Source organism: Gordonia sp. KTR9, assembly GCF_000143885.2.
Classification (GTDB): Bacteria; Actinomycetota; Actinomycetes; order Mycobacteriales; family Mycobacteriaceae; genus Gordonia.
In genome coordinates this window covers 4359984-4417654 of record NC_018581.1, presented here as the reverse complement: position 1 = coordinate 4417654, position 57671 = coordinate 4359984, and the positions used below count along the sequence as shown (strand labels likewise).

At 68.9% G+C, this 57671-nt stretch carries 39 protein-coding genes, 1 pseudogene and 1 riboswitch (2 of these 41 cut by a window edge); of the genes and pseudogenes, 25 read left to right on the top strand and 15 right to left on the bottom strand.

Translation table 11 applies throughout. The annotated features are described in order from the left end of the window. The 3 genes from KTR9_RS20460 to KTR9_RS20450 all read right to left on the bottom strand — a co-directional run. On the bottom strand, window positions 1–235 hold the beginning of the coding sequence (locus tag KTR9_RS20460) for a type IV toxin-antitoxin system AbiEi family antitoxin domain-containing protein (protein WP_010840584.1). 686 nt of this gene lie to the left of the window's left edge; only the first 235 of its 921 coding nucleotides appear in the window; its start codon is at window positions 233–235; the stop codon falls past the left edge of the window. A gap of 100 nt (window positions 236–335) precedes the next feature. Further along, on the bottom strand, window positions 336–839 hold the full coding sequence (locus KTR9_RS20455; RefSeq protein WP_014927953.1) for a MarR family transcriptional regulator: 504 nt from the start codon (window positions 837–839) through the stop codon (window positions 336–338). Window positions 840–865: 26 nt separating this feature from the next. Continuing rightward, window positions 866–1459, bottom strand: a complete 594-nt coding sequence (locus KTR9_RS20450) for a TetR/AcrR family transcriptional regulator (protein ID WP_148281308.1) — start codon at window positions 1457–1459, stop codon at window positions 866–868. A gap of 53 nt (window positions 1460–1512) precedes the next feature. Between KTR9_RS20450 and KTR9_RS20445 the strand changes: the two genes are divergently transcribed. From KTR9_RS20445 to KTR9_RS20435, 3 genes are all read left to right on the top strand, one after another. After that, window positions 1513–2046 (top strand): DUF4188 domain-containing protein, encoded by a 534-nt coding sequence (locus KTR9_RS20445; protein WP_014927951.1) that lies wholly within the window; start codon window positions 1513–1515, stop codon window positions 2044–2046. Window positions 2047–2599: 553 nt separating this feature from the next. Beyond that, window positions 2600–20986, top strand: coding sequence for an amino acid adenylation domain-containing protein (locus KTR9_RS20440; RefSeq protein ID WP_014927950.1), 18387 nt, complete (start codon window positions 2600–2602; stop codon window positions 20984–20986). Further along, window positions 20983–22038: a hypothetical protein gene (locus KTR9_RS20435; RefSeq protein WP_014927949.1), complete on the top strand. Its 1056-nt coding sequence runs from the start codon at window positions 20983–20985 to the stop codon at window positions 22036–22038. Before KTR9_RS20440 ends, KTR9_RS20435 begins: the two co-directional genes overlap by 4 nt. 55 nt (window positions 22039–22093) lie before the next feature. On the opposite strand, the gene KTR9_RS20430 is transcribed toward KTR9_RS20435, so the two are convergent. Continuing rightward, complete coding sequence (locus KTR9_RS20430; protein ID WP_010840580.1) at window positions 22094–22723, bottom strand: TetR/AcrR family transcriptional regulator; 630 nt, start codon at window positions 22721–22723, stop codon at window positions 22094–22096. A 251-nt stretch (window positions 22724–22974) separates the two neighbouring features. Between KTR9_RS20430 and KTR9_RS20425 the strand changes: the two genes are divergently transcribed. From KTR9_RS20425 to KTR9_RS20385, 9 genes and pseudogenes are all read left to right on the top strand, one after another. Continuing rightward, window positions 22975–24540, top strand: a complete 1566-nt coding sequence (locus KTR9_RS20425) for an amino acid permease (protein ID WP_014927948.1) — start codon at window positions 22975–22977, stop codon at window positions 24538–24540. A 195-nt stretch (window positions 24541–24735) separates the two neighbouring features. Continuing rightward, a complete protein-coding gene (locus KTR9_RS20420) occupies window positions 24736–25587 on the top strand; it encodes an urea amidolyase associated protein UAAP1 (protein ID WP_014927947.1) in 852 nt (283 codons plus the stop codon). A gap of 27 nt (window positions 25588–25614) precedes the next feature. Next, window positions 25615–26295, top strand: a complete 681-nt coding sequence (locus KTR9_RS20415; RefSeq protein WP_014927946.1) for an urea amidolyase associated protein UAAP2 — start codon at window positions 25615–25617, stop codon at window positions 26293–26295. Window positions 26296–26345: 50 nt separating this feature from the next. Next, window positions 26346–28413 (top strand): annotated as a pseudogene (locus KTR9_RS20410) (5-oxoprolinase/urea amidolyase family protein). Beyond that, window positions 28410–30083 (top strand): allophanate hydrolase, encoded by a 1674-nt coding sequence (gene atzF / locus KTR9_RS20405; protein WP_014927943.1) that lies wholly within the window; start codon window positions 28410–28412, stop codon window positions 30081–30083. The pseudogene KTR9_RS20410 and the gene atzF overlap by 4 nt, the downstream one beginning before the upstream one ends. A gap of 180 nt (window positions 30084–30263) precedes the next feature. Continuing rightward, window positions 30264–31901, top strand: a complete 1638-nt coding sequence (locus KTR9_RS20400; protein WP_049942611.1) for a hypothetical protein — start codon at window positions 30264–30266, stop codon at window positions 31899–31901. A gap of 231 nt (window positions 31902–32132) precedes the next feature. Continuing rightward, window positions 32133–32327 carry a hypothetical protein gene (locus KTR9_RS20395; RefSeq protein ID WP_014927941.1) on the top strand — a complete coding sequence of 65 codons (195 nt, stop codon included), beginning with the start codon at window positions 32133–32135 and terminating at the stop codon, window positions 32325–32327. A 202-nt stretch (window positions 32328–32529) separates the two neighbouring features. Further along, window positions 32530–33417: a DUF3558 family protein gene (locus KTR9_RS20390; protein ID WP_014927940.1), complete on the top strand. Its 888-nt coding sequence runs from the start codon at window positions 32530–32532 to the stop codon at window positions 33415–33417. Continuing rightward, the gene (locus tag KTR9_RS20385; protein ID WP_014927939.1) at window positions 33414–33965 is read left to right on the top strand and encodes a DUF3558 domain-containing protein; all 552 of its coding nucleotides are present in this window, start codon (window positions 33414–33416) and stop codon (window positions 33963–33965) included. The genes KTR9_RS20390 and KTR9_RS20385 overlap by 4 nt, the downstream gene beginning before the upstream one ends. 15 nt (window positions 33966–33980) lie before the next feature. On the opposite strand, the gene KTR9_RS20380 is transcribed toward KTR9_RS20385, so the two are convergent. After that, window positions 33981–34808, bottom strand: coding sequence for an acyl-[acyl-carrier-protein] thioesterase (locus KTR9_RS20380; protein WP_014927938.1), 828 nt, complete (start codon window positions 34806–34808; stop codon window positions 33981–33983). Window positions 34809–34908: 100 nt separating this feature from the next. Here KTR9_RS20380 and KTR9_RS20375 point away from each other — a divergent pair, with 100 nt between their 5' ends. Genes KTR9_RS20375 through KTR9_RS20360 form a run of 4 tightly spaced genes read left to right on the top strand, consistent with a single transcriptional unit; the run spans window position 34909 to window position 39661 of the window. Next, a complete protein-coding gene (locus KTR9_RS20375; protein WP_014927937.1) occupies window positions 34909–36585 on the top strand; it encodes an FAD-dependent oxidoreductase in 1677 nt (558 codons plus the stop codon). A gap of 2 nt (window positions 36586–36587) precedes the next feature. After that, a complete protein-coding gene (locus KTR9_RS20370; RefSeq protein WP_044508152.1) occupies window positions 36588–37862 on the top strand; it encodes a glycosyltransferase family 4 protein in 1275 nt (424 codons plus the stop codon). Next, window positions 37849–38580 (top strand): class I SAM-dependent methyltransferase, encoded by a 732-nt coding sequence (locus tag KTR9_RS20365; RefSeq protein WP_014927935.1) that lies wholly within the window; start codon window positions 37849–37851, stop codon window positions 38578–38580. Before KTR9_RS20370 ends, KTR9_RS20365 begins: the two co-directional genes overlap by 14 nt. Before the next feature lie 25 nt (window positions 38581–38605). Continuing rightward, a complete protein-coding gene (locus KTR9_RS20360) occupies window positions 38606–39661 on the top strand; it encodes a prenyltransferase (RefSeq protein ID WP_010840566.1) in 1056 nt (351 codons plus the stop codon). Window positions 39662–39680: 19 nt separating this feature from the next. Here the strand turns inward: KTR9_RS20360 and KTR9_RS20355 are convergent, their stop codons facing one another. From KTR9_RS20355 to KTR9_RS20330, 6 genes are all read right to left on the bottom strand, one after another. Beyond that, window positions 39681–40502 carry an ABC transporter ATP-binding protein gene (locus tag KTR9_RS20355; RefSeq protein ID WP_014927934.1) on the bottom strand — a complete coding sequence of 274 codons (822 nt, stop codon included), beginning with the start codon at window positions 40500–40502 and terminating at the stop codon, window positions 39681–39683. Beyond that, complete coding sequence (locus KTR9_RS20350) at window positions 40499–41278, bottom strand: ABC transporter permease (RefSeq protein WP_014927933.1); 780 nt, start codon at window positions 41276–41278, stop codon at window positions 40499–40501. The genes KTR9_RS20355 and KTR9_RS20350 overlap by 4 nt, the downstream gene beginning before the upstream one ends. A gap of 5 nt (window positions 41279–41283) precedes the next feature. Next, complete coding sequence (locus tag KTR9_RS20345) at window positions 41284–42312, bottom strand: ABC transporter substrate-binding protein (RefSeq protein WP_014927932.1); 1029 nt, start codon at window positions 42310–42312, stop codon at window positions 41284–41286. Further along, complete coding sequence (locus KTR9_RS20340) at window positions 42297–43007, bottom strand: TenA family protein (RefSeq protein ID WP_014927931.1); 711 nt, start codon at window positions 43005–43007, stop codon at window positions 42297–42299. Before KTR9_RS20340 ends, KTR9_RS20345 begins: the two co-directional genes overlap by 16 nt. Then, window positions 42995–43090: riboswitch (TPP riboswitch) on the bottom strand. Its footprint overlaps the gene before it by 13 nt. A gap of 30 nt (window positions 43091–43120) precedes the next feature. Then, complete coding sequence (locus KTR9_RS20335) at window positions 43121–43978, bottom strand: LLM class F420-dependent oxidoreductase (RefSeq protein WP_014927930.1); 858 nt, start codon at window positions 43976–43978, stop codon at window positions 43121–43123. An 80-nt stretch (window positions 43979–44058) separates the two neighbouring features. Then, complete coding sequence (locus KTR9_RS20330; RefSeq protein WP_010840560.1) at window positions 44059–44700, bottom strand: TetR/AcrR family transcriptional regulator; 642 nt, start codon at window positions 44698–44700, stop codon at window positions 44059–44061. Window positions 44701–44877: 177 nt separating this feature from the next. On the opposite strand from KTR9_RS20330, the gene KTR9_RS20325 reads away from it, so the two are divergent. Genes KTR9_RS20325 through KTR9_RS20315 form a run of 3 tightly spaced genes read left to right on the top strand, consistent with a single transcriptional unit; the run spans window position 44878 to window position 47956 of the window. Next, the gene (locus KTR9_RS20325; protein WP_010840559.1) at window positions 44878–46254 is read left to right on the top strand and encodes a flavin-containing monooxygenase; all 1377 of its coding nucleotides are present in this window, start codon (window positions 44878–44880) and stop codon (window positions 46252–46254) included. Then, the gene (locus tag KTR9_RS20320) at window positions 46251–47204 is read left to right on the top strand and encodes an alpha/beta hydrolase (RefSeq protein ID WP_014927928.1); all 954 of its coding nucleotides are present in this window, start codon (window positions 46251–46253) and stop codon (window positions 47202–47204) included. The genes KTR9_RS20325 and KTR9_RS20320 overlap by 4 nt, the downstream gene beginning before the upstream one ends. Continuing rightward, window positions 47201–47956 carry an SDR family NAD(P)-dependent oxidoreductase gene (locus tag KTR9_RS20315; protein ID WP_014927927.1) on the top strand — a complete coding sequence of 252 codons (756 nt, stop codon included), beginning with the start codon at window positions 47201–47203 and terminating at the stop codon, window positions 47954–47956. Before KTR9_RS20320 ends, KTR9_RS20315 begins: the two co-directional genes overlap by 4 nt. A 27-nt stretch (window positions 47957–47983) precedes the next feature. Here the strand turns inward: KTR9_RS20315 and KTR9_RS20310 are convergent, their stop codons facing one another. Next, window positions 47984–48682: a class I SAM-dependent methyltransferase gene (locus KTR9_RS20310; RefSeq protein WP_010840556.1), complete on the bottom strand. Its 699-nt coding sequence runs from the start codon at window positions 48680–48682 to the stop codon at window positions 47984–47986. A 50-nt stretch (window positions 48683–48732) separates the two neighbouring features. Between KTR9_RS20310 and KTR9_RS20305 the strand changes: the two genes are divergently transcribed. From KTR9_RS20305 to KTR9_RS20290, 4 genes are all read left to right on the top strand, one after another. Beyond that, window positions 48733–49707 (top strand): NADPH:quinone oxidoreductase family protein, encoded by a 975-nt coding sequence (locus tag KTR9_RS20305; protein WP_044507172.1) that lies wholly within the window; start codon window positions 48733–48735, stop codon window positions 49705–49707. Window positions 49708–49769: 62 nt separating this feature from the next. Further along, window positions 49770–50039 carry a DUF2277 domain-containing protein gene (locus KTR9_RS20300; RefSeq protein ID WP_010840554.1) on the top strand — a complete coding sequence of 90 codons (270 nt, stop codon included), beginning with the start codon at window positions 49770–49772 and terminating at the stop codon, window positions 50037–50039. A gap of 575 nt (window positions 50040–50614) precedes the next feature. Then, window positions 50615–52441, top strand: coding sequence for an ABC transporter substrate-binding protein/permease (locus tag KTR9_RS20295; RefSeq protein ID WP_044507170.1), 1827 nt, complete (start codon window positions 50615–50617; stop codon window positions 52439–52441). A gap of 4 nt (window positions 52442–52445) precedes the next feature. Further along, a complete protein-coding gene (locus KTR9_RS20290) occupies window positions 52446–53225 on the top strand; it encodes an amino acid ABC transporter ATP-binding protein (protein WP_014927924.1) in 780 nt (259 codons plus the stop codon). 39 nt (window positions 53226–53264) lie between these two features. On the opposite strand, the gene KTR9_RS20285 is transcribed toward KTR9_RS20290, so the two are convergent. The 3 genes from KTR9_RS20285 to KTR9_RS20275 are packed head-to-tail and all read right to left on the bottom strand — an operon-like array spanning window position 53265 to window position 55915. Further along, complete coding sequence (locus KTR9_RS20285) at window positions 53265–54179, bottom strand: amidohydrolase family protein (protein WP_014927923.1); 915 nt, start codon at window positions 54177–54179, stop codon at window positions 53265–53267. Window positions 54180–54224: 45 nt separating this feature from the next. After that, window positions 54225–55274, bottom strand: a complete 1050-nt coding sequence (locus tag KTR9_RS20280) for an alcohol dehydrogenase catalytic domain-containing protein (protein WP_014927922.1) — start codon at window positions 55272–55274, stop codon at window positions 54225–54227. Continuing rightward, complete coding sequence (locus KTR9_RS20275) at window positions 55274–55915, bottom strand: PaaI family thioesterase (RefSeq protein WP_014927921.1); 642 nt, start codon at window positions 55913–55915, stop codon at window positions 55274–55276. Before KTR9_RS20275 ends, KTR9_RS20280 begins: the two co-directional genes overlap by 1 nt. A gap of 197 nt (window positions 55916–56112) precedes the next feature. On the opposite strand from KTR9_RS20275, the gene KTR9_RS20270 reads away from it, so the two are divergent. Together KTR9_RS20270 and KTR9_RS20265 are read left to right on the top strand one after the other, a co-directional pair. Next, window positions 56113–56910, top strand: a complete 798-nt coding sequence (locus KTR9_RS20270; RefSeq protein ID WP_014927920.1) for a lysophospholipid acyltransferase family protein — start codon at window positions 56113–56115, stop codon at window positions 56908–56910. A gap of 16 nt (window positions 56911–56926) precedes the next feature. Further along, window positions 56927–57671, top strand: partial view of an AMP-binding protein gene (locus KTR9_RS20265; protein WP_014927919.1) — the start only. The gene runs 911 nt beyond the window's last position; only the first 745 of its 1656 coding nucleotides appear in the window; the start codon lies at window positions 56927–56929; its stop codon lies beyond the right edge, outside the window.

The following is a 57671-nucleotide window of genomic DNA, read 5'->3' as shown; positions in this document are numbered from 1 at the left end:
AGGCGGCCGCTGCACCGCCCAGAACCGCATCGGCATGCACCGACAGCACCGCGATCCGGGCCTGGGCACACGCCGCTCGGGCATGCCCGGTCACCAGATACACACCGCGGGCCACCGCGGTCCACTCCCCGGCTGCCACTCTGCGGCGGATCGTCGACGAGTCCGCGCCGCACTCACGAGCTTCTCGGGCTGAGAAGATGCCGTCGCGGCGAACTGTCAATTCGGTGATGTCCATGATGCTTCGACGCCGCCGACGGTAATGCGGTTCCCATCGGCGGCGGCGCGAGAGACCTGTATGACATCGGGTCCGGAAACCGACTACAAAGTCATACCGATCAGAAGTCCCCGTTGTGCTTCCGCAGTGACTGGATCGCGCCGACGAGCCCGGTCATCTCGTCGTCGGACATGCCGACGTCGCCGAAGACCTCGCTGTTGAGGGTCTCCGTCGCGTCGCTCACCGTCTTCTGTCCGAGCTCGGTGATCTCGACGAGTGTCGTGCGTCCGTCGGTGGGATGTGGGACGCGGCGGACGAGTCCGCCCTCTTCGAGCCGGCGGATCGCGTGGGTCACGCTGGTGACATGGACCTGGAGCCGGTCGCTCGCCTTGGTGATGGGCAGGGAGCCGTGCCGCGAGAACGCCAGCAGCCGGAGGAGTTCGAAGCGGGAGAAGCTGAGGTCGTACGGCCGGAGCGCGGCCTCGACGCGGGCGAGCAGGATCTGGTGCGCACGCATCACCGAGGTGACCGCCACCATGCCGTCGGCGACCTCGCCCCACCCCGCCTGGGTCCAGTTCTCCCGTGCCTCGGCGATGGGGTCGAAATCCATGCTGCGCCCTGCCATACCGACACCCTAGTGGCCCGTCGCGGTCAGGCGGGAGTGCGCCACCCGTCGATGACGGCGGTTGCGGCGGCCACCGGGTCGGCTCCCTCCGGGTAGTTGCCGGACAGCAGGAGCGTCGCCATGCCGTGCACCTGCGCCCACAACGACGCGACGACGGTGTCGGTGTCCGCGGCACGGAGCAGCCCGGCTCCGATCGCTGCCTGCACTCCCTCGCGTAACGGGGTGATCGCGCGCTTCGCGGCCGCGCGGGTCTCCTCGGTGCGCTCGACTCCCACGAGCGCATCCCCGAACATCAGCTCGTACAGCCGGGGATTCTCCAGCGCCCACCCGACGTAGGCGATCCCCAGACCGGTCAGCGTCGCCGGGTCGGCAGCACCCGCGGCGGCGGAGCGCTGTGCATGCGCGAACGAGTCGAACGCGCGCACCAGGATCGCGCGTGACAAACCTTCTTTGTTGCCGAACAGGGAGTAGACCGCGGCGGTGGACGTGTCGGCGGCGTGGGCCACCTGTCGAACCGACAGTGCGCCGATGCCGTTCGCGGCCACCATGCGAACCGCTTCGTCGAGTAACCGGGTACGCACGTCGTCGGTATGGGATCGCGGTCTTGCCATGATCCCGATGATTTCATAACATCGTTTCATAACAACGTTAGAAAATGAATCCGGAGGTCACCATGTCTTCTCGTCGAGCCGCCCGGATGACCAATGCCGTTCCACCCGCGGGCACGGCGGTGTTCGTGATCGGGATGCGGGTGACCCGTCCGTGGCGTGTGCGTGCCTGGCTCCCCGTGATGGCGGCGATGCCGAAGATGCTGATCCACCTCCGGCGGCGACCGGAAGCCGGCATGCTCGACGCCCGTCTGTATATGGGCCGCTCCCTCATGGTGCTGTCGTACTGGCGCAGCGCCGACGATCTGAGGCGATTCGCGTCCGACCCCGGCGCGCCGCACCTGCCTGTCTGGCGGTGGTTCAACCGGGAACTCGCCGACACCGACTCCGTCGGGATCTGGCACGAGACCTACGTCGTCGGCAAACACGAGTCCATCTCGAGCGGGATGGCCCCGCAGGGTCTGGCGCGGGCGGTCGGATGGTGCCCGGTCGGGGCGGGGACGGCCACCGCTGCCGGTCGTCTGGCTCGAAGCCGGCCGGATGTGGACCGTGTCGTATCGGTGAATGACACTGCGAATCCGAGTGATTCACCGGAGTGATTACATCAAAGTGTGACCGGAGTATCCGACGATATTCCGAGGTTTAGCGTGAAGAAGTTATTCGTTAGCAATAGAACCTAACAGTACATATGACCTTTCTGGGCGATTCGTGACCAATGTGTTCAATGGTGCCAATGGTGCATGGGCTCAAATCACAACTGTCGCTTGATGTTTGACACAAGAGTCAAGACTGATGAATCCGCATTCGATTTTTTTGCATGCGTAACTGAAAATCAGAGACATGCCCGAAAATCCATGCTTTTCGGGAAACTCATCCGATGAGACCATTCGATGTTTCGTGACGTTTTCGAGACGTTATCCCAGGTCTCATTACCGCACCTTTACCCACATTTTGCCTTTGCCGAAAATTGATGTCGGCGAATGTTAATCGGGAGTAATGTTCCGATTTGTCGACGGGGCGACAGCTCTCCAGGGGGGCTTCTTGGCTTGATCTTGCGCGGGGTCGTGGAATTCTTCGTCCCGTGGTCTGCGGGGTCCGCTCGGGTCGTCCCGCCTCGGACGAGTGCGATCTATACGAACGCATGGAGGCCAAGTGACCATCTCCGACAAGGACCTCGTACACCCGTCCGCGCATGCCGCGACGACCCAGCCCACAACCGACGGCCGTTCGCCGAAACCGGTCGGCGCCGACGCCCCGACGAGACCGGACTCCGGCATCGACTCGCTGCCGCTGTCCGCCGCGCAACGCGGGATCTGGTTCGCGCAGCATCTCGCCGGGGACCTGCCGATCTCGGTGGCGCAGTACGTCGACATCGATGGCGAGCTGGACACCGAGTTGCTGGCAAGGGTCTGCCGGATCACCGGGCGGGAGTTCGGATCGGGGCACCTCCGTCTGATCGTCGTCGACGGCGAACCACGGCAGTACGTGGCCGCGCAGGGCGGCCCGGTGAGCACCGTGGACCTGCGGGACGAGGCCGATCCGATCGCCTCGGCTCATCGGCTGATGCTGCTCGACTACACGAGACCGCTCGATCTGCTCGCGGATCACCTGATGACGAGCATCGTCTACCGAGTCGGGGACGAGCACTACATCTGGTATCTCCGTGCCCACCACATCGCGCTCGACGGGTTCGCCGCCGTGACGATGGTCCGGCGGATCACCGAGTTGTACAACGCTGCGGTTCGCGGCGACGCGGCCCCGCCGTCGAAGGCGAGCGACATCGCCGACATCATCGCCCAGGATGCGTCGTATCCGGGGTCGACCCGTCACGACAACGACCGGAAGTACTGGAGCGAACACCTCGAGGGCGCCCCACCGGTCGTCACGCTGGCCGGGCGGCACGGCAAGCCGACGCTGCACCCGATCCTGGTGAGCGCGCCGATACCCGAGGACACGGCTCGACTCCTCGACGTCGCCGCGCACGAGGGAGGCGGCGTCACCCCGGTGATCGTCGCGGCCTTCGCCGCGTACCTCGCGCGGATGACCGGAAGTGCCGAGGTGCTCCTCAGTCTGCCGGTGTCCGGCAGGCACTCGGCCGTGCTGCGCAGGTCAGGCGGCATGGTCGCGAACGTGGTGCCGCTGCGCGTCCCCGTCGCCGGCCGCACCCTCGGCGACGTGGTGACCTCCGTGCAGGGCGAGCTCCTGAGCGCCCTGCGCCGCCAGCGGTACCGCCAGGAGGACATCTTCGCCGACATGGGGATGGCGCGCGACGAGTCGGCGGCGTTCGGGCCCGCGGTGAACCTCATGATGGTCGACAGCGAGGTCGTCCTGGGCGAGGTCACCGGGCGGTTGCATGTGCTGACCTCCGGTCCGACGTCCGATCTGTTCGTCAACATCTACCCGGGAGCGGGTAAGAGCAGCACGCACATCGACCTGCAGGGCAATCCGAACATCTACACCCCCGACGAGCTCACCGCGCACCACCGTCGGTTCCTGATGTTCCTGCACGAGTTCCTCGGCGGGGCGCCCGACGACCACGTGGGACGACTCCCGGTGCTCGACGAGCAGGAGCGCGCGACGTTGCTCCCCGTCCGGGGCGCCCAGGCCGCCCGGCCACGGCTGCTGGCCGAGATACTCGCCGACACCGTTGCGCGCCATGGTGATTCGATCGCGGTCTGCGCTCCGGGGCGATCGATGACCTATCGCGAACTGGATGCCGCCTCGTCGCGACTCGCGCATCGCCTGCTGGCCGCCGGCTGTGCGCCGGAGGAGTCGGTCGCCGTCCTGCTGCGGCGATCCCTGGACACCGTCGTGGCCGTCTGGGCGGTGGCGAAGACCGGGGCCGCGATCGTTCAGGTGGATCCCGAGTACCCGCGCAAGCGGATCGAGCACATCTTCGCCGACAGCGGCGCCCGGGCCGCGATCACCGTCGACGAGTTCGCCGATCGCGTCCCGCCGGCAGCAATCCGGATCGACGTCGGTGACCTCGCGCAGGGCGACGGCGCCGACGACCTGGGCGCAGGTGCCGGCACCGACGGCGCGGTGCGTGCGCGGCTCGAGAACGTCGCGTACCTGACCTACACATCCGGCTCGACCGGTGTGCCGAAGGGTGTGCAGGTCACCCACTCCGGCCTGGCGAGTCTCATCGCCGACCGGACCGAGGCGTACGGGCTCGGGCCCGCGTCGCGGGTGTCCTATGCGCTGTCGCCGAGCTTCGACGCATCGATGGAACAGCTCCTGACCTGCTTCGCGACCGGAGCCGCGCTGGTGATCGTGCCTCCGGAGATCATCGGCGGCGACCGACTCACCCGGTTGCTGGCCGACGAGCGCGTGACCCACCTGACCCTGACGCCCGCGATGCTGGCGACCGTCGAACCGGAGCCGCTGACCCGGCTGCAGACGGTCGTCGTCGGCGGCGACAGGTGCGCGCCGCACGTCGTCGAACGCTGGACGCGGTCGGCGACGATGATCAACGAGTACGGACCGACCGAGTCGACGATCACGGCCTCGAGTTCGGTTGTCGAGCCCACCGGGAACGTCACCGTGGGCGGCCCCATCCGTGGGACCTCGGTGATGGTCCTCGACCACGCGCTGGAGCCGGTGCCGATGGGGACCGCGGGCGAGCTGTACCTCGCCGGCCCCGGGCTGGCGCGCGGCTACGCGCACCTGTCCGGTCAGACCGCGGCTCGATTCGTGGCCCATCCGCACGGCGCGCCCGGCGCTCGTATGTACCGGACCGGCGATCTCGCCCGCTGGGTGGGACCGTCGGCATCTCCGAGACTGGAGTTGTTGGGCCGCACCGACTTCCAGCTGAAGATCCGCGGCTACCGGATCGAGCCCGGCGAGATCGATGCCGCCCTCACCGGCCACGCCGCGGTGGACCAGTCCGTCACCGTGCCCGCACGCAACCACGCCGGCACGACCGTCCTGGCCTCGTACGTGGTGCCGGCCGCGGGTGAGCGGGCCGAGCCGGCGGAGCTGGAGCGTTTCGCGCGCGAATGTCTGCCGCCGCACCTGGTCCCGGCCGTCATCACGACTCTCGACGCCCTTCCGCTGAACTCGTTCGGCAAGGTCGACCGGCGAGCCCTGCCCGCACCCGTGTTCGCCTCCGCGCGGTCTGGCCGGCCGCCGTCCACTCCCCGGGAATACCAACTGGCGCAGCTCTTCTCCGAAGTCCTGGGAGTGGCGGAGGTGGGTGCCGACGACAGCTTCTTCGTCCTCGGCGGGGACAGCATCCTGTCGATCCAGCTCGTGGCGCGGGCGAAGACGAACGGACTGTCGTTCACCACCCAGGACGTGTTCGAGCACAAGACCGTCGCCGCCCTCGCCGCGATGGCGTCCGACGTCGCCGACGACACCGGACTGGGCGAGCTGCCCGGCGGTGCCATCGGGTCCCTACCGCTGTCGCCGATCATGCACGCGATGCTCGAACGCGGTCCCATCGACCGGTTCGGCCAGGCGGCGCTCGTCGAACTCCCGCCCGCCGTCGAACGCGACGAACTGGTGCGCACGCTCAGCGCCGTCCTGGATCGGCACGACATTCTCCGGGCCGCGCTGGTCGACGATCTCGCCGACCAGCCGCACGTGGTGGTCCGCCCGCCCGGCGCGATCGACGCCGGCGAGGCGCTGGAGCACGTGTGGCTGGAACGACGCGACGCCGACGAGGTCGACCGGCACCTCCAGGCCGCCGCCGACCGGCTGGACCCGCGGGCCGGTGAGCTGGTGAGGTTCGTCTGGATGCAGGATCGGGACCGCACCGTCCCCGACCTGATGTGGCTCGTCATCCACCATCTGGCCGTCGACGGGGTCTCCTGGCGGATCATCCTCGCCGACCTGGCGATGGCCTCGCACCACGTCCGAGAGGGTAGAGCGCCGCGTTTCGGTCCGCCGACCACGTCGGTGCGGCGCTGGGTCCACGGCCTGGTGGAGCAGGCCCCCGCGCGCACCACGGCCGAACTCGATCGGTGGACAGAGGTCATGGCGCCGGACGACCGGTTGCTCGGTCGTCGCGCGCTCGACCCGGATCGCGACATCGTCGCCACCGCCGGCCGTCTGCGGATGCGGATTCCGGCGGACGTGACCGAGGCGGTGCTCACCACCATCCCGGCGCGCTTCCACGGGAGTGCCAACGATGCCCTGCTCGCGGCTCTGGCCCTGGCGCTCGCGCAGTGGCGACGCCGGTGCGGGCAGGACGACGGCAGTGAACTGATCGCACTCGAAGGTCACGGCCGTGAAGAGGCCGCGGTACCCGGTGCGGACCTCACCTCGACGGTCGGCTGGTTCACCTCACGCTTTCCCGTCCGGCTCGAGCTGCACGGCGTCGACGTCGAGGACGCCCTGACCGGTGGCGAGGCCGCGGGGCGGGCGATCAAACAGGTCAAGGAACAGCTGCGCGCGGCACCCGATCACGGCGTCGGCTACGGCATGGTCCGATACCTCGATCCGATCGGTCGCGACCGGCTCGGCAGCCGGCCCGAACCCCAGATCAGCCTCAATTACCTGGGCCGGATGGGGACCGGCGACCACACCGGTCCCTGGATGCCGGCACGCGGCTTCGACGCGCTGGCCGGGACCGGTGACCCCTGGATGGCCCTGCCCGCCGTCATCGACATCAATGCGATCGCCGAACAGGGTCCGGCCGGCCTCGAACTCGATGCCGGGTGGGACTACGCATCCCTGGTGCTCGACCGGGTCGACGTCGAGGAGCTCGCGGGCCTGTGGGTGCAAGCGCTGAAGGGCCTCGCCCAGCACGTGCGCTCCGGTACGGCCGGCGGGCACACGCCGTCGGACTTCCCGCTGGTCTCGGCCACCCAGGCGGAAGTCGACGGATGGACCCGGGCCCACCCCTCGATCGTCGACGTGTGGCCGCTGACCGCGCTGCAGTCCGGACTGCTGTTCCACGCCACCTACGACGACGCCGCCGACGGCTACACGGTGCAGGCCGAACTGCGGCTGGGCGGGCACCTGCGACCAGAACGGATGCGGCGTGCGGCGCAGGCGCTGATCGACCGGCACGACAGTCTCCGCGTCGCGTTCGTCGAGACGGGCGCCGGGCCGCGCCAGATCCTCCTCGACGACGTGTCCGTCGACTGGTCGGACTCCGACCTCACCGGCATCGCCGACACCGGCGACCGGGACCGCGCACTGCGCGGACTCATCGCCGAGTCGGCCGCTCCGTTCGACCTGGCCCGTCCGCCACTGCTGCGTTTCCGGCTGGTCCGGACGGGCAGCGGCGATACCGCGGACGCCGACGAGTACCTGCTGTCGATCACCAACCATCACATCGTGCTCGACGGGTGGTCGATGCCCGTGCTCATCTCCGAGCTGTTGGGCCTGTACCTCACCGACGGCGACGAGAAGGGAGACACCGGTCTCCCGGCGCCCCGGACGTTCCGGGACTACCTGCAGTGGCTGCACACCCGCGACCACGACGCGACGACGCGCGCGTGGCAGGAGACCCTCGCCGGGATCGAGAGCCCGACGCGGCTCACCGGTGTCCCGGAACGCGGCGCCACCGGCGAGGTCGGCGAGACCGGCCTCGAACTCGACATCGCGACGACGGAGGCGATCGCGGGACTCGGACGTGCCCACGGCGTCACCGCCAACACCTCGATCCAGGTGGCCTGGGCGTTGCTGCTCTCGATCATGACCGGACGGTCCGACGTCGTGTTCGGCAACACGGTGTCCGATCGTCCCGCCTCCATCCCGGGCATCGAGCAGATGATCGGACTGTTCATCAACACCCTCCCGGTACGAATCCGGCTCGACCCGGACGAGCGCGTGGTCGACCTGCTCACGCGGGCGCAGTCCGAGCAGGCGGCGATGCTCGACCACCGCGATATCGGTCTGGCCGAGCTGCAGCGGGTGACCGGGGTGGCCGACATGTTCGACACCGCGACCGTGCTGGAGTCCTACCCCGTCGATCCCGACGAGATCAACCGCATGCTCGCCGACGCGGGGCTGCGCTGGAACGGCCTGACCGCGCACGACGCGACCCCGTATCCGGTCAGCCTCCAGGTCACACCGCCCCGGCCCGGCCGAGCCGACCATTCGGCCACCGATCGGTCCGGCACCTATGAACTGGTGCTGAAATACGCCGTCGACCGCCTCGACCGGGAGTCCGCCGACGTGCTGCTCGAGCGGTTCGTGCTGCTGCTGCGGCAGATCGCCGCCGAACCGGGCCGCAAGGTCGCCGCGCTGGCCTCGTGCTGGGACACCGAACGCAGCGCACTGTGCCCGATCGAGGGCCCGCCCGCGGTGTCGGCCCGCGTGCTCCGGGACATCCTCGCGGAGACCGCCCGGCTGTACCCCGAGGCGCCTGCGGTAGGGGCCGACGGCGCCACCATGACCTACCGCGAACTGGAACGCCGCGGCGATCGGCTCGCGGGTGAACTCGCCGCTCGTGGCGTCGGTCCGGAAACCGCAGTGGCGCTGGCGGTCCCGCGATCGGCCGCCCTCATCGTGGCGATCTGGGCGGTCGCGCGGACCGGAGCTGCCTTCGTCGCCGTCGACCCGGGAAACCCGGCGTACCGCATCGCCGAGCTGCTCACCGACGCGAGATCCACCATCGGGGTGACCGTCGACGCCGTCGTCCCGAACCTCCCGGACACCGTCGAGTGGCTGACCCTGGTCGGCCCCGGCACGCTTCCGCTGGGGGAGGGCGTCGCGTTCTCGGACCGGCCGGACCGCTCGCGCCCGCTCCGGCCCGACAATGCGGCCTACCTCATCTTCACGTCCGGTTCCACCGGCCGGCCCAAGGCCGTCCACATCACCCACCGCGGTCTCGCCGACCGGGTCGTCGAATACGCGGAATCGTTCGCCGTGCAGCCGGATTCGACGATCCTGCAGGTCGCGTCGCCAGGTTTCGACGCCTGTGTCTCCGAAGTGCTGGTCGCGCACAGCGCCGGCGCGTGCCTGGTCGTCGCGCCGCCGGAGGTCTACGGCGGCTCCGAGCTCGAGGACCTGTTGCGGACCGAGCGGGTGTCGCACGCGATCATCACGCCGACCGTGCTGAACACGATGGACCCGTCCCGCCTGCCGGCACTGCGGATCATCGCGGTGGTCGGCGAGGCGACGGGCGCGGACATCGTGAACCGGTGGTCGCCGGGGCGTCGTCTGATGAACCACTACGGACCCACCGAGACCACGATCTGGGCGACCGGGGCCAACGATCTCCGGCCCGGTGAGCCGGTCACGATCGGAGAGCCGATCCGGGGTGTGTCGGCGTTCGTGCTCGACACCTGGTTGCGCCCGGTGCCCGTCGGGGTGGTCGGCGAACTCTATCTCGGCGGCCCCGGCCTCGCCCGCGGCTACTTCGACCGCCCGGGCGTCAGCGCCACACGATTCGTGGCGGACCCCGTCCGCGGTTCCGGCGAACGCCTGTACCGCACCGGCGATGCGGTGCGGTGGGTACGCGCGGAGGGCGCTCTCCGACTGGAGTACCTGGGGCGCAACGACCATCAGGTGAAGATCCACGGCCTGCGGATCGAGACCGGGGACATCGATGCCCACCTCGCGCGCAACGCCGGTGTCGCCCAGTCGGCCACGGTGCTCCAGCGCGGACCGGGGGGTCGACCGGTGATCGTGTCCTACGTCGTGGGCACGCCCGACGAGACGATGGACGTGCACGCACTGCACGACGAACTCGCGAACACATTGCCGCACTACATGGTTCCCGCGGCGATCGTCGAACTGGAGTCGATGCCCGTCACCCGATCCGGCAAGGTCGACACGAAAGCTCTGCGGCAGTGCGACTTCCGGGCCGAGAGCAGCGGCGGACGGCCGCCGGAGACGGCCGCCGAGCGGATCATCGCCGCCCTGTTCGCCGAGGTGCTGCAGCTCGACGACGTCACCGCCGACGACAACTTCTTCACGCTCGGCGGTGACAGCATCGTCTCGATGCAGCTGGTCGCGTCGGCGAAAGCCGCCGGCCTGTCCATCACCCCGCGCGCGGTCTTCGAGGCGAAGACCGTGGCCGCACTCGCCGCCGTCGCGACCGGGACCGACGGTGTCCGGCGCTCGAGCGGAAGCGCGGAAGCCCCGGCCGCCGAGTCGGCCGCGCACCTGGAGGAGTTGCCGGACATCGACCTCGACGGTCTCCGGCGTCGGTTCCCGCGGCTCGCGGATGTGTGGCCGCTGTCGCCGACACAGTCGGGTATCCACTTCCATTCGACGCTCGATCCCGACGTCGTGGACGACTACACCGTGCAGTCGACCATCGCCCTGTCCGGTCCGGTCGACGCGGACCTGTTGCACCGCGCGGCGCAGGCTCTCGTGGACCGGCACGACATCTTGCGGACGGCGTTCGTCCCGACGTCGCGGGGTCCCCGGCAGATCGTCGTCAGCGGCGTCGAGGTGCGTTTCCGGGCCGTCGACCTCGCCGGCGGGGACCGGGCAGCGGCCCGCCGGATCGCGGCCGACGACGCCGCCGCGGGTTTCGACCTCGCCGAGCCGTCGCTGATCCGTTTCACCCTCGTGCAGCTCGACCGCGATCGCTTCGCACTCCACGTCACCAATCACCACGTGATCCTCGACGGCTGGTCGATGCCTCTGCTGCTCGGCGAACTCCTGCAGTACTACGGCGATCCCGCGCAGATCGGCGCGGCCGGACCGGCGGCGTCGTACCGGGACTACCTCTCGTGGCTCGCCGATCAGGATCACGACGCCTCGGCGGCCGCGTGGGCGCGGGCCTACGCCGACGTCGACGGCCCCACCCGGGTGACCCGTCGCGGTGCCGCGACCACCGGGGTCGCCGCCGGCGAGATCACGGCCGAACTCCCCGGGCAGGAGTATGCGCGCCTGCGGTCGGCGGCCGCGGAGTCCGCCGTGACGGTCGGCACCGCGTTGTCGGCGGCATGGGCGCTCGTCCTGCGAACCCTCACCGGTGACACTGATGTGGTCCTGGGCTCCGCGGTGGCCGGACGACCACCGGAGCTGCCCGGCGTCGATCGGGCGCTGGGGATGTTCCTCAACACGGTGCCGATCCGCGTCCGTCTCGAACCATCGATGTCGTTGCGTGAGTTGCTGGTACACGTGCAGGACACGAATGCGCTGGTCCTCGACCACCACTACGTCGGACTCCCGGCCATCCACCGCGCGGTGGGCAGGCCGGACCTGTTCGACACCGCGCTGGCCTTCCAGTCGTTCCCGCTGCGCGAGGACGTGCTGCAACAGCTGGTCGCCTCGGCCGGATTGCACGTCGACGGCATCACCGGACTCGACGCCACGCCCTACCCGCTGAGCGTCGTCGTGGCGCCGAAGGTCGACGGTGGCGAGGGCGAACCGGGACTCGGGATCACGGTGCGGTTCCACCGGGACGAGTTCGACGAGAGCCGTGCGCGTGAGATCGTGGACCACTTCGTCGAATGCCTGGCCCGAATCGCCGACGAGCCGGGCTCACGGCTCGGCGACCTCAGCCCGGCCGGGCACGAGGACGGCGCCGGTCGGATCGACGAGATGCCGCAACCGGCGACCCTTCTCGACATTCTCACCGCCGCGGCCGCGCACGACCCGGATGCGAGCGCGGTGACGTGCGGTGAGCGGTCGATGTCGTACCGGCAGCTGACCGACGAGTCCGACCGGGTGGCCCGGCAGATCCTGCGCCGTGCGGAGGGGCGCGTGGTGGCGTGCGCCCTGCCGCGGTCGGTCGAGGCGGTCATCGCGATCTGGGCCGCGGCGAAGGCAGGGGTGCCGTTCCTGCCGCTGGACCCGAACCTGCCCGCCGAACGCCTCGAGTTCGTGCTCGCCGATTCCCGTGCCGGCTCGGGGATCACGGTCGGCGCGTGCCGGGCGGGACTGCCCGACAGCGTCGACTGGATCGTCCTCGACGATCCGCGGGCGGACCCCCGCTCCCTGAGGAGCGAGCTTGCGAGCGTCTCGGACCCCCGCTCCCTGAGGAGCGAGCTTGCGAGCGTCTCGAAGGGTCAACCCTCCGGCCCGGTCACCGATGCCGAACGAGGCGGCCCGATCCGGATCGGGGACAACGCCTACGTGATCTACACCTCGGGGTCCACGGGCACACCGAAGGGTGTGGTCGTCTCCCACCGTGGACTCGCGCATGTCGTCGAGGCCCAGCGTGCGGTCCTCGGCGTCGATCCCTCGTCGACGGTGCTCCAGGTGGCCTCGCCGAGCTTCGACGCCTTCGTGTTCGAGCTGTTGATGGCGCACGGTTCCGGGGGACGGCTGGTCGTGTCGCCGCCGGAGGTCTACGGTGGCCCCGACCTCGCGAACCTGATACGGCGAGAAAAGATCTCACACGCGGTGCTGACACCGTCGGCTCTGGCCACGGTGCCGGCCGACGGTCTCGACGCCCTGCGCGTGCTGGCGACCGCGGGTGAACCGGTCGGTCTCGAGCTGGTCGCCCGCTGGGCTGGTGGACGCCGCATGGTCAACCTCTACGGACCGACCGAAGCCACCATCTGGGCCACCGCGAGCACGCCGTTGCGCGTGGGCGAACCGATCACGATCGGAACCGCGGTGGGGCCCGTCGGCACGTTGGTGCTCGACTCGTGGCTGCGCCCGGTCCCGCAGGGCGTCGTCGGCGAGTTGTACCTCGTGGGACCCGGACTGGCCGACAGTTACGTCGGCCGCGCCGCGACGACCGCCGCGCGATTCGTGCCCTGCCCGGCCGATGGGCCCGGTACCCGGATGTACCGGACGGGTGATCTCGTCCGGATCTCCCGTGCCGGTGAACTGGAGTATCTGGGACGCAACGACTTCCAGGTGAAGGTGCGTGGCACTCGGGTCGAGGTCGCCGAGATAGACGCACGCCTCGGGTCTCGCGACGGCGTCGCGTACGCCGTGACCGTCCCACACGGGGGGAGCGGAACGCCGCAGTGTCTGGTGTCGTACGTGACCGCCGCCCCGGGGGTGTCGCTGTCCGGTGCCGAGCTACGCAGGTCGCTCGAGCAGACGCTGCCCGCCTACATGGTTCCGGCCGCGGTCGTCGTACTGGACGAGATCCCACTCACCCCGACCGGCAAGCTGGATCGGCGTCGACTCCCCGAACCGGTCTTCGCCGCACGGGAATTCCGCGCGCCGTCCAACCGCGTCGAGGCCACGGTCGCCACCGTGTTCGGGGAGGTCCTCGGGATTCGGCGAGTAGGCGCCGACGACGACTTCTTCACCCTGGGCGGCGACTCGCTGAGCGCATCCGTGGTGACCGCGCGGCTGGGTGCGGAGCTCGGGGTCCGGATCCCGCTGCGATCGGTCTTCGAGGCGCCCGGCGTCGCGGCCCTGGCGGAGCTCGCCGCATCGTCGGTCGGCGCCCGGCGTACCCCCTTGACGGCTGCCGTTCGCCCGGAGCGCATCCCGTTGTCGCTGGCGCAGCAGCGGATGTGGTTCCTCAACCGGATGGAGCCCGAGTCGCCGGCCTACAACATCCCGGTGGTCCTCGAGCTGACGGGACACGTGGACCTCTCGGCACTCGAGCAGGCACTGGGGGACGTGGTGGGGCGGCACGAGGTACTGCGGACGATCTATCCCGAGACCGACGGCGAGCCATGCCAACTCATCCTCGACGAGGCCCCGGTGGTCCTGGAGTCGGTCCGGGCGTCTGTCGCCGAGGTCGAGGACGTCGTCGTCGGATTCGTCCGTCGCGGCTTCGACGTGACCGCGTCGGTGCCGATGCGGGTGGCAGTGGTCGCGGTCGATCCGGACGGAGCCGGAGCGGTCCCGGGGTCGCGGGCCGACGGACGTTTCCTGCTGGTGCTCGTGGTCCATCACATCGCCGGGGACGGGCAGTCCATGGCGCCGCTGGCGCGAGATGTGATGACCGCCTACACCGCCCGACTCGCCGGAGGCGAACCGTCCTGGGAGCCACTGGCGATCCAATACGCCGACTACGCCCTGTGGCAGCGAGAGGTTCTCGGCCGCAACGACGATCCGGACTCGCTGATGCGCAGCCAGCTCGACTTCTGGCGGTCGGCCATGGCCGACGCCCCCGACGTGCTCGATCTGCCCACCGACCGGCCGCGTCCGCCGGTGGCGACACTCGCCGGTGGGCAGGTGCCGGTCGCGATCGACGCCCGCCTGCACGGTCAGCTCCTCGCTCTGGCGCGCGCTCACGGCGCGTCGCTGTTCATGGTCCTGCATGCCGCGCTCGCGACGGTCCTCGGCCGGCTGAGCGGCGGGGACGACGTCGTGATCGGCACACCCGTTGCCGGGCGCGGCGAACCGGGCCTGGAACCGATTGTCGGCATGTTCGTGAACACCCTCGCGCTCCGTACCGATCTCGATGCCGCGGAGTCGTTCGCCGGATTGCTCGACCGCGTCCGCGATGTCGACCTGGACGCCTTCGAGCACTCCGACGTACCGTTCGAGCGGATCGTCTCCGAACTCAATCCCCAACGGTCCACCGCCCACCATCCGCTGTTCCAGGTCGCCCTCGCGTTCCAGAACCTGTCCGGCGTCGACCTCGAACTACCGGACCTGCGCGTGTCCCGTGCGCAGGCGGACACCGGCATCTGCCAGTTCGACCTCCAGCTGGTGCTCGCCGAGTCGTACACGGACACCGGAGCGGCGCAGGGGATCTCCGGAACGATGATGTTCGCCCGCGATCTCTTCGACCCGGCGACCGTGGCGGTCTTCGTCCGCCGCCTGCAGCTCGTTCTCGATGCGATCGTCACCGACGCGTCGACCCCCGTCGGCGACATCGACTGGCTCGGTGGCACCGAGCGCGCCGAACTGCTGTCGGTCGTCGGATCGGGTGCGGTGACCGAGCCCAGGCTGCTGCCGGAGGTCTTCGCGAACGCCGTCGAGATCGATCCCGACGGTGCGGCGGTGATCGCCGGCGACGTCGAGCTGTCCTACGGTGACCTCGATCGCCGATCGAATCGTCTTGCTCGGCAGCTGATCCGGAGCGGAGCTGCACCGGAGCGGCCGGTGGTGGTGGCCGTCGAGCGGTCGGTCGACTCACTGGTGGCCTGGTGGGCTGTCGTGAAGTCGGGTGCCCCCTATGTTCCGGTCGATCCGCACTACCCGGCTGCACGCATCGAGCAGATGGTGTCCGATTCCGCTGCGTCACTGGGGATCACGACAGGCCAATCGCGGCCGGCGTTGTCCGGCGCGGTCGACTGGGTGGTCCTCGACGATCCCGCGACCACCACAGCGGTCGACGAACAGTCGTCCTCGCCGATCGAACAGTCCGATCGGGTGTGCCCGGTCCGACCCGCGAACACCGCGTGGGTCGTCTTCACATCCGGTTCGACCGGCGTGCCGAAGGGTGTCGCCGTCTCGCATGCGGGCGTCGCGGACTACCTCGCCACGCTGCACGCCGACCGATCCGGCGGAACAGCCCCGCGGGTCCTGCATTTCGCCTCCCCGTCCTTCGACGCATCGCTGCTGGAGATCTTGCTGGCAGTGAGCGCCGCAGGCACGCTGGTGGTGGCACCCACCGGGATGCGGGGCGGTCGGGAACTGGCCGACTTCCTCCGCCACCACCGCGTCTCCCACGCATTCGTCACCCCGGCCGCGCTGGCCTCGGTGGACCCGGACGGGCTCGACGACCTGCGGGTCGTCCTGTCGGGAGGTGACGAGGTGCCGACCGATCTGGTGAGCCGGTGGGTGGGTACCGATCCGGCCGGCGCCAGGCAGTTCCGCGTGCTGTACGGCCCCACCGAGACGACCATCGTGGCCACCGCGACGGTTCCGATGCGGGTGGGGGAACGTTCGACGATCGGGTCGGCGGTCGCCGGAATGCAGACACTCGTGCTCGACCCGCGCCTGCACCCGGTGCCGGACGGGGTCGCCGGCGAACTCTACCTCTCCGGACCCGCGCTGGCGCGCGGTTATCTGAACCGCCCGGGGGTGTCGGCGGCCCGGTTCGTCGCCCACCCCGCCGGCCGTGCGGGAGAACGCGCGTACCGGACGGGTGACATCGTCCGCCGGAACTCTGCGGGACGACTGGAATTTCTGGGACGCAACGACTTCCAGGTGAAGGTGCATGGCTTCCGGGTCGAACTCGGGGAGATCGACGCGGCGCTGGCCGACCGGGCCGCGGTGGCCTTCGCCGTCACCGTTCCGCGGCACGACCCCGGTATCGGCATGCGGCTGGTGTCCTACGTGGTGCCCGCGCCGGGCGTCGCCCTCGTCGGCGAGAAGTTGCGTGCCGGGCTCGGCGAGGTCCTGCCGTCGTACATGGTTCCGGCCGCGGTCGTGGTCCTCGACGAGATCCCGCTGACGCCGAGCGGGAAACTCGACCGGCGTGCCCTACCCGCACCCGTCGTCACCACCAGGAGCTTCCGTGCGCCGGCCACGCCGGTCGAGGAGATCGTCGCGGGAGTGTTCGCCGACGTCCTGTCCGTCGGCGCCGCGGTGGGTGCCGACGACGACTTCTTCGACCTCGGTGGGAACAGCCTCGCCGCCACCCGGGTGGTGGCGAGAATCGGTGCGGCGCTCGACACCACGATCCCGGTCGCGATGCTCTTCGAGGCGTCCACGGTGACGCGGCTGGCGGCGCGCGCGGAATCCCACGCGGACACCGGACGCGTCGGCCTGGTGGCGCACACTCGTCCGGAACGGGTCCCGCTGTCCTACGCCCAGCAGCGCATGTGGTTCCTGAACCGGATCGAACCCGAGTCGCCCGCGTACAGCATCCCGATCGTGGTGCGGCTGTCCGGCAGCCTCGATGTCGACGCGCTCCACCGGGCGATCGGCGACGTCGTCGACCGCCACGAGATCCTGCGTACCGTGTATCCCTTCGCCGAGGGGGAGCCGGCCCAGGTGATCCTCCCGGCCGAGGCCGACGTCGTCCCGATGGAGGTCACCCGGCTCGCCGAACACGAGGTGGACCAGGCGATCTCGGATCTGATCGGGACACCGTTCGATCTGACCGCCCAGGCGCCGACGCGCATCGTGCTCTTCGAGCTCGGCGGTGACGAATGGGTGCTCGCCGTCGTCCTGCACCACATCGGCGGAGACGGGTCGTCGTTGACGCCGCTCGCGCGGGACATCATGACGGCCTACGTCGCGCGTACGCAGGGGGAGGCGCCCGGATGGGAGCCGCTGCCGGTGCAGTATGCGGACTACGCGATCTGGCAACGCGCCGTCCTGGGTTCCGAGTCGGACCCGGACTCGTTGCTGCGCGCGCAGATCGACTATTGGGCGGAGCAGTTGGCCGACACACCACCGCTCCTCGAACTGCCCACCGACCGGCCGCGCCCGGCCACGCAGTCCTACGCCGGGGACTCGGTCGGCCTCACCGTCGACGCCGATCTGCACGCCGGGCTCCAGCGGGTTGCCCGCGCGCACAACACGACCCTGTTCATGGTCTTCCACGCCGCGCTGGCGGCTGTGCTCGCCCGGCTCGCCGCGACCGACGACGTCGCCATCGGCACCCCGTACGCCGGACGCGGGGAACGCGAGCTCGACGAACTGATCGGCATGTTCGTCAACACCCTCGTCCTCCGCACGAGGGTGCGCAGCGGGATGTCGTTCGGCGAGTTGATCGACGACGTGCGCGTCACCGACCTCGCGGCGTTCGGTCACGCCGACGTCCCGTTCGAGCGGCTAGTCTCCGAACTCAACCCCGTTCGCTCCGACGCCCACAACCCCCTCTTCCAGGTGATGCTGGCGTTCCAGAACATCTCCACCACCGACATCGAACTACCCGAACTGTCGGTGCGTGCTGTCGAACCGGACACCGGACTGGCCCTGTTCGACCTGCAGGTGACGGTGGCCGACACCTACGACGCGAACGGCGCGCCGGCCGGCATCACCGGCGGGGTCACCTTCGCGGCCGACATCTTCGACGCCTCGACCGTGGAGCGGTTCGTCGAGCGGCTGGTGGGGATGCTCGAGGCCGTGGCGACCGACGTCGATCGTCCCGTCCACGACGTCGAGTTGCTCGACGACGCCGAACGGTATGCGGCGCTGGAGGGTCCGAACGCGACGTCGCACGACGTGAACTCCGCCGAAACCCTGGCCTCGATGTTCGCCGCAGCCGCTCTCGCACACGCCGATGACATCGCGGTGGTCTCCGGGACGGTCTCGCAGAGCTATGCGGAGTTCTCCGGGCGAGTGAATCGGCTGGCCCGCTGGATGATCGCGCGGGGAGTGGGTCCGGACGCGCTGGTCGCTCTTCGCATGCGGCGCTCGCTCGACCAGCTCACCGCGATGTACGCGGTGCACGCCGCGGGCGGTGGCTATGTGCCGATCGACCCGGATCATCCCACCGAGCGGATCGACTACATGATCGAGTGCGCCGAGCCCGTGCTGGTGCTGTCCTCACTCGACGCCGTCGACCTGTCGGAGTTCGATGACTCGCCGGTGACCGACGACGCCCGGATCACACCGCTGAACCCGGATGCCCTCGCCTACGTGCTGTTCACCTCCGGTTCCACGGGAAGGCCCAAAGGTGTTGCCGTGTCGCACCGTTCGGTGGTCAACCAGGTGCGCTGGATCTGTGCCGAGTACGGGCTCGACCGGGCGGACGTGGTGTTGCAGAAGACCCCTGCGACGTTCGACGTGTCGGTGTGGGAACTGTTCGCGACACTGGCGGTGGGTGCCCGGCTGGTCATCGCGCGACCGGATGGCCACACCGATCCGCGATACCTGGCCGAGGTCATGTCCGCCCATCGGGTCACCGTCACGTCGTTCGTGCCGTCGATGCTGGCGGTGTTCGCCGATGCCCTGCCCGTCGGCTCGGTGACGTCGCTGCGGGCACTGCTCGTGGCCGGTGAGGCATTCGGGCCCGACGTGGTGGACGCCGCCCGCCGCGCGCTGCCGGGGGTGGAGCTGCACAACCTCTACGGGCCGACGGAGTTCACGGTGCACGCGACCGCCTCCGCGGTGGGGACGGCCGACGACGGTGCGGTGCCGATGGGGGCGCCGGTGTGGAATGCCCGCGCCTACGTGCTGGATTCGCGGATGCGGCCGGTGCCGGTGGGTGTGACCGGAGACCTGTATCTGTCCGGTACGCAGGTGGCGCGCGGCTATCACGGACGTCCCGGCCTGACCGCCGATCGGTTCGTGGCCGATCCGTTCGCCGCCGGCGCCCGGATGTACCGCACCGGTGACCTGGTGCGTCGTCGCCGGAGCGGTGAGCTGGAGTACCTGGGACGCAGCGACTTCCAGGTCAAGCTCCGCGGATTGCGCATCGAACTCGGCGAGATCGAGGCGGTGTTCGCCGCGCATCCGGATGTTGCCCGTGCGGCGGGCGCGGTCACCTCCACCGACGCGGTCGACTATCTCACCGTCTATCTGGTGCCGTCCGGGCCGAACCGCGGCGATGCGAGGGGTTCGCTGAACACCGCCGAGGTCACCGCATTCGCCTCGGCAGCGCTTCCGCGATACATGATCCCCACGGCGGTGATGGTGCTCGACTCGCTGCCGCTCACCGCCTCGGGCAAGCTCGACCGGGCTCGGCTGCCGCAGCCGCCGCGCGACGCCTCCGGGTTCCGCGCACCGTCGTCGTGGCTGGAGACCGAGATCGCGCGGACATTCGAGCACGTGCTCGGCGTGCCCAGAGTCGGGGCCGATGACGACTTCTACGCCCTCGGCGGCAACTCGCTGAGATCGGTGCAGGTGGTCAACGATCTCGAGACCGAGCTGCACGTGGAGATCCCGATCCGGTGGATGCTCTCCGATTCGAGTCCGGCCGACCTCGCCCGGCGGATCGAGGCCGGGACAGGCACCGGGTTCGACCCCGAACACGACTCCGCGGCCGGGCCCGGTGGCCCCGGGTCGCGCAGTGTGGGACTCGACGTGCTGCTCCCGATCCGCCCGGACGGCGACCAGCCGCCGCTGTTCTGCATCCATCCCGCGTCGGGACTGGCCTGGTGCTACCAGACGCTGAGCCGACACATCCCGGCCGGCCGGCCGGTCTACGGCCTGCAGGCGCCGCAGATCGGTGGTGAGGTGCCCGGTCCCACGACGATGTCCGACATCGCGCGCAGGTACTTCGACGAGATCCGGGCGGTACAGGCCGACGGGCCGTATCACCTGCTGGGCTGGTCGTTGGGAGGTGTGATCGCCCACGCGGTGGCCGCCGAGATGCGCGCGGCCGGTCACGAGGTCGCGCTGCTGGCGATGCTCGACACGGAGGCCGACGGCGTCGACACGTCGGCGATCACCGCCTTAACAGCGGGCGAACTGATCAGCAACCTCGGACCGGTGCTCGGCATCGACTTCGTGAGTTCGGACGCGACCGCCGAACGCGCCGCCGAGCAGATCGCCGAGCGTCTCGGAGACGGATTCGGCATCGATGCCGCGACGATCGAGCGGCTGACCGACGCCTACAACCTGTTGATCCGTGCGACCGGTGAGTGGCACCCGCCGGTCGTCGATGCCGACGTGCTCTACTTCACCGCCGTGCGCGATCGACGACCGGATGCGGTGGGTGCCAACGGGTGGGGTCGCCACATCCGGGGAAGCATCACGAATGTCGACGTGGACTCCCACCACCTGGGGATGACCGAGAACGAGGCGATCGTGCAGATCGCCGCCGTGCTCGACGAGCACCTGACGCCCGAAAGTGCCACGCGGAAGGCCGGTTCGGGGTTAGCGTTTTCTCACGATGATCGGTTCACCATCAAGAAATGAGGTCGTCCATGGACAAGATCGGCAAATCCGGCGCACACCGGTGCCCACGTCCGCGCGGTCGCCGCCCGGCCGGCGCCCTGCTCGGCTGCGCCTTGGCCGCATCGCTCACGGTGACGGTTCCGGCCCTCGCCCAGGCGGCCTCGCCCGGTGTCGCCCTGCCCGTCCCGCTGATACCCACGACATCGACTCCAGGGGAACAAGCGCTGTCCGGCAACGCCTTCCGGATCGCGCACGTCGACGCCGCGTTGGTGCCGGACGCCGCCCCGGTCGTGGTCGGTCAGTGGCCGGATTCGGGTGCGGCCGTCGGATCGCCGGCTCCGAGGCACCTGCGGCCGCTGGGTCAGGTGGTGGTGCCGGTCGCCGCAGCCGATGCCGGAGACCGGGTCCGGGTCGGCAACCTGGACATGACCCGTCCGGGCGCAATGTCGCCGCAATTGGCGGCGCAGATCTCGGCGGGTTCCGGTGAAATCGTCCAGGGAATCTCGGATGTGTTGCGCAGCAACGGTGTTTCGGCCGCTCGAGCGGACCGGGTGGCCGAGCAGATGGTCGGCGACGCGGCGGTCGGCGGGGTCATCGGTGCAGGCGTGGCAGCGCCCCTCGCCCTCGCGGTCGGTGGCGTTGTGGGTGCCCCACTGGGTCTGATCCTCACATTGCCGTTGTGGCCCACCGGACTCGTCGTCGGGCCGTTGGTGGGGACGGCCGTGGTCGCCACCCTCGTCGCGCTGCCCGCGGTCGCCGCCGGTGTCGCGATCGGCGCCGCGCACGGCTACGACAAGGGTTGGAAGGTACCGATCAGCGGACCGCGGCACCTGCGCCCAGACGCCGGGGAGGTGGCGACCGAACGGTCCGTCGTCCCGCATCAGGCCAAGCACGCCGCATCCGCGCCGGTCGTCGTCCCGGAGGTCGCCGCACCCGTCGTCCGGCAGGTGTCCCCGACTCCCGCCGTCAAGCGGGTGGAGCCCATGGGGTCTGCCGGGAGTGGTCCGGCGGACTGCTCGATCGTGCGCAAGATGGAGGTGGCGCTGCGGGGAGGCGTGATCGGGACCTGCTAGTCGTCGAGCCTCCCGGGATTCCGTAGCGACAATGCGCGCCAGATACGCACTGCTGCTACAGAATCCGCGAGATTGCGTCGATCACGGTGTCGGCGAGACCGGCGGCGGTGTGCTCGCCGAGTTCGCCGCGCTGCTCGTCGGCGCGCATCATGATGACGGACTCCACCAGCCGGAAGGGGAGCAGCGTGCGCTTGTCGGTGTCGTCGCCGAGCGCTGCAGCCGCCAGTGCGGCATACGAATCGGCCAATTCCTGTCGAGCCGAACGGAATTCGACGAATCGCTGATCGGCGACCTCGGGTAGGAGATAGAGCGCACCGAGGTTCCAGCGCGACCGCGCCAGCTGATCGATGTCGAATCGCGCGAGTTCGAGGAGTCGCGCCCGGGCGGGTTCGTCGCCGTCGAGGAGCCCCCGCGCGCGTTCGAGGGAGGCGACCACGGTCGTCTCCAGCAGTGTCGCGAGGATGTCGTCCTTGGTGCCGAAGTAGTGGTACATCGACGCCTGTCGGATGCCCACCGCCTCGGCGATCATCCGCGTCGACGTCCCGGTGTACCCGTGGCGGGTGAACAATTCTGCGGCGGCGTCGAGGATCTCCTCGCGGGCGGTCTGCCCGCGTCGCCGAGCCGGTACCAGGCGCGGTCGGCCGCGACCGATCGGAGTCGGGGGCGCGCTCGAGCCGGTGGGCATGCTCGTCTCCTCAGTGCGGTCGGGGCGATTTCTCGACCCTAGCCGACGAATCGTGTGCTTCTGCCGCGCGTGAACCCGCAGGTCGGGGAAGCCCAGGGCGTGTAACGAGGACGTAACCGGAGTTTTCACGACCGGAACATTTCTGTCAATCGATAGAAATCAGCGAGGGCTTACCTATCAGGTGACAGGAAACAGTGCCTGACTCACACCGTGCTCAACGTGGAGCTTCTTCTCCGAAAGGAAGACCGCGCATGACCTCCACCCCCGAAGTGGCTCCCGCGACGCCCTCCTCGCCCGCCGGCGTCCCGGACGCCGACGCCCACGACCTCTCGGCACTCGGCTACGACCAGCAACTCCACCGTTCGCTCGGCAAGTTCGCGTCCTTCGCCGCCGGGTTCTCCTTCGTCTCCATCCTGACCACCATCTTCCAGCTGTTCGGCCTGGGGTTCGGCTTCGGCGGCCCGGCCTTCTTCTGGACCTGGCCGATCGTCTACGCCGGCCAGTTCCTGGTCGCCCTGTGCTTCGCCGAAATCGCTGCGCGGTACCCGATCTCGGGTGCGATCTACCAGTGGTCGCGGCGCATGGGCGGCGAGGTCGTCGGCTGGTTCGGCGGCTGGTTCATGATGATCGCGCAGATCGTCACCGCGGCCGCGGCCGCGATCGCCCTGCAGGTCGTCCTGCCGTCGATCTGGATCGGCTTCCAGATCATCGGCGACGACCCGACCCTCACCACCACGAGCGGCGCGGCGAACGCGGTCCTGCTCGGCTCGGTCCTGCTCGTCATCGTGACCGCGATCAACTGTGTCGGTGTCCGGTGGATGAGCCGCGTCAACAGCATCGGTGTCGTCTGTGAACTCGTCGGCGTCGTGGCGGTCATCCTGGCACTGTTCACCCATGCGCAGCGCGGCCCCGACGTCGTCTTCGACACCGGCGTTCCCGGTCAGCAACCCGGCTACATCTGGGCGTTCATCGTCTCCGGACTCATGGCCGCCTACGTCATGGTCGGGTTCGGATCGGCAGGCGAACTGGCCGAGGAGACCCGGGACCCGCGCCGCGTCGCACCCCGCACCATCCGGATGGCGCTGACCGTCTCGGCCATCGGCGGCGGGCTGATGCTGCTAGGCACCCTCATGGCGGCCCCGACCCTCGACGAGCAACTCGCGACCGGCGGACTGCCCTACGTGCTCGACTCGGTTCTCGGGAGCTTCTGGGGCAAGGTCCTGCTCTGCGACGTCGCGATCGCGATCTTCATCTGCACCCTCGCGATCCAGACCGCCTGCTCGCGGCTGATGTTCTCGATGGCGCGCGACGGCCGGCTCCCGTTCTCGGCGCATCTGTCCCACGTCAACAGCCGCACCGGGACACCGATCCTGCCGTCGATCCTGATCGGTGTGCTGTGCATCGGCATCCTGCTGGTCAACGTCGGCAACTCCGCGATCTTCGCGACCCTCGCCAGCGTGTGCATCATCCTCATCTACCTCGCCTACCTGGCCGTCACCGGTCCGATGCTCTACCGGCGGTTCCAGGGCTGGCCGCATCGCGGCGGGGACACCCCGGCCGTCGACGCCGGCGGGCGAAAGTTGTTCAGCCTCGGCCGTTTCGGAATCGTGGTGAACGCCCTGGCGGTGCTCTACGGCGCCCTGATGGTGATCAACCTGGCGTGGCCGCGGGCCGAGGTCTTCGACCCCTCCGGTGAGATGCCGATCCTGCGCTGGGCCGGCCCCATCTGCATCGTCGCGACCGTCCTCGTCGGGATCGCCTGCTACCCCCGCGGCAAGGAGCATCCGCGACCGGTGAGCACCCGCCTGTCCGCGTAATCCAGGTCGCGACCCTTCGAGGCTCGCTTCGCTCGCACCTCAGGGAGCAGGGAGTTGGTCGCTTCGCTCGCACCTCAGGGAGCGGGCTATTCCGAGGAGCGCAGCCGCAGCCCTCTGATCCCTGAGGTGCGAGGAGCGCAAGCGACGAGCCTCGAAGGGGCACCCCCGAACACCCACTACGACAAAGGAGTTCCCATGAGCACGATCATCGCTCCCGGTACCGGGACCACCTACGGTGCCCGCGAACACGCCCGCTCCCAGGCCGGCGCGATCACCGACAGCATGCCGGTGGTGCCGGCATCGGCCTGGCCGAACCCGCCTGCCGACGTGCCGGCCGCATCGTTGACCTGGGCGGAGACCGTTCCCGGCGGCCGGTACACCAGCAAGGTCCTGGCACGGGGGACCCGGCTGCGGTTCACCGACGTCGCGGGGGCGGCCTGCGCGCACCTGCTGCTGTGGCGCGCCGACGCGCCGTGGGAGCGTCTCAACGTCGCCGACACCGTCAAGGTGCCCTGGCAGGCGTATCTGGGTGCGGGGCATCCGCTTCTCAGCGATCAGGGGCGGGTGCTGGCGACCGTCGTCGCCGACGACTCGGGCCACCATGACGCGCTGTGCGGCACCTCGACTCTCGCCGGAAACGCTGCGAAATACGGAGCGGGCGAGGTGCATTCGGCGAGTCCGGCGGGCCGCGAACTGTTCACCCTGGCGGCGGCGAAGCACGGTCTGGCACCCGCGGATGTCGCCCCGTCGTTGTCGTTCTTCCACGGCGTCACCGTCGACGCCGACGGGTCGCTGCGCTCGACCGGGAGCGCCGGACCCGGCCGGACGGTCGACCTCATCCTGCACCTGCCGTGCACGGTGGCGGTCGTCAACACCGCGCATCCGCTCGACCCGTCGCCCGACTTCGGCACCACCTCCCTGGAAGTGCTTGCGTGGCAGGCGCAGAGCGATCTCGACGCCCTGCTGGCCGACGTCGCCGGCACCGACCCCGAGTACCAGCGCGCCGCCGCCAACTCCGAAGACGTCTGGGCCGCGGCTCATCACTGAGCCGTCCAACAGAGAGGACCACCCATCGTGACCGAGACAAGCACCGCAGTCATCACCGATTTCGCCTCGGCGCCCGCCGCCGAACTCGCCCTCGTCCCCGGCGCCGTCGTCGACGACGCGCAAGTGGGCGAGCGCGCACCGTGGTCGGGTGTCGTCGCCGCCGGCGACGTCCTCACCATCGTCGACCTCCACGGCAACCAGGCCGTCGACACGCTGTTCTACGCGGCCGCCGACACGTCCAGACGGTATTCGGCCCAGGCGACCATCGCCGCGCAGGGCAACATCTTCCTGACCACCGGCAGTGTGATCCGCGATCACGACTCCGCAGCGCTGATGACGATCGTCGCCGACGAGGTCGGCAACCACGACACCCTCGGCGGCGCATGCTCGCAGGAGTCGAACACGCTGCGTTACGGGCACCACACCAAACATCAGCACGCGTGCGTCGAGAACTTCCTCATCGAGGGCAGCCGCCACGGGCTCGGCAAGGCCGACCTCGTCGGCAACGTCAATTTCTTCATGAACGTGCCCGTCGACCCCGACGGCTCGCTGGGGATCGTCGACGGGTTGTCCGCACCCGGCAAGCGTCTGGCGTTGCGTGCCGAGGTCGACACCCTGGTGCTCATCTCCAACTGCCCGCAGATCAACAACCCCTGCAACGGATTCGACCCCACCGCGGTCCGGGTCATCGTCACCCGGCCGTTCTGAGAATCCGCTCCCACCGCGCGCCGACCGAGTCCGACGAGGAATCCACCATCATGACTGCCACCACCCCGGGTGCCGTGACCGTAATCCGGTCCGGTCCGCTCACCACGATCCAGGACTGGCCCGGCCGGGTCGGGTACTGGAAGGTCGGCGTGCCGCCGTCCGGCCCGATGGACGACCTGTCCTTCCGGCTCGCCAACCTCGCCGTCGGCAACCCGGAGACCGCCGCCGGCCTGGAGATCACGCTCATGGGACCCGCACTGCGGTTCGACCGGCCCGCGGTCGTCGCCGTCACCGGCGCGCCGGTACCCGTGACCGTGAACGGAGCGGCTGTGCCGCAATGGGTCCCGCTCACTGTCGCCGAGGGCGACGTCCTCGACATCGGTTCGACCGGTGTCCTGGGCATGCGGGCCTACGTTGCGGTCGCCGGCGGGCTCGACGCCGCCGATCATCTCGGCAGCCGGTCGACCTTCACCATGGGCCGGTTCGGCGGACTCGACGGCCGGGCGCTCGTCGCCGGCGACCGCCTCGAACTACTGGGCGCCGGCCGGGGCGCCACGTCGGATTCTCGGAGACGAGCAGCCGGCCTTCACCAACACGTGGCAGCTGGCCGTGACCGTGGGGCCCCACGGAGCGCCGGAGTTCTTCACCGACGAGGACATCGCCGACCTGTTCGCGACCGACTACGAGGTGCACTTCAACTCCGACCGGACCGGAATCCGATTGATCGGCCCCCAACCGCGATGGGCACGCAACGACGGCGGTGAGGCCGGACTGCACCCGTCGAACATCCACGACACCGCCTACTCCGTCGGCGCTCTCGACTTCACCGGGGACACGCCCATCCTCCTCGGTCCGGACGGCCCGAGTCTCGGTGGATTCGTCTGTCCGGTGACCGTGACGACCGCGCAACGGTGGAAGCTCGGGCAGCTGAAGCCGGGCGACACGATCAGGTTCGTCGCGGTACGCGGCGACCGGGCCGCCTCACCCTCCGAGCTCGGTCTGGGCCGGCGGGCCAGCTTCGTCGACGTCTGGTCGTCGGGTGGCGATCCCGACAACGGAATCCTCGGGACCACGACGACCGCGGACGGATCGACCTCGGTGACCTACCGCCGTTCCGGTGACGACAACATCCTCGTCGAATACGGCGAGATGCGTCTCGACCTCGCCCTGCGTGCCCGAGTGCACGCGCTGGGCGAGCGGATCGCCGCGGAGAGACCGCGCGGACTCATCGACCTCACCCCGGGCATACGTTCGCTGCAGGTGAAGGCGGATCCCGACGTGTGGTCGCAGGCGCAGATGCTGGAGTGGCTGACCGAATGCGAGAGCCAGCTGCCGGCCGCCGAGGACCTCGTGGTGCCGAGTCGTACTGTGCACCTGCCGTTGTCGTGGGACGATCCCGCCACCCGGGAGGCGATCGAACGCTACATGCTGGGCGTGCGATCCGATGCGCCGTGGTGCCCGTGGAACATCGAGTTCATCCGGCGGATGAACGGCCTGGACTCCGTCGACGACGTGTACCGCACCGTCTTCGACGCGAGCTACCTCGTGCTCGGCCTCGGGGACGTCTATCTCGGTGCGCCGGTTGCGGTCCCGCTCGACCCGCGGCATCGCCTCGTCACCACCAAGTACAACCCCGCCCGCACCTGGACGCCGGAGAACGCGGTGGGTATCGGCGGCGCCTACCTCTGCATCTATGGCATGGAGGGGCCGGGCGGTTACCAGTTCGTCGGCCGCACCACGCAGGTGTGGAACCACCGGCATCCGCTGCCGGCACCGGCGTTCGACCCCGAGCATCCGTGGCTGCTGCGGTTCTTCGACCGGATCCATTGGTACCCGGTGAGTTCGGAGGAACTCCTCGACATGCGGGCCGACGTCGCCGCCGGGCGTGGTGAAAGCACGAAGATCGTCGACGGTGAATTCTCGCTGGCCGCGCACCAGCGATTCCTCGACGAGCATGCCGCCGACATCGCGACCCGGCGGGAGAAGATGGAGATCGCCCGGGCCGAAGAGCGCGAACGGTGGTCGGTGCAAGGCGAATTCGCGGCGAAAGCCGCCGGGGCAGAGCTCGCCGGCACCGGGGCGGCGGGGATCAGAGAGGACGCGGAGCAGGTGGCATGAGCAGGATCGACGAGCTGTATGCGCGGATCGCCGAGGCAGACCGTCCGGAGGTGTTCATCACCCTGCGACCCGCCGGTGAGGTCGCAGCCGAGTACGAGCGGTCCGTCGCCGCGGGTGGCCCCTTGGCCGGCGTGCTTCTCGCCGTGAAGGACAACGTCGACGTCGGCGGTCTGCCGACCACCGCGGGATGTCCCGGTTTCGCCTTCACCCCCGAGTCCGATGCGCCCGCGGTCGCCGCATTGCGCGCGGCCGGCGCGGTGGTGGTGGGCAAGACCAACCTCGACCAGTTCGCAACCGGTCTGGTGGGCACTCGTAGTCCGTATGGCGCGGTGCGGGATTCGCGACGTCCCGACCGCATCTCGGGCGGGTCGAGTTCGGGGTCGGCGGTGGCGGTCGCCCTCGGATTCGCCGACATCGCGATCGGGACCGACACCGCGGGGTCGGGTCGGGTGCCGGCCGGCCTGCAGGGCATCGTCGGCATCAAGCCGACCGTCGGTGTGGTCTCGACCGCCGGAGTGGTGCCCGCCTGCGCGAGCTATGACGTCGTCACCGTCTTCGCCGCCGACCTCGCGCTGGCCGACCGTGCGATGGCGGCCATGGCCGGGGCGCAGGGCCCGCGGCCCTTCCCGACGTCGATCCCGTACGCCGCGCCCGAGCGCCCGGTCGTCGCGGTGCCCACCGAGCTGCCCGGGCTCGACGACCGGTGGCGGGCCGCGTTCGACGAGGCGGTGCTGCGTGCCGAGGCGGCGGGGCTCATGGTCAAGACCATCGACCTGTCGCCGTTCCTCGAGGCCGCCCGGCTCCTGTACGACGACGCGCTCGTGGCCGAGCGGTTCGACGCGGTGGGGGACTTTCTCGGCTCCGTCGCCGATCCCGAAGACGCCGGCATCGACCCGACCGTGTCGACGATCATCGGTGCCGCGGCCAGGTTTTCGGCCGTCGACCTGTTGCGGGCTCGCCGTCGGCTCGCAGACCTGCGGTCCGAGGCGATGGAGCAGTGGGGCGACGCCACGGTTCTGATGGTGCCGACCGCGCCGGCGCACCCGACCCTCGCCGAGGTGGCCGCCGACCCGGTGGGCGTCAACTCGCGGATGGGCACCTACACCAACTTCTGCAACCTCTTCGACCTGTGCGGCCTCGCGGTACCGGCCGGGGCAGTCGTCGACGAGGACGGCAGCACAGCACAATTCGGCATCACACTGCTGGGCCGCGCGCATGCCGACGCCGTCGTCGTCGATGTGGCCCGCCGGTTTCTGGGCGACGACACGGTGGCGCCGTCCTGGGCGGAGCGCGGCGACGCGATCGAGCTCGCGGTCTTCGGCGCACACATGCGGGGCGGACCGCTGACCCACGAGCTCGGCGAACGCGGTGCCCGATGGGCGGGTGAGGTCACCACGACCCCGTCGTACCGCCTGGTCGCGCTGGACACGACCCCGCCGAAGCCGGGGCTGATCCGAGATCCGGTTGCCGGCCGCGCGATCCGGGGCGAGGTGTGGACGGTGCCTTCCGCAGCGCTCGGGGACTTCCTGGCCGCCCTCCCCGAACCGATGATGCTGGGCAAGGTCGAGATCGCCGTCGGCGAGACCGGACCTGCCCGCTGGATCGTCGGCTTCGGATGCGCCGCCGACGCCGGCGCCTCCGGGCAGAGTCTCGACCGCGATCGCTGGTAGCCCGGTCGCCGGGTTCGTCTGCGCCGGAACCCGTCTGCGCCGGAACCCGTCTCACGCCCAGTCTGGGACGTCTGTCCAGAACGGCCGCCTCGTGCCATTTCCACCGATCTGACCTCTGGTCGCCGACCGTGATGATTCACTTACTCAGCTCGGGCGGTCGGGGAGAGAGAGTTGGGACGGATGACCAGGGTGGGGCGCAACGGGATTCGACGATCGGACAAGGTCGCACGACGCGAGAACCGGACACAGCGGCGGCAACACCGCGCGATCGCGGGGGCGGTGGCGCTGGCGACCGTCGCCGCGATCGGCGCGGGGCAGGTGGCGGAACCGGCGGTGGCCGACGCGGCGCTGGTCCCGGCGATCCCGTCCGAGATCGACGACCTGCGGAACTGGTCGAACGGTTTCGACAGTGACAATCCGCTGGGAAGCCTGGTGACCACGATCGGAAACGGCGCCCTCGCCGACATCGCGGAGCAGTGGCGGATCCAGAGCTGCATGTCCGGCGCCGTCCGGGACGGGGCCGACTGCGCTGCGTCGAGCACGGAGTACGGCGGCATCGGACTCGCCGTCGTCCTGCCCGACCGCATCGAGGTCGTACCCGTCGCCGTTTACGATCCGGTCAAGCAGGTGTTCGACGGGTTGTCCGGGTCGGTCCTCGGGGACATCATCCGCTGGCTCGGCATCGATCTGCCGCCGACGATGATCGACGGCCCCGCAACCGAGGGTTCGGCGACGGTCGCCGGGAACGGCTTCCAGTTCGCGCTGGCCTACCGCGGTGGCGACGCGAGCGCGACGTCCTACCTCCCGTTGAGCATCGCGACCGCGGGTGCGAGCGACGGACGGACGGCGAGGTCGTTCGCGCTGATCGGGATGGCCCATGCATGGAACACCGGTCCGCTCGATGTCACTGTCCTCGGAGAGAAGATCGGAACGGTCCCCGGTGTCACGGGCGTCGGCTGCTACGGCGGACTCACCGGCGCCTACGCGGAGGGCGTCGGGGCCTGTGCGAATGTGCTGGGCACTTTCGACTTCCGCTGGCAGCAAACAGATGGCGAACTGCAGTTCGCGCTCACCGATCCGACGGCACTGATCGCCGATCCGGGCGGGGTTCTCGGTGGCCTCGGTGCGGAGGTCCTCGAGGGTCTGCTCGCCGGCATCCTGAGCGGCTCCGGCATCGACTTCGACAGCGACTGGATGTCCCTCTCCAAGGACTTCGCCCGCCTGAGCATCGGCGGCGACCACGATCTGTTCAGCGGCAACTTCCTCCGGCTGACGAGCGATTACGGATTCACCGGTCCGATCACGGTCGACTGGCTGGGTTCGACGGTCACCTTCCGGCCGCTGGTCGAGGCCAACGGCGAGCTCCGGCCGAATCGTCTCGGGTTGCCGGTCATCGAGTTGGGTCAGCTCGACACCGGCGAGTTCATCCCGGCCATCCGCATCCCGGCGTACGAGTTCCCGTTCGGTCTGCCCGCGACCGATCCGATCGACACCGGTGCGTCGAACACGCTGGTGTCCGCGAGCCGTTCGACGGAGGAGGCGCCTGTCGAACGGGTCAGCACCGCGTCGCACGACACGCCCGAGGCGGCGGCCGGCCCGGAGGCCGTCGACGCGGAGAGCTACGTCGGCAAGCACCGCGCGGCAGACGAGGACAGCTACGTCGGCAGGCACCGGACGCCGGAACCCTCCGACGACAGCGGCGCGGGGGAGTCGCACGCTCCGGAATCCGACAGCCCGGACGACGACAGCACGGACGACGACAGCACGGAGGCGGGCGACGTCGACGCGGGCAGCGCCGACGAGTCCTCTGCTCCCTAATCCGAAAGAACGACCTGCGTCCTGCTCCCTGAGGAGCGCCCGGAGCTTGCGGAGGGCGCGTCACGAAGGGTCTGGCGACCGAGGCTGCGAAACCCTTCGTGACGCTCGCAAGCTCGCTCCTCAGGGAGCAGGGCGTGACGCTCGGCCCCGCCCTCGGACGGGACTACGCTGGGCACACGACCCCGGGCCGGTTGTGCAGGGCGGGCGGGGCGACCGACCAGGGAGGGCCTCATGGCGATCGATCGGGACAAGAGCAGAGCGGTGTCGGAGGTCGTGCGCGAGCACCCGGTGATGAGCCTGGTCGCGGTGTCCCCGGGCATCGCCGTGTTCGCGGCGTTGCTGTTGCTCGACCAGACCTTTCTGGCGATCCTGTTCCTCATCCTCGCCGTCGGCGGGGGTGCATACCTGCTGACCCGCAAGCGCTGACGGTGTCGCCCGTTCGGAGCCCGCGTCGAGGTATTCGTCGCGGCTACAGTGGTGCGCAATGAGTCCCGCCGGCGCAGAGATGCGCGGTGAACGGGTCGAGGAGAGCGGTGAAGGGAGTCGGCGTCGTGGTCGCTGAACCGGGTCGAGACGCTCCGGCCGGACGTGTTCTCGCGTTCGGGACGAATCGGCTGGGCGGCTGATCGTGTCCACCCGCGTCGACGCCTACATCTGGGCCATCCGACTGACCAAGACGAGGTCGGCTGCGGGCGCCGCCTGCCGTGGCGGGCACGTCCGGGTCAACGGGGTCACCGCCAAACCCGCGCAGCCGGTGGTGCCGGGCGACGAGATCCGGGTGCGGCTCGCCGGGCACGAGCGCATCGTCGAGGTCACCCGGACGATCAGCAAACGGGTGTCCGCGCCGATGGCCGCGGAGTGCTTCATCGACCGGTCTCCGCCACCCCCGCCCAGAGAGATCCTGGCCAGTCAGCCGCGTCGCGACCGGGGTGCCGGCCGGCCGACGAAACGTGAACGGCGCCAGCTGGACCGGCTGCGCGACAGCACCTTCCTCGTCGCGGCGCTGGCCTCGGTCGCGCTTGTCGTCGGCGCATGTTCCGGCGACGAGCCGACGGCCGACCCGAACAAGCCGAACACGCACGAGGCGCCGGCGCAGGCAGGTTCCGGACCGTTCTTCGGCGAATGCGGCGGGGTGTCCCTCGACGAGGTCGTCCGCATCACCGGTTTCGGTGGGCTCACCGAAACCGTGAACAACACCTCGGTGTGCGAATGGGACACGACCGGTTCCAGGACCGGTGCCGTCGCCTCGTTCAACTGGTATCGCGGGTCGCCGATCGGTCGCGAGGAAGCGAACGTGAAGCTCTCGCGCGACGTGACCGACAAACTCGAGATCGAGGGTCACGAGGGGTTCATCGGCTACACGCAGTCAGGTCAGATCTGTGAGGTCGGCATCGGTTTCGGCGCGGACTTCTTCGAGTGGTCGATCCGGGGCGACGCCGCGACACCGCGACCGATCGAAGAGATCTGCGATGCCGCGCGTGAACTGGCGACCCTGTCGATCGAGCGTGCGTCATGAAGCGGCTCGCCGTCCTGATCGCGGCCGTGCTGGTGGGCCTGTCCGTCCTCGCCGGGTGCGCACGGACCGTCGACGGTGAGCCGGTGCCCGTGGGTGCCGCGGACCAGTCCGGCAGCAGCGACATCGACACCGACCAGTTCGACCGCCTGCTGCTCGAATGCGACGTGTTGCCCGACGCCATGATCGCCGACGTCGTCGCCGGCGGCGGATTCGCCGAGCGCTCCTTCAGCGGCGCCATCTGCCGCTGGCTGGTCTCCGGTACCACCGACGTGGTCAGCGTGACGTTCAACTGGTTCGAGTGGGGCAACGTCAACGTCGAGAAGGAGACGGCGAAAAAGCTGGGCTTCGAGACCGAGAACATCAAGGTCGCCAGTCAGTCGGCATTCACCCAGCGCAGCCCCGATCGTCCCGGGGTCTGCGGGGTGACGGCCAGGGCGCCGAGCCGCGGCATCTTCACCTGGTTCGTCGAGCCCCGCGGTGCGCCCCAGGGCGACCCGTGCGTGGCGCCGATCAAACTGATGGAGCTACTGCTCCAGGGCGGTCAGTGAGCCCGTCGAGACCCATCACTCCGGGATCGGCCCGACGACGACGCTGGCCGCGACCACGAGTTCGTCGCCGGTACCCGGGATCATCAGCCACACGGTCAGCCGGTCGCCCTCGCGCACCCGCCGCAGGATGAGCCGGGTGCCGGGCACGATCGGCCGCAGGTACTCGATCACCACGCGGTGCGGACCGTCGACCAGGTCGGGATGTTCGACGAGTTCGTCTTCGATCGCCTCGAGGTAGGCGGCGTTGTTCAGGTGTTTGAACGGGTCGAAGTCGGTGATCCGCAGAACGTGTTCGCGGTCGGGGAAGTCGATCTCGGCGGGGTCGGGGGCCTTCTCCGGGTTCATCGACCGCCAGCGCAGGCGGTGCTCGTCGGTCATCGAGGACAGCATCGAGAACGCCTCGTCGGACAGCCGCGACGGCATGCCCTTCTCGTTGACGTTGATCCAGAACGCCTCGGTCTCGATCAGCCCCGGAGGGCGCGGCCGCGGGTTGAACCGGTTCGTCTCGTGGTCGGCGGTGAGGCGCACGCGCATGTTGGTCCAGCGGGTCGACAGTGCGCCGCACCAGCGCTGCGCGGTGACCGCGGCCGGCCATGTCAGGGGCTCGATGACGTCGATGATGGTGCGCCGGACGATCCAGAACGGATCGGTGTCACCGAACGACGTGGCCTCGATGTTGTCGTTGGCCACGTCCTGGAGGTATCGCGCAACGGCGTCGAGCCGCACCCGCATGTCCTGGTCGACGTCGCCGGTGCGGACCCGATATCCCACCTCGTAGAACTGGGATCCAGGCTTGCGGTCCGGAAGTGATGCACCGGACACTGCTGGCGTAACCTGGCTCACTCGAGTCCCTTCGGTAGGTCGCCGGTATCTTTGCAGCTAAGATACATTCAATCGAAAAAATAGAACACGTTCTACGTGTCGGATCACGAGGAAACAGCAGATGGCGCATGTGATTACCCGCCCATGTTGCAACGATGCCAGTTGCGTGAGCGTGTGTCCGGTGAACTGCATCCACCCCACGCCCGACGAGCCGGAGTTCCTGACGGCGGAGGCCCTCTACATCGATCCGGAGACGTGCATCGACTGCGGCGCCTGCATCGACGAGTGCCCGGTGGAGGCGATCATCCCCGACGATCAGCTGGAGGCGCGCGACGAGCCGTACCTGCAGATCAACGCGGACTACTACAAGGACCACGACGTCGAGGGCGGGCTGGTCCCGCCGCGCAAGGCGCCGCCGCTGCCCGACAAGGAACTGCACGTGGCCATCGTCGGTGCCGGTCCCGCCGCGTTCTACGCCGCCGAGGAACTCGTCCGCAAGCCGAGCATCAAGGTCGACATGTTCGATCGCCTGCCGACGCCCTACGGACTCGTGCGCGCCGGGGTGGCACCGGACCACAGCGCCACCAAGGGCGTGGAGAAGACCTTCGCCTCGGTCGCGGCCAAGAAGAACTTCTCGTACTACCTCAATGTCGAGGTGGGCAAGCACATCAGCCACGACGAACTCGTGGCGCGCTACCACGCGGTGATCTACGCGGTGGGTGCCTCGACCGACAAGCGGCTGGGCATCGACGGCGAGGACCTGTCCAACTCGGTTGCCGCGACGCAGTTCGTCGCCTGGTACAACGGCCATCCCGACTTCGCCGAACTCGACGTCGACCTGTCCGGTGAGCGGGCGGTCGTGGTCGGCAACGGCAACGTCGCGCTCGACGTCGCACGCATCCTGGTCACCGATCCCGACGAGCTCGCCAAGACCGACATCGCCGATCACGCACTCGCGAAGCTGCGGGAGTCGAAGGTCTCCGAGGTCGTGCTGCTCGGTCGCCGCGGTGTCGCGCAGGCCGCCTACACCAACAGCGAATTCCTGGCACTCGGTGAGGTCGAGGGCGTGGACGTGGTCATCGATCCCGACGAACTCGTCCTCGACCCGGCCACCGAGGCGGCGCTGTCCGACGACACGCTCGACTCGACGATCGCCACCAAGATCCGGCTCGCCCGCGAGTTCGCCGAGCGGCCGCAGACCGAGGGGAACAAGCGCATCGTGTTCCGGTTCCTCGCGTCTCCCGTCGAAATTGCCGGTGACGGGGAAGTGGCTAGTCTTACCTGCGTGCGCAATGCCTACGCCGACGCGACCGGGAAAGTCGCGGTGACACCCACCGACGAGCGTTTCGACCTCGAGACCGGCCTGGTCCTCCGGGCCATCGGATACCGCGGTGTGCCCGTCACCGACCTGCCCTTCGACGAGGGACACGGCGTGGTCCCGAACAGCGAAGGGCGCGTCCAGACCGCGGCAGGCGGTGAGGTGATGCCGGGCCTTTATGTGACGGGATGGATCAAACGAGGGGCGACGGGGGGTATCGGCATGAACCGTATCTGCGGCCAGGAGACCGCGCAGGCGGTCATCGCCGACTTCGTCGCCGCGGCCTTCGACGATCCGTCGACCTCTCGGGACGATGTCGACGCCCTCGTGGCCGATCGTGGCGCCAACCGCATCGATCTCACCGGGTGGAAGGCGATCGACGCGGCCGAGAAGTCCGCAGGCAAGGCCGCCGGCCGGGTGCGCGCGAAGTTCGTCAGTGTCTCCGAGTTCGAGGCGGCCGCCACCGCCGGGGCGCGGTGACCGTGCGCATCGCACTGCTGTCCTACCGCAGCAAGCCGCACTGTGGCGGACAGGGCGTCTACGTCCGCCATCTCTCCCGCGAACTCGCCCTCCTGGGTCACAGCGTCGAGATCTTCTCGGGTCAGCCCTATCCGGAACTGGATCAGGTGGCCATCGATGCCGGCGTCACCGTCACCAAGGTGCCGAGCCTGGGACTCTACGACGAGCCGGACCCGTTCCGCACGCCCCGGCCGTCGGAGTACCGCGACTGGATCGACGTCCTCGAGGTCGGTTCGATGTGGACGGCGAGCTTCGGCGAGCCGCTCACCTTCAGCCTCCGGGTGGCCCGTCTCCTCAAGGAGCGTCGCGACGACTTCGACATCGTCCACGACAACCAGTGTCTCGGTTACGGATTGCTCGACATCCAGAAGGCGGGTTTCCCGCTGATCGCGACGATCCACCACCCGATCACGCGCGACCGCACACTGGCGGTGAAGGCGGCCAAGGGATGGCGCAAGATCAGCGCATGGCGGTGGCATTCGTTCCTGCGCATGCAGGGTCGCGTGTCCCGCCGAATCCCTGAGCTGCTCACCGTTTCCCGGAGCAGTGAGGTCGACATCCGCAAGGCATTCGACATCCCGTCGGGCCGTATCACGACGATCCCGCTGGGAGTCGACACCGAGATCTTCACGCCGGCTGCCACGCGGGTGCCGGGTCGCATCGTGTGTGTCGCCAGTGCCGACGCTCCGTTGAAGGGCGTGTCCTACCTCCTCGAGGCGGTCGCCAAGCTGTCGTCCGAGCGCGACGTCGAACTGGTACTGGTGTCCAAGTTGGACCCGAACGGTCCGTCCGCCGAGATGATCGAGGATCTGGCGATCTCCGATCGGGTCACGGTGGTGTCCGGACTCGAGGACACCGAGCTCGCCGGTCTGCTCGCCTCTGCCGAGGTCGCGTGCGTGCCCTCGCTCTACGAGGGCTTCTCGCTGCCCGCGGTGGAGGCGATGAGCTGTGGCACGCCGCTCGTCGCCACCCGGGCCGGCGCGATCCCGGAGGTCGTCGGAACCGCCGAGGAGGCCGCATTGCTGGTGCCGCCGAGGGATTCCGGACGTCTGGCCCAGGCCATCGGCCGGCTCCTCGACGACGCGGACCTGCGGACGCGACTCGGTGACGGCGGTCGTCGCCGCGCCGAGGAGAACTACAGCTGGGCAGCAGTGGCCGCGAAGACGGCGGCGCACTACGAAACCGTGCTCGCCGGACACCGGCGGGCAACAGAAGGGACAGTGAGTGCTCACAGTTGATTTCGACCGGCTGGGCGTTGGACCGGGGACCAAGGCGATCGACATCGGGGCGGGGCAGGGTAGGCACTCGTTCGAGATGTTCCGTCGCGGCGCTGAGGTCATCGCGTTCGACATGTCCGAGAGCGACATGTCCGACGTCGGTGAGATGTTCGACGCGATGATGGCCGAAGGGCATGTGCCCGCGTCGGCCAAGGCTCGCGCCGAGGTCGGGGATGCGCTTCGTCTCCCATACTCGGACAACAGTTTCGACGTCGTGCTGATGAGTGAGATCCTCGAGCACATCCCGAGCGACGAAGGCGCGATCGCCGAGATGGTGCGCGTGCTGAAGCCGGGTGGCGTCGCGGCGGTCACCGTGCCCCGGTACTGGCCGGAGAAGGTGTGCTGGGCCCTGTCCGACGAGTACCACGAGGTCGAGGGTGGGCACGTTCGCATCTACAAGGCCTCCGAGCTCGCGGACAAGTTGCGCCGCGCCGGACTGGAGGTCACCGGCACCGACCACGCCCATGCCCTGCATGCCCCGTACTGGTGGCTGAAATGCGCGGTGGGAGTCGAGAACAACGACAACGTCCTGGTGAAGGGTTATCACCAGCTGCTCGTCTGGGACATGATGAGCAAGCCGTGGCTGACCCGCGTCGGGGAGCAGGTGCTCAACCCGCTCATCGGCAAGTCGGTGGCCCTCTACCTGCGTAAGCCCGAGACCGCCACCGCGTCTTCATGACCGGGCCCTCCAGGACGGGAGCTCCATGACGGCCGCTCCGGCGGTCCCCGGTGTGGTCACGGCCGACGAGATGCACGCCACGGGTGCCGCGATCGTCGGCATGCAGGAGGAGTCCGGGGCACTGCCCTGGTTCCCGGGCGGGCAGACCGACCCGTGGGACCACATCGAGTCCGCGATGGCGTTGTCGGTGACCGGGTTTCACGCCGAGGCCGAGGCTGCGTACGAGTGGTCGCGCCGCAAACAGCGCGATGACGGTTCGTGGCCCATCCGCACCGTCGGTGGCAAGGTGGAGGACGCGGGCACCGACAGCAACTTCTGCGCCTACATCGCGGTCGGGGTGTGGCACCACTACCTGATCACCGGTGACGACGCCTTCCTGCAGAAGATGTGGCCGGTGGTCTGGTCGGCGATCGACTGTGTGCTCCGCTTCCAGCGAGACGACGGTGCGTTCCGCTGGGGCGGCGACCACCGGACCGGGGCGATGTTCGGGGAGGCGCTGATCACGGGCAATGCCAGCATCTTCCAGGCCCTGGACTGCGCCATCCGGATCGCCGGGGAGATGGACCAGCCCGACGACGCCTGGATCGCGGCTCACAGTGTGCTCGGCGACGCCATCCGTACCGACGTCGCGCGCGACGAGTGGCAGATATTCACCCCGCCGTCCGAACACTCGATGGACTGGTACTACCCGATCCTCGGCGGCGCGGTCCGCGGTCGCGACGGTCAGGAGCTCATCGCTCGCCGGTGGGAGCAGTTCGTGGTGCCGGGCAAGGGGGTTCGATGCGTGGACCACCGTCCGTGGGTCACCGGCGCCGAAACATGTGAACTCGCACTGGCACTCGATGCGCTCGGCGACACCGCCGACGCCGTCGAGCTCATCGCGTCCATCCAGCACCTGCGCGACCCCGATGGATCGTATTGGACCGGACTGGTTTTCGCCGACGGCAAACGCTGGCCGGTGGAGAAGAGCTGCTGGACCTCGGCGGCGGTCGTGCTGGCGGCCGACGCGGTGAGCCGTACGAGTGTGGCCAACGGGATCTTCCGGGACGTGCGGCAGAGGCTCGTGGCACCGACGCCCTGATCGGTCATCGCTCGGGCGATCATTCCTCGATCGACCGGCGCGGGTCGGCCTGCTCGGCGAGGGCCCGACGCGCTTCGTCGTGCAGCACTTCACGCAGATCTCCCTCGAGCGCGACGAACTCGGGGGAGGTCTGAACCGCCAGTTCCCGCGGTCGTGGGAGATCGACGCGTGTTTCCCGGACGACGGTCGCCGGGCGGGCGGACAGCACGATCACCCGGTCGGAGAGGTAGACGGCCTCACGGATGTCGTGGGTGATCATCAGCACGGTCCAGCGGTAGCGTTGCCACACCGACTGCAGCCACGACTGCATCTCGGTCCGGGTCAGCGAGTCGAGCGCGCCGAACGGCTCGTCGAGCAGCAGGAGATTGCGATTCTGCACGACCGTGCGGAGCAGTGCCGCCCGCTGCCGCATCCCGCCGGACAGCTGAGACGGACGCGCGTCCTCGAACCCGGACAGTCCGAAGGTGGGGAACAGTTCGGCGGCCCGGCGCCGGGCCTCGGCCGTCGACACACCGTGCACCTGGAGGCCGAGGATCGTGTTGTCGAGGATCGTGCGCCACGGGAACAGCAGGTCTTTCTGCGGCATGTACGCGCAATGCCCGGCCACCGCGGTGTCGGAGCCGACGGTGACGCTGCCCGAGTCGGGGACGTCGAGCCCGGCGAGCATGCTGAAGATCGTGCTCTTGCCGCATCCACTCGGCCCGATGACGGAGACGAATTCGCCGGGTTCGGCCGTGAACGAGACCGCGTCGAGGACATGCCGCCGGGGACGACCTCGGCCGGGCTGAGGGAAGGATTTCGTCAGCCGGTCCACGACGAGCCGGCGGGTCTCGTCGGTCATGACGGCGCCTTCTCGGCTCGCGCCCACGGTGCGACGACCCGTTCGACCGCGAAGGTCAGCAGGTAGAGGGAGACACTGACGAGGGCCGTCACCAGGACCGCGGCGAGCACGAGGTCGGTGCGGAACGAGTTCTTCTGCAGGCTCACGTAGATGCCGAGCCCCTGGGTGGCGCCGACGTACTCGGCGAACACGGCACCGACCACCGCGTAGGTGATGCCGATCCGCAGCGCGGTGAAGAACCGGGGCAGCGCGGAGGGCAGGCGGACGTAGCGAAAGATCTGGCGGCGAGTGGCACCCATGCTCCGCAGGAGTGCGCCGGCCTCGCGGTCGGCGGCCGCGAATCCCTCGATCAGCCCGATCGCCATCGGAAAGAAGGTGACCAGGGCGATGACCAGGACTTTGGGCAGTACGCCGAATCCGAACCAGATGACCATCAGCGGTGCGATCGCGATGATCGGCAACGTCTGCGACGCGACGAACAGGGGTACGAACGCCCGGCGCAGTACGGGGGAGAAGTCGACGATGATCGCCAGCACCCATGCCAGTACCAGCGACACCCCGAATCCGATCAGTGTGACCTGGAGAGTCGCCGCGGCATGCACCCCGATCTCGCTCCGGTGCGCCCACCCCTGCTCCGCGACACGCGACGGTGACGGCAGGAGCTGGGGCCGGATTCCGCTGAGTTCGACGTAGATCTGCCAGACCGCGACGAGGGCCGCCACCGTCACGATCGCGGGTGCCGCCCGCCGGAGACCGGTGCTAGCGGGCGGGGCCACGGCACTCAGCCCAGGTACTCATTGGTGAAGTAGGTCGACCAGTCCGGTTCGGTCGTGAGCGGAGCGCCGTCCGGACCGGTGAGAAGTCCACTGCGGTAGAGGAATCCGGAGTTGCCGGCCCATTGTTCCAGCGTTTGCGTGCCGACCTTGCCCTCGGCATCCTTCATGTACCGGTCGGCGAGCATCCGCTGGCTCTCGATCACCAGCTGTTCGTCGTTGAACGCGCCGGGGTTGGCCTCGATGAGGTCGCGGGCGGCCGCGTCCGGGTCGTCGGCCGCGGCCTGGTAGCCGCGTTGCAGCGCCCGTACGAACTTCGCCGCACGCTCCGGATTCTCCGCCAGCCAGTCCTCGTTGGCGTCGACGACGATCGCGTAGGCCTCCGGGAATCCGAAGTCGGTGTAGTGGAAGTACTTCATCGGGGTTCCGTGATGCTCGGCCTCGATGCCCTCCCAGGCGAGGTAGGAGACGGTGAAGTCCGCCCGCCCCGAGTAGACGGCCTCGTACGCGGAGGTGCCGAGGGTCACCGACGTGAAATCTCCTGTGCCGCCGTCGTTCCGGATCACCTGCTTGAGGGTCTCTTCCTCGCCGGGGTCGCCGAACCCGGCATATGTCCTGCCGTCGAGGTCCTTCGGGCTCGCGATGTCGTCACGACCGGCCCGAACCCCGATACCCGTCGCCCATCGCTGCAGCGGCGCGAGCACGGAGATCGTGTGCGCGCCCGAGGCCCGGGAGAAGGTGGACGAGTTGTGGGTGCTGATCCCGAACTGGGCGTTCCCCGCGTCCACGACGGTGTCGACGGCGGTGTTGTTGTAGGGCAGTATCTCGACGTCCAGCCCGGACTCGGCGAAGAAGCCGCGCTGTTGCGCCACGAACAGTCCCGTGTGGTTGGTGTTCGGGGTCCAGTCGAGCGCGAATCGGATGGTGTCGTCGGAGGCGGAGTCCGACCCGCACGCGGTGGCTGTCGACAACACCGCGATCGCGACGACGAACCCGGCGAGGATGCGGTGCACGCGGCCGATCATGCGGCGGGCCATGCGTAGGGGTGCAACGCGGTGTCCCAGAACATGAGCTCGTACCGGGTGGCGACGGTGAACGCCGCGGTCATCGCGGCCTGCTCGTCCGCGCCGGCGGACGCCGCTGCCGCATCCACCAATTCCCTTGCCCGAGCGGCGGACTCCTGGAACTCCGGGGCGTCGTAGGTGGTCACCCACTGTGCATAGGGATGGTTCGGGTCGGCGGCGAGAACCGCGGCGGCGTTCGCGGCAAGTCCTCGGCCGACATCGGCGTAGATCCAGAAGCAGGGCAGTGCGGCGGCCGCGCCGACCGCGTACGACTCGGTCGCGGCGGTGGCGATCAGATAGGACACGTACCCGAGGCAGGCGGTCGACGGCTCGGGTTCACCCTGCCGCGGCGGCAACTGGCCTCCCTCGAGCAGGTCGCCGTGCAGGGTGACCTCGACGGCGGCCGCGGTTGCCGACGAATTCGCCCAGAACGCCGCGGTCTGCGGATCCGGCGACTTCGACGCCAGGATCGCGAGTGCTCTCGAGTACCCGGCCAGGTACAGGGAATCCTGTTCCAGGTAGGTGCGGAACACCTCGAGGGGCAACGTCCCGTCCCCGAGGCGGCGCAGGAACTCGAGATCGTCGATCGCCGCCCTCAGGTCGGAGGTCTGGTCCCACAGCTGATCGGTGAAGCGGCCGGTATCGGACAAAAGCGTACGCAAAGACATGACATCCCTTCGCCAGCATTACCTGGTCAGGTTCTCGGGTCTCATCTCAGCCCCGCGGTCGCGGAGCACCCCGTGTCAGAACGGAACCAGGCTAGCAGAAGGGAGCAGGGGGCCTAGACGACCGCGGGCTCGATGCCCAGCTTGCCGGCCAGCTTCGCGAGGTATCCGGTCGCGCGCTCGACCGAGTCGTCGGGCAGGCCGTACAGCACTGTCGTGACCCCGATCTCGCGCCATTTCTCGAGCTTCTCGGGGACCGGCCGGAAGTCGAGGACGACGATCTCGGGCTCGCCGTCGCGGCCGGCGTCGGACCAGATCTGCTTGAGCAGGGACACCGATCCCTCGATGTCCTCCTCGCCGGGGGTGGTGATCCACCCATCGGCACTGCGCGCGATCCACTTGAAGTTCTTCTCGTTGCCCGCCGCGCCCACCTGCACCGGGATGTGCGACTGGGTCGACTTGGGCCACGCCCAGCTGGGGCCGAAGTTGACGAACTCGCCGGCGAACTCGGCTTCTTCCTGCGTCCAGAGGGCGGTCATCGCCTCGAGGTATTCCCGGAGCATGGTCCGCCGCCGCTTCGGCGGCACGTCGTGGTCGGCGAGTTCGTCGAGATTCCAGCCGAATCCGACACCGAGAGTGACTCTTCCGTCGGAGATGTGATCGAGCGTCGCGATGGTCTTGGCGAGAGTGATGGGGTCGGACTGCACCGGCAGGGCCACCGCGGTGGCGAGTCGGATGCGTTCGGTCACGGCTGCCGCGGCGGCGAGTGACGTCCAGGGGTCCAGGGTGCGCATGTAGCGCTCGTCGGGAAGGGTCTCGTCGCCGGTGCGGGGGTGTGCGGCGTCGCGTCGCGTCGGAATGTGTCCGTGTTCGGGGACGTAGTACGACGCGAACCCCGCATCCTCGATGAGCGGAGCCAGGACATGGGGCTTGAGCCCCCGGTCACTGGTGAACTGCACGATCCCGAAATCCATGTGGCCCTCCGACGGCGTCGTTCGGTCGTCCGCACGATCCGGACGGTTGACTGGACACCAGTCTAGGTGATCGGCGTCACTCAGGCCAGGGGTGGCCGGTGGGCGCCGGCCGTTCGATCACGCGGATGTGTGGACAGCGCCGGCATGACGAAGAGGTCCAGGTGACGCCGGATCTGCCCGGCGTCGTCGATGTCGAGTGCCTCGCCGGGCGAGGTGCCGAGGCTGATCAGCACGCGCGCAACCCATTCGGACACCTCGCGCAGATCGTGCGCGGGGTGTATCTCGCCCCGGTCGACGGCCTGCTCGACGAAGGGGAGCCAGAACGCCGCGAGGTCGGGGATCAGTTTGACGACGCCGACGCCCGCGCATTCGGCGAACTCGGTCGGCTCCTCGGTGCGGAGCCTCAACAGCAGCGTGCCCGGGTCGTCGTAGGCGCCTCGACCGATACGCACCCCGGCGGTGAGCTGGCCGGCCAGGTCGCCGATGGCGTCGAGCTCGGCACGGGCGTCGCGCCAGAACGATTCGGTCAGGCGGACGATCGTCGCGCCGATCATGGACGGTTTGTCCGGATAGTGCCGATACAGCCACGCGCGGGACACGCCCGCCGACTCCGCGACCTGTTGCATGGTGGTCGCCCGGATGCCCTTGTCCGCGAGCAACTTCTGCGTGGCGTCGAGCAACCGCTCGTGGACCGTCGTGGTCGAGGCTTCGGTCACCGGCATCTCCTGCGTTCGGGGTCGTCGCGCGCCGTGTGTCCGGGTGTCCGCTCGGGGTGGGAAGCAGATACGTCGTAGACAGTTCGCGGATTCTGTGTACACGATACGTCCCATCGTGTAGACACAAATCAGATTGTGTCTACATCCACATCGTGACCCCAGCGGGTCCATCGAGGGGGCAGTGTGCCTTTACCAACAACCGCGATCATCGGCGCCGGAATCAGCGGGCTGACCGCCGGGAAGATGCTCACCGACTACGGCGTCCCGTACACCTGTTTCGAGAGTTCGGACAGGGTGGGCGGCAACTGGGCGTTCGGGAACCCGAACGGTCACAGCAGCGCCTACCGGTCGCTGCACATCGACACCTCGAAGCATCAGTTGTCGTTCCGGGACTTCCCGATGCCCGACGACTACCCCGACTTCCCGCACCACACCCAGGTGAAGGCGTATCTCGATTCGTACGCCGAGGCCTTCGATCTGTACTCGTCGATCGAGTTCACCAACGGGATCGAGCACGCGACCCGGCTGGACGGCGGCGGTTGGGAACTGGAGACCCAGCACGGCGAACGTCGACGGTTCGACCTGCTGGTGGTGGCGAACGGTCATCACTGGGATCCGCGGTGGCCCGACTTCCCCGGCGACTTCGACGGCATCGAGATGCATGCCCACCACTACATCGATCCGCGTACCCCGCACGACTTCACGGGCAAGCGCATCCTGGTGGTCGGACTGGGCAACAGCGCGGCCGACATCGCCGTGGAACTGTCGTCGAAGGCGCTGGACAACAAGCTGACCCTCTCCACACGGTCGGGTGCGTGGATCGTGCCGAAGTACTTCGGCGGCAAACCGGCGGACAAGTACTACCGGTCGACGCCGTACCTGCCCACGTCCTGGCAGCGGAAGTTCGTCCAGGTCATGCAGCCGGTGACCGCGGGCCGCCCAGAGGATTACGGCCTGCCGACGCCGAATCACAAGTTCTTCGAGGCGCATCCGACCCAGTCGGTGGAACTGCCGCTCCGCCTGGGGTCGGGCGATGTCATCCCCAAACCCAACATCAGTCGATTCGACGGGTCCACGGTCCATTTCGACGACGGGACGGCCGACGACTTCGACATCATCATCTACGCGACGGGGTACAACATCACGTTCCCGTTCTTCGACCCGGACTTCATCAGTGCGCCCGACAACCGGATCGATCTCTACAAGCGGATGTTCTACCCGGGGATCGACGACCTCGTCTTCGCCGGGTTCGCACAGGCGGTTCCGACCCTGTTCCCGTTCGTGGAGTGCCAGGCGCGGCTGATCGGGGCCTACGCGACGGGACACTACCGGCTTCCCTCGGTGCCGGAGATGCGACAGACGATCGAGGCGGACATGCAGTACTACACGGGGCACATGCTCGACCGGCCGCGACACACACAGCAGCTCGATCACTATCTCTACGAACACAACATGCGGACCAAGGAGATCCCGGCCGGCATCCGCCGTGCCCGGCAGCAGGGGCCGCCGACCTGGGCGGGGATCACCGCGGACCTGGTCACGAAGGGAGTCTCCGCATGAGCACCCCCGACGGTGCGACCACCGTACGTTTCCGCTCGACCGACGCCGACTGCGATGCCTGGTTCTTCCCGGGCGCGGAGTCGTCGGCATTCGAGATCGACGGCAAGCGCCCCGTCGTCGTCATGGCGCACGGCTTCGCCGGGACGAAGGACTCGGGCCTGGCCCCGTACGCACAGCGTTTCGCGGCCGCCGGTCTGGCGGTCCTCGCGTTCGACTACCGCGGTTTCGGGTTGTCCGGAGGTGATCCGCGACAACAGATCTCACTGGAACGCCAGGCCGACGACTATCGCGCGGCGGTCACCGCGGCCAGCGAGCAGCCGGGAGTGGACCCCGAGCGGATCATCCTCTGGGGTGTGTCCCAGTCCGGCGGGCACGCGCTCACCGTCGCCGCCGATCGCACCGACGTGGCCGCGGTCATCGCGGTGGTCCCGCTGGTCAACGGTCTTGCGGCCGGTCGTGTCGCTTATGCGCAGGTCGGCGGGGCGGCCATCGCCCGATCCACCGCCACCGCGGTGGCCAGTTCGGTGGCGCGGCGGCTCGGCCGCACGCCGAAGATGATGCGCGTCGTCGGCGAACCCGGCGACGTGGGTGCCGCGCTGACCGCGCCCGGGTTCCTGGAGAGCTATCGCGCCATCGCCGGGCCGTCGTGGCGCAACGAGGTCGACGCGTCGGTCGGGCTCGAGGTCGGGTCCTTCCGGGTCGACAAGTACGCCACCCGTGTCCATGCCCCGGTGCTCTTCCAGATCGCCGACTTCGACTCCGCCGCACCGCCGCACGCGGCGTCGAAGACCGCGTTCAAGGCGCACGCCGAGGTTCGCCACTACCCGTGCGATCACTTCGACGTCTTTGCGGGCAACGAATACTTCGAACCATGCGTCGCACACGAGATCGGCTTCCTGACCAGGCATCTGGTGTCGAGGTCCGAGGTCGTGGGGACCGGGACGCGATGAGCCGGGCGATTGTGATCGGGGGTGCCTCCGGCATCGGTCTCGCCACGGTCGACGCGTTCGTCGAGCAAGGTGTGCAGGTGATCGTGGCCGACCGCGACACCGAACGTGCCGACCAGGTCGCGGCCGCGCGCGACGGGGTGGCGGCGGTGCACCTCGACGTGACCGACGAGGCTTCGGTCGCAGCGACTTTCGCCGATGCCGGCGAGTTCGACACCGTGGTGAACTGCGCCGGTCTGTCGAATCCTGGTGCACTGACCGAACTCGAACTCGATGCGTGGCGAAACACCGTCGACACCTGCCTCACCGGCACGTTCCTCGTGATCAAGCATGCCGGACGCCGGATCGCCGACGGCGGGTCGATCATCTGTGTCGCGTCGCTCAACGGGCGTCAGCCGGGCGCGGGCATGGGGGCGTACTGCGCCTCGAAAGCCGGTGTGTTGATGCTGGTCGAAGTGGCCGCTCTCGAGCTCGCGGATCGTCGGGTGCGGGTCAATGCGGTGTCGCCGGGACTGGTCATGACGCCGTTGACCGAGGGCATCGGCTTCGTGCCGGGCCTCACCGAGGACTATCTCGACAACACCCCGCTGGGCAGGAGCGGGGAACCGGCCGAGATCGCCGACACGATAACGTTTCTCGCTTCGGACAAGACGCGCTGGATCACCGGTGCCGCCTTCGACGTCAACGGTGGTGCGCACCTGAAGCGCTACCCCGACGTGCTCGGCAAGGTGCGCGCGCTGGCCGGGGAGGGGTAGTACCGCGCCCCTCTGCTCGCCGAGGTGTCAGACCTTCGGTGCCAGTGGCGCGCCGACCTCGCCCGAGTCACGGCGGAGGACACGCAGCGAGCCTTCGGCGCGAACTTCCGTGAACTGCCCGGTTTCCAGCGCCTGGCAATAGATCTCATACGGTGGCCGACCGCCGTCGGCCGGGTCGGGGAAGACGTCGTGGATGAGCAGCGCGCCGCCGATCCGCACCCACGGCGCCCAGCCGTCGAGGTCGGTCTGCGCCGCCTCCATGCTGTGCCCGCCGTCGATGAAGACGAAGTCGGCCGGGCGGCCCCAGATCTTCGCGGCGACAGCCGACGGCGCGAGCAGTCCGACAACGGTGTTCTCGAGCCCGGCGTCGAACATGGTGCGGCGGAACCGTGCCGACGTGTCGAGTGTTCCGGTGTGCGCGTCGACCAGGGACTCGTCGTGATACTCCCAGCCGGGCTGGTGTTCCTCGGAGCCGCGGTGATGGTCGACCGTCACGATGACGGCGTCGTGCGCCTCGCCGGCCGAACCGAGGAAGACGGTCGACTTCCCGCAGTACGTTCCGATCTCCACGCCGACCTTCGTCGAATCGGGTTGCGAGAGATACTCTCCGGCGATCTCGAAGAGTGTCTGGGCCTCGTCGAGCGGCATGAATCCGGGTGCCTCGTCGGCGACGCGGAGGCGGTCGGTGGAGGGTGCGTTGGGCGACGGTGCCGCGGGTTGTGACATGGCACCAGATCCTATCGGGTGTGTGAGGGTCGCCGCGTAGGGTGAGCCGTATGAAAGCTCAGGTGCTCACCGCAGAGACAGGACCCTCCGGACTCGAGTTGACCGACGTCCCCGACCCCACGCCGGCCGACGGTCAGGTGATCGTCGACGTGAAGTCGTGCGGCGTGTGCTTCCCCGACGTGCTGATGAGTCAGGGCAAGTACCAGCTGCGCGTCCCGACCCCGTTCACCCCCGGCACCGAGGTCGCCGGCGTGGTGCGCTCGGCACCCGAGGGGTCGTCGGTCGCGGTCGGGGACAAGGTCCTCGTGGCGTCGATCGTCGGCGGATTCGCCGAGCAGGTCGCGGCCGCACCCGAACAGCTCCTCCCGCTCCCCGGAGGGCTGACCTTCGAGCAGGGTTCGGCGATGGGGATCAACTATCAGACCGCGCTGTTCGCGCTCAAGACGCGGGCACACACCCAGCCGGGTGAGGTCGTGGGCGTGCTCGGCGCCGCCGGCGGTGTCGGGACCGCGTCGATCATGGTCGCCAAGGCGATGGGCGCGAGGGTCATCGCCATCGTGCACCGCAAGGGCGCCGAGGAACTCCTGCGCAGTGCCGGGGCCGACGAGATCGTGCAGCTCGAGGAGGGATGGGGCACGAAGCTCAAGGAGATCGTCCCCAGGGGCGTCGACGTCATGATCGACCCGTCGGGTGGCGAGGTGTTCGACGAGGCGCTGCGGCAGGTGGCGCCCGACGGCCGGTACGTCGTGGTGGGCTTCGCGGCGGGCGGAATCCCGACCGTCAAACTCAACCGGGTCCTGTTCCGCAACATCGCGGTCGTCGGTGCCGCGTGGGGCGAATACGTGCGCACCCACCCGGAGCTGAATCTGCCCGCGAAGCTGCACGAGGAGCTGTCGCAGATGATCGCCGACGGCCTGGAACCCCAGGTGAACGTGACGTACACGCTCGATCAGCTGCCCGAGGCGTTGACCGATCTCGCCGAAGGGCGGATCCTGGGCAAAGCGGTCGTCAAGATCGGTGACTGAGGTCCCACCTGAGTGCGGTCCCGGCGGCGACCCTCACGAGCATCCGACCGAAGGGATCTGCCATGTGCCGCAACATCACCGAACTCCGTGGACTGGAACCGCCGGCGACGGGGGACGAGATCGAGGCGGCTGCACGGCAGTACGTGCGCAAGGTGAGCGGGGTCCGCCACCCGTCGGCGGCGAACGCCGAGGCGTTCGAGGCGGCGGTCACCGCGGTCACCGCTGCCACGCGCACACTCCTCGACGTCCTGCCGGAGCGTCGTCAGCCGCCGAAGACGGTGCCCCCGCTCCGGCGCCCCGAGGTCCAGGCGCGTATCGCCGCCCGAGGCTGAAGCCCCGGGCCTGCACACAGGTTCAGCAGTAGGTATCGCCTGGCGATACCTACTGCTGAACCATTTCGGGTGGCGGAGGAATCTACGACCCGGCGGCTTCGTCGCTTCCGGTGACGATTGTTTCCGCGATGTCCCAGAGCAGGTTGTCGAAGGCCTCGATTGCGTAGAAGATTGCTGACAGCATGGTTTTTCCAGCTTTCGTTTCGAATTCGACGGAGGATGGAAGCCGCGGCGTAACAGCACGTCAACGGCCGTCGGGAGAGCGAGACAATCGTCTGATGAATCGCAACATGCGCGATTCCGACGCGGTCGAGAATTGATGTTACAAATCCCGTTTCCCTGTATCATTGGTAGCACGGCCATCAGAAGCCGACAAGCAAATCGAGAATTCACACAGACAATTCACGTAGGCGCGCACGGTCGGTCGGGGACGGTGACGCTTTGTACCGGCGGGCGCCGCGTCCCGGGCTCGTAGTTCGGTGCCGGTCGGCGAGAACGCGCAGCTCCGCGGGATTAAACCCACCGGCGAGCAAGAATTTGGGACACCTCTCGTGCGTCCGGATAGTGTCGACACGGTGTCCAACCACCGATCCCATCGCGCCCACGGGGCCGCGCCGCGCGCTGTTCGCGTCGTAGCGCTGGCCCTGACGGCCGCCATCGTCGGCCTGTTGACCATCCTCGGCGGACCGGCGCCCCGTGCGCAGGCCGCCCCCGCCGACAGCTGTGCGCCGGCCGGCCTCGCGTCGGCGTCGGCGGCGCCGGTCAACCTCGCCGCCGCAGATCAGGGGGGTGAAGACCGCTACACCACCGAGTCGACCACGCCGCTCGACCAGATCGACGTCGGCCAGCTGGAGCTGCTGTCGCCCGGCAAGATCTCCGTCGGCACCCTGTCCGATGCCGGGCCGAGCATCTGTGTGAACAGTGCGGGCGACTTCACCGGCTTCGACAACGAACTCCTCAAGGCCGTCGCCGCGAAGCTTGGTCTGCAGGTCGAGTTCAACGGCACCGAGTTCGCGGGTCTTCTGTCGCAGGTGGCCAACAACCGTTTCGACGTCGGATCGTCGTCGATCACCACGACCGACGACCGCCGCAAGACCGTCGACTTCACCAACGGCTACGACTTCGGGTACTTCTCCCTCGTCGCGCCGACCGCCGGCCCGATCAAGGGATTCGGCGATCTCTCCGACTCGACGCGGATCGCTGTCGTGCAGGGCACCGTCCAGGACGACTACGTCGTCAACACCCTGGGTCTCGACCCGGTGAAGTTCCCGGACTACGCCACCGCGTACGCCAATCTGAAGAGTGGCCAGGTCGACGCCTGGGTCGCTCCGTCGCAGCAGGCGGAGGGGGCGGTCCGCGAGGGCGACGGCACCGCGATCGTCGAGAACACCTTCAGCGTGAACAACTTCGTCGCCTGGGCCGTGGGCAAGAACAAGCCGCGGCTCACCGAGGCCCTCAACTCCGGGCTCGACGCGATCATCGCCGACGGCACGTACGCCGATCTCTACGTCGACTGGGTGCCCCGCGAACTGCCCGAGGGATGGAAGCCCGGCAGCAAGGCCGCGCCCGCCCCGGACCTGCCCGACATCGCCGCCATCGCGGCCGAGAATGCCGAGAAGGCCGGCCCGGCGGAGGAGACCGCGCCCAAGAGCACCCTGGAGCAACTCGGCGACACCTTCTTCAACTGGGACCTCTACAAGGAATCATTCCCCGAGCTGATCAAGACCGGTCTCGTCAACACCCTGATCCTGTCGCTGGTCTCGGGAGTGCTCGGCACCATCCTGGGCATGATCCTGGCGATCTGCGGGATCTCGCGGTCGCGGTGGCTGCGCTGGCCGGCGCGGGTCTACACCGACATCTTCCGCGGGCTGCCCGCGGTCGTCGTCATCCTGATCGTCGGTCTCGGTGTGGGTCCGGTCGTCAAGGGCATCACCGGCAACAACCCGTACTGGCTCGGCGCGGTCGCGCTCGCCCTGCTCGCCGCGGCCTACATCGGTGAGATCTTCCGGTCGGGAATCCAGAGCGTCGACGACGGGCAGCTCGAGGCCTCGCGTGCCATCGGCTTCAGCTACCGGGAGTCGATGCGGCTCGTCGTCGTCCCGCAGGGCGTCCGGCGGGTGCTCCCGGCATTGATGAACCAGTTCATCAGCCTGATCAAGGACAGCTCGCTGGTGTACTTCCTCGGGCTGCTGGCCAGCCAGCGGGAGCTGTTCGCGGTCGGCCGAGACCTGAACGCGCAGACGGGTAACCTCTCGCCGCTCGTCGCCGCGGGAATCATGTACCTCATCCTGACGATCCCGTTGACACACCTGGTCAACTACATCGACCGGCGCCTGCGCACCGGACGGCCCGCCGAGGTCCAGGACGACCCGCTGCCCCCGACCGTCGTCGAGAAGGGATAGGCCCGTGCCCGATCTCAGCAAGTCCGAGTCACCGTCCCCGAATGCCGCCGTCGTCCGGGAAGCCGTCTCGCTGACCGGTACCGATCTCCACCTGTCGTTCGGCAAACAGCACGTGTTGCGGGGTGTCGACATCCAGGTCGACGCCGGCACCACCACGACCGTCATCGGGCCGTCGGGGTCGGGTAAGTCGACCCTGCTGCGTGTGCTGAACCGGTTGTACGAACCCGATCAGGGAGACATCCTGCTCGACGGACGGTCCGTCCTCAAGGACAACCCGGACGAGCTCCGGCGGCGGATCGGCATGGTGTTCCAGCAGTTCAATCTGTTCCCGCACAAGACCGTCGTCGACAACGTCGCGCTCGGACCGCGAAAGCTGAAGGGGCTGAGCAAGGACGAGGCCCGCGAGGTCGCTCTCCGGCAACTCGAGATCGTCGGGCTCACCAACAAGGCCGACGTGCGTCCGGCACGACTCTCCGGCGGTCAGCAGCAGCGGGTGGCGATCGCGCGAGCGCTCGCCATGACTCCGGAGGTCATGTTCTTCGACGAGGCGACCTCCGCGCTGGACCCCGAACTCGTCAAGGGAGTCCTCTCGCTCATGGCGGATCTGGCCACCGAGGGGATGACCATGGTGGTCGTCACCCACGAGATGGGTTTCGCCCGCAACGTCTCCGACAACGTGCTGTTCATGGACCACGGAGCCGTCGTGGAGACCGGCCGGCCGGAACAGGTCTTCGACGACGCGAAGTCCGACCGGTTGCGGACCTTCCTGTCCCAGGTCCTGTAACCGGGGTTCTTGTCGACGGGGGTCTCGCCGACCGCCGGCTCAGCCGATCCCGAAGAGCCTGGAGCCGTTGCGGTAGAACACGTCTCGGAGCCAGTCGGCACCGAGGTCGAGGCGGATGATCGCCTCGAGCGCATGGGTGTAGCCGTAGGGGATGTTCGGGAAATCGCTGCCGAAGAGGATCTTCTCGCCGGCGTCGGCCAGACGCGGCAGGTAGTCCGCGGGGAACGGGGCGTCTTCCTCGGCGAAGTCGGTGAACGCCATCGTGGTGTCCAGGTGCACATTCGGGTACTCCAGCGCGAGGTCGAGGAACGCGGTGTACTCGGGCATCCCCATGTGCGCGACGATCAGCGGCAACGACGGGAACCGGTGCAGGAGTTCGCGGATCGGCTCGGGGCCGGTGAAGGTGCCGGGCGCGGGCCCCGACCCGCAGTGGATGATGACGGGGACCCGCGAATCGGCGATCTGGGACCACACGCCGTCGAGGAGCGAATCGGTGGGGGAGAAGTCGCCGACCTGGATGTGGCACTTGAACACCCGGGTTCCCGCCTGGATGGCGCGGGAGACGTAGGTGTGGGCGGACTCCTCCGGATAGAAGGTCGCGGTGTGCAGGCAGTCGTCATGGCCGGCGGCGAAGTCGTGCGCCCAGCCGTTCAGCCACTCGGCCATGTTCGGCTTGTGGGGGTACACCAGCGACGAGTAGGCCCGCACCCCGAACTCGCGCAGCGTGGCCACCCGGACGTCCTCGTCGGCGCGGTAGGTGATCGGCCACTCGCGTCCCACCAGCGGCCCGACCGAGTCGAAGTAGGCCCAGACCTTGTCCATGACCGGACGCGGCATGAAGTGGGTGTGGACGTCGATGATGCCGGGCAGGTCCAGCTCTGACCAGATCGCGCGCACCCGCTGCGCCTCGTCGGTACTGAACGGCTCGGGGGTCACGGGAACGGCACTGTTCACCCCAGAGACCGTACGCCGGGTGCGCCGCCGGCCGCGAGTGCCACCTCAGCCGGCGGACGACACCGTCGGAGTGATGAGCACCTTTCGGTGGTCGTTGGGCACGGAGAGCTCGCGGAAGACGCGGTCGGTCTCGTCGAGCCCGACGATCTCGCTGACCAGCGCCGACGACCCGATTGCGCCCTTGCTCAACTCGGCTGCCGCGGTGCGGAATTCGCTCGCGGTGTAGTAGGAGACGAAGTGCATCGTGGTCTCTTTCACGACCCCGGCCACCGGCATGAACGAGTCGTCGCTCAAGCAGACGCCCGCGATGACGATGGTGCCGTGGGTGGCGACCGCGTCCAGGGCGGCGGCGATCATGCCCGGCTTGCCCACGCATTCGATGACGACGTCGAAGCCCGGTCCGACGTGCGCGAGGAGTTCGTCGGGGATGCACACCGTGGACGCACCGAGATCGAGTGCCGCCGCACGCCTGCCCGGGGACGGGTCCGAACACACCAGGTCGGTGGCCACGCCGCGCGACAACCAGTGCAGCGCGGCGAGACCGACCGGACCCGCGCCCAGCACCAGCACCCGGTCCCCGGGACGGACGGACGCGCGGGTGACCGCGTGCAGTCCCACGGCCAGTGGTTCGACCAGGGCGCCGTCGACCGGATCGATGCCCTCGAGAAGAACGCTCTCGGCCGCCCCGACCAGGACGTACTCGGCCAGCCCGCCTGGGAGGACGCCGAGTCCCAGGGTGCGCGCCGACCCGCATCGCGCGACGTCACCGGTGAGACAGGCGCGGCACCGGTGGCATCCGATCACCGGCATGGCGGCCACGGCATCGCCGACCCGGAAGGAGTGCGCCGGATCGGCGCGGCCCCGGCCGGCGTCGTCTGGGTCTGCCGGCCCGACGCCGACGACCTCGCCGGCGAATTCGTGACCCATGATCGTCCCGTGCGGGAGCAACGGCGCGGTCGACAGGTCGGAACCGCAGATGCCGTTCGCCGCCACGCGCAGGACGAGCTCGCCGGGGCCCGGCGTCGGGTCCGGTAGGTCGGCGACGAGGAATCGGCCTGCGCCGAACTCTCCTGGGCCGGTCACCGCGGCGCGCATCAGCCCGCCGACCAGCGGACGGACGGGACGTCGTCCGCCGCGCGGGGCACGATGAACACGCCCTCGGCCTCGCAGGTCACCCCTTGCGCATCGGAGATCGTGCCGCGGACGATGCGCTTGCGTCCGTTCCGCTCGGTCACCCACGCCCGCGCGACCAGCGCGCCGAGGGGTGTCGGCCGCCCGTACCGGACGGTGAGGGTCCCGGTGTAGCAGGGGCCCTCGACGCTGGCCGCATTCCCCAGGACGTGGTCGAGGACCATCGCGCACACACCGCCGTGGACCTGGCCGGGTGGTCCCTCGTAGGCCGCGCCGAGAGTGAAGGCGCTGCGGACGCCGTCGTCGACGTGGACGACGTCGAGTGGCGGAGCCAGCGCGTTGCGCACCCCGATCACCGCGTTTCCCCAGGCCATCCCGGTGTTCTCGCGCGTGTGTCGTACCCCGAACGCGCCGTCCATCTGGCGACTCCGCAGGTCGTCCACCACCTCGGCGATCCGCCGTCGTGCCTCGTCGAGGTCCTCATCGGCCACCTCGGTGCGGATCACCGCGTCGACCAGATCCCGAACGGTGTCGGTGAGAGGGGTGTAGACCGCGCGGCGACGCGCGACCTCGTCTTCGGAGATGTCCTCCAGGGTGAACTCCATGTGGCTACCGATCAGTCAGTTGTGGCATAGGTAACGAACAGTGGCGACGCAAATTAGAACGTGTTCTAATTCAACCACTAGAACGTGTTCTCATTTTGCGGTTTCGAGGACATCGACCCCGGGTCGGACGTCGTGCTCCAGCCGATCGAGCGGTGATCCGATCGAACCGCACAAGCGATCCACAGGAGATGTGACCGATGAGCGCGAAGACCTTCGACCTCACCGCACGCGACGAGACCTGGGTGAAGCGGGTGCTGCCCGTCCTGAAACTCGTGGCGAAGACCTATTTCCGCTCCGAGGTCCGGGGCATGGAGAAGGTGCCCGACGGCGGCGCGCTCCTGGTGTCGAACCACTCCGGCGGATTGCTGGCGTTCGATGTCCCGGTCATCAGCGTGGCCTTTGCCGACGAGTTCGGTGCCGACCGCCCGCTCTACACCCTCGCCCACGACCTCATCTTCACCGGATCGGGCAAGCAGATCTTCGGCAAGGTCGGCTTCCTCCCCGCCCATCCCAAGAACGCGGTCGCCGCGTTGCGGTCGGGTGCCGCGACGATCGTGTTCCCCGGCGGGGAGTGGGAGGCGCTGCGGCCGAGCAGCCAGAGCGCGACCATCGACTTCCACGGTCGAACCGGTTACATCCGCACGGCGCTCGAGGCGGGCGTCCCGATCGTCCCCATCGTCACCATCGGCGGCCAGGAGACGCAGCTGTTCCTCAATCGCGGCGACACGCTGGCGCGGTTCCTCCGTCTCGACAGACTCCTGCGCACCGACACCGCGCCGTTCGCATTCGGCTTCCCGTTCGGCCTGACCGCCCACCTCCCGCCGAACATCCCGCTGCCGTCGAAGCTCGTGACGGAGGTCCTCGACCCGATCGACATCACCGCCGAGTTCGGTAACAACCCCGAACACGACGAGGTCGATCAGATGGTGCGCAAAAGGATGCAACACGCTCTCGACGACCTCGCCCGCGCCCGCCGGTTCCCGGTTCTGGGCTGACCACGAGGAGACGACGATGATCTCGCAACTCCGCGATCGCGTCACCACCGCGTTGTGGCTCGTTCGCACCCTGATCCGCAGTGGATTCCTCGGCTCGCTCAGGGTCGACCGTTATATCCGCATGGGGCTCAACCTGCGTCGGCACGGCGGTGCGTCGCCGGTGAGCGGTATCGGCCTCGCCGCGGCGCGCGATCCCGACGGCATCGCGCTCATCGACGAGGCGGGTCAGCTCACCTGGCGTGAACTCGACGCCCGCTGCGATGCGCTCGCCGTCGGATTGCGCGACGCTGGCGGCACATCCGTCGCGACCGTCGCCATCCTCTGCCGCAACCACCGCGGCCTCGTCGAGGCCCTCGCCGCGACGTCGCGGCTCGGCGCCGACGCTGTGCTCCTCAACACCGGCTTCGCCGCACCTCAGCTCGCCGATGTACTCGAACGCGAGCACGCCGACGTGCTCATCGCCGACGAGGAGTTCGACGCGGTCGTCGCGCCTGCGGCGCAACGCCTCCCGAGCATGCGGCTGATCCACGCGTGGACGGAGGGCGACTCGTCGCCCCGGGGCGCGACCGTCGACGGCCTGATCGACGCGAACAGCGGCTCGCGACCCGGCCGGCCCCCACGCGCCGGACGTATCGTGTTGCTGACCTCGGGGACCACCGGGATGCCCAAGGGCGCCCGTCGCGGCGGAAGCACCGACGTCGCCTCCCTCGCCGCCATGCTGGACAGGATTCCCTGGCGCGCAGGCGAATCGATCGTGATAG

Coding starts and splice junctions, on each gene's coding strand:
- KTR9_RS20335 (WP_014927930.1), bottom strand. CDS start 43,978: ATGGATTTCGGGATCGTGCAGTTCACCAGTGACCGGGGGCTCAAGCCC.
- KTR9_RS20455 (WP_014927953.1), bottom strand. CDS start 839: ATGGCAGGGCGCAGCATGGATTTCGACCCCATCGCCGAGGCACGGGAG.
- KTR9_RS20280 (WP_014927922.1), bottom strand. CDS start 55,274: ATGCGCGCCGCGGTGACCGGCCCAGGAGAGTTCGGCGCAGGCCGATTC.
- KTR9_RS20385 (WP_014927939.1), top strand. CDS start 33,414: ATGAAGCGGCTCGCCGTCCTGATCGCGGCCGTGCTGGTGGGCCTGTCC.
- KTR9_RS20345 (WP_014927932.1), bottom strand. CDS start 42,312: ATGGCCCGCCGCATGATCGGCCGCGTGCACCGCATCCTCGCCGGGTTC.
- KTR9_RS20395 (WP_014927941.1), top strand. CDS start 32,133: ATGGCGATCGATCGGGACAAGAGCAGAGCGGTGTCGGAGGTCGTGCGC.
- KTR9_RS20315 (WP_014927927.1), top strand. CDS start 47,201: ATGAGCCGGGCGATTGTGATCGGGGGTGCCTCCGGCATCGGTCTCGCC.
- KTR9_RS20330 (WP_010840560.1), bottom strand. CDS start 44,700: ATGCCGGTGACCGAAGCCTCGACCACGACGGTCCACGAGCGGTTGCTC.
- KTR9_RS20400 (WP_049942611.1), top strand. CDS start 30,264: ATGACCAGGGTGGGGCGCAACGGGATTCGACGATCGGACAAGGTCGCA.
- KTR9_RS20430 (WP_010840580.1), bottom strand. CDS start 22,723: ATGCCCACCGGCTCGAGCGCGCCCCCGACTCCGATCGGTCGCGGCCGA.
- KTR9_RS20275 (WP_014927921.1), bottom strand. CDS start 55,915: ATGGAGTTCACCCTGGAGGACATCTCCGAAGACGAGGTCGCGCGTCGC.
- KTR9_RS20435 (WP_014927949.1), top strand. CDS start 20,983: ATGAGGTCGTCCATGGACAAGATCGGCAAATCCGGCGCACACCGGTGC.
- KTR9_RS20360 (WP_010840566.1), top strand. CDS start 38,606: ATGACGGCCGCTCCGGCGGTCCCCGGTGTGGTCACGGCCGACGAGATG.
- KTR9_RS20355 (WP_014927934.1), bottom strand. CDS start 40,502: ATGACCGACGAGACCCGCCGGCTCGTCGTGGACCGGCTGACGAAATCC.
- KTR9_RS20420 (WP_014927947.1), top strand. CDS start 24,736: ATGAGCACGATCATCGCTCCCGGTACCGGGACCACCTACGGTGCCCGC.
- KTR9_RS20425 (WP_014927948.1), top strand. CDS start 22,975: ATGACCTCCACCCCCGAAGTGGCTCCCGCGACGCCCTCCTCGCCCGCC.
- atzF (WP_014927943.1), top strand. CDS start 28,410: ATGAGCAGGATCGACGAGCTGTATGCGCGGATCGCCGAGGCAGACCGT.
- KTR9_RS20270 (WP_014927920.1), top strand. CDS start 56,113: ATGAGCGCGAAGACCTTCGACCTCACCGCACGCGACGAGACCTGGGTG.
- KTR9_RS20340 (WP_014927931.1), bottom strand. CDS start 43,007: ATGTCTTTGCGTACGCTTTTGTCCGATACCGGCCGCTTCACCGATCAG.
- KTR9_RS20305 (WP_044507172.1), top strand. CDS start 48,733: ATGAAAGCTCAGGTGCTCACCGCAGAGACAGGACCCTCCGGACTCGAG.
- KTR9_RS20310 (WP_010840556.1), bottom strand. CDS start 48,682: ATGTCACAACCCGCGGCACCGTCGCCCAACGCACCCTCCACCGACCGC.
- KTR9_RS20300 (WP_010840554.1), top strand. CDS start 49,770: ATGTGCCGCAACATCACCGAACTCCGTGGACTGGAACCGCCGGCGACG.
- KTR9_RS20445 (WP_014927951.1), top strand. CDS start 1,513: ATGTCTTCTCGTCGAGCCGCCCGGATGACCAATGCCGTTCCACCCGCG.
- KTR9_RS20320 (WP_014927928.1), top strand. CDS start 46,251: ATGAGCACCCCCGACGGTGCGACCACCGTACGTTTCCGCTCGACCGAC.
- KTR9_RS20375 (WP_014927937.1), top strand. CDS start 34,909: ATGGCGCATGTGATTACCCGCCCATGTTGCAACGATGCCAGTTGCGTG.